Origin of the sequence: Mesorhizobium sp. M0140 (assembly GCF_040322475.1) — a bacterium.
GTDB lineage: Bacteria > Pseudomonadota > Alphaproteobacteria > Rhizobiales > Rhizobiaceae > Mesorhizobium.
Map to the genome: position 1 here is coordinate 1 of NZ_JAMYTM010000047.1, position 42,678 is coordinate 42,678.

Annotated in this window: 51 protein-coding genes; 30 read left to right on the top strand and 21 right to left on the bottom strand. The window is 64.0% G+C overall.

The annotated features are described in order from the left end of the window. Window positions 1-231 precede the first annotated feature (231 nt). From NKJ37_RS29520 to NKJ37_RS29530, 3 genes are all read left to right on the top strand, one after another. Window positions 232-1,332 carry a hypothetical protein gene (locus NKJ37_RS29520; RefSeq protein ID WP_352610987.1) on the top strand — a complete coding sequence of 367 codons (1,101 nt, stop codon included), beginning with the start codon at window positions 232-234 and terminating at the stop codon, window positions 1,330-1,332. Window positions 1,333-1,442: 110 nt separating this feature from the next. Further along, window positions 1,443-2,063, top strand: a complete 621-nt coding sequence (locus NKJ37_RS29525) for a nucleoside triphosphate hydrolase (RefSeq protein ID WP_352720804.1) — start codon at window positions 1,443-1,445, stop codon at window positions 2,061-2,063. A gap of 85 nt (window positions 2,064-2,148) precedes the next feature. Beyond that, window positions 2,149-2,496: a hypothetical protein gene (locus NKJ37_RS29530; protein ID WP_352553299.1), complete on the top strand. Its 348-nt coding sequence runs from the start codon at window positions 2,149-2,151 to the stop codon at window positions 2,494-2,496. Window positions 2,497-2,519: 23 nt separating this feature from the next. Here the strand turns inward: NKJ37_RS29530 and NKJ37_RS29535 are convergent, their stop codons facing one another. The 3 genes from NKJ37_RS29535 to NKJ37_RS29545 all read right to left on the bottom strand — a co-directional run bounded on the left by NKJ37_RS29535 (window position 2,520) and on the right by NKJ37_RS29545 (window position 4,858). Next, the gene (locus NKJ37_RS29535; protein WP_352553086.1) at window positions 2,520-3,224 is read right to left on the bottom strand and encodes a glutathione S-transferase family protein; all 705 of its coding nucleotides are present in this window, start codon (window positions 3,222-3,224) and stop codon (window positions 2,520-2,522) included. A gap of 165 nt (window positions 3,225-3,389) precedes the next feature. After that, window positions 3,390-4,598 carry a beta-ketoacyl-[acyl-carrier-protein] synthase family protein gene (locus NKJ37_RS29540; RefSeq protein ID WP_128304230.1) on the bottom strand — a complete coding sequence of 403 codons (1,209 nt, stop codon included), beginning with the start codon at window positions 4,596-4,598 and terminating at the stop codon, window positions 3,390-3,392. Between the two features lie 5 nt (window positions 4,599-4,603). Continuing rightward, complete coding sequence (locus NKJ37_RS29545; RefSeq protein WP_013528393.1) at window positions 4,604-4,858, bottom strand: acyl carrier protein; 255 nt, start codon at window positions 4,856-4,858, stop codon at window positions 4,604-4,606. A 216-nt stretch (window positions 4,859-5,074) separates the two neighbouring features. Between NKJ37_RS29545 and NKJ37_RS29550 the strand changes: the two genes are divergently transcribed. The 5 genes from NKJ37_RS29550 to NKJ37_RS29570 are packed head-to-tail and all read left to right on the top strand — an operon-like array spanning window position 5,075 to window position 7,438. Beyond that, a complete protein-coding gene (locus tag NKJ37_RS29550) occupies window positions 5,075-5,908 on the top strand; it encodes an urease accessory protein UreD (RefSeq protein WP_502897880.1) in 834 nt (277 codons plus the stop codon). 28 nt (window positions 5,909-5,936) lie between these two features. Next, entirely contained in the window at window positions 5,937-6,239 is a 303-nt protein-coding gene (locus tag NKJ37_RS29555; RefSeq protein WP_015314510.1) for an urease subunit gamma, read from the top strand. A gap of 10 nt (window positions 6,240-6,249) precedes the next feature. Next, entirely contained in the window at window positions 6,250-6,504 is a 255-nt protein-coding gene (locus NKJ37_RS29560; protein WP_027161066.1) for a DUF1272 domain-containing protein, read from the top strand. 32 nt (window positions 6,505-6,536) lie between these two features. After that, window positions 6,537-7,124 (top strand): HupE/UreJ family protein, encoded by a 588-nt coding sequence (locus tag NKJ37_RS29565; protein ID WP_128304229.1) that lies wholly within the window; start codon window positions 6,537-6,539, stop codon window positions 7,122-7,124. An 8-nt stretch (window positions 7,125-7,132) separates the two neighbouring features. After that, on the top strand, window positions 7,133-7,438 hold the full coding sequence (locus tag NKJ37_RS29570; RefSeq protein WP_352440554.1) for an urease subunit beta: 306 nt from the start codon (window positions 7,133-7,135) through the stop codon (window positions 7,436-7,438). Between the two features lie 20 nt (window positions 7,439-7,458). Here the strand turns inward: NKJ37_RS29570 and NKJ37_RS29575 are convergent, their stop codons facing one another. Together NKJ37_RS29575 and NKJ37_RS29580 are read right to left on the bottom strand one after the other, a co-directional pair. Further along, window positions 7,459-7,947 (bottom strand): hypothetical protein, encoded by a 489-nt coding sequence (locus NKJ37_RS29575; RefSeq protein ID WP_352440555.1) that lies wholly within the window; start codon window positions 7,945-7,947, stop codon window positions 7,459-7,461. A 129-nt stretch (window positions 7,948-8,076) separates the two neighbouring features. Then, the gene (locus NKJ37_RS29580) at window positions 8,077-8,460 is read right to left on the bottom strand and encodes a hypothetical protein (protein WP_352440556.1); all 384 of its coding nucleotides are present in this window, start codon (window positions 8,458-8,460) and stop codon (window positions 8,077-8,079) included. 182 nt (window positions 8,461-8,642) lie between these two features. Here NKJ37_RS29580 and ureC point away from each other — a divergent pair, with 182 nt between their 5' ends. The 8 genes from ureC (at window position 8,643) to NKJ37_RS29620 (ending at window position 14,873) form a co-directional block, all read left to right on the top strand. Next, window positions 8,643-10,355, top strand: a complete 1,713-nt coding sequence (gene ureC, locus NKJ37_RS29585) for an urease subunit alpha (protein WP_502896737.1) — start codon at window positions 8,643-8,645, stop codon at window positions 10,353-10,355. Between the two features lie 92 nt (window positions 10,356-10,447). Continuing rightward, the gene (locus NKJ37_RS29590) at window positions 10,448-11,041 is read left to right on the top strand and encodes a hypothetical protein (protein WP_023810694.1); all 594 of its coding nucleotides are present in this window, start codon (window positions 10,448-10,450) and stop codon (window positions 11,039-11,041) included. Window positions 11,042-11,085: 44 nt separating this feature from the next. Continuing rightward, window positions 11,086-11,691, top strand: a complete 606-nt coding sequence (locus NKJ37_RS29595; RefSeq protein ID WP_023810695.1) for a glutathione S-transferase family protein — start codon at window positions 11,086-11,088, stop codon at window positions 11,689-11,691. Then, on the top strand, window positions 11,688-12,281 hold the full coding sequence (gene ureE / locus NKJ37_RS29600) for an urease accessory protein UreE (RefSeq protein WP_023810696.1): 594 nt from the start codon (window positions 11,688-11,690) through the stop codon (window positions 12,279-12,281). Before NKJ37_RS29595 ends, ureE begins: the two co-directional genes overlap by 4 nt. Then, complete coding sequence (locus tag NKJ37_RS29605; RefSeq protein WP_023810697.1) at window positions 12,274-12,945, top strand: urease accessory protein UreF; 672 nt, start codon at window positions 12,274-12,276, stop codon at window positions 12,943-12,945. Before ureE ends, NKJ37_RS29605 begins: the two co-directional genes overlap by 8 nt. Further along, entirely contained in the window at window positions 12,942-13,382 is a 441-nt protein-coding gene (locus NKJ37_RS29610) for a DUF3995 domain-containing protein (RefSeq protein ID WP_128304225.1), read from the top strand. The genes NKJ37_RS29605 and NKJ37_RS29610 overlap by 4 nt, the downstream gene beginning before the upstream one ends. Next, a complete protein-coding gene (gene ureG / locus NKJ37_RS29615; RefSeq protein WP_013528407.1) occupies window positions 13,379-14,023 on the top strand; it encodes an urease accessory protein UreG in 645 nt (214 codons plus the stop codon). The genes NKJ37_RS29610 and ureG overlap by 4 nt, the downstream gene beginning before the upstream one ends. 82 nt (window positions 14,024-14,105) lie before the next feature. Beyond that, window positions 14,106-14,873: a class II aldolase and adducin N-terminal domain-containing protein gene (locus NKJ37_RS29620; protein ID WP_292338211.1), complete on the top strand. Its 768-nt coding sequence runs from the start codon at window positions 14,106-14,108 to the stop codon at window positions 14,871-14,873. 5 nt (window positions 14,874-14,878) lie between these two features. On the opposite strand, the gene NKJ37_RS29625 is transcribed toward NKJ37_RS29620, so the two are convergent. Next, window positions 14,879-15,511: an HAD family hydrolase gene (locus NKJ37_RS29625; protein WP_352440557.1), complete on the bottom strand. Its 633-nt coding sequence runs from the start codon at window positions 15,509-15,511 to the stop codon at window positions 14,879-14,881. Window positions 15,512-15,770: 259 nt separating this feature from the next. Between NKJ37_RS29625 and NKJ37_RS29630 the strand changes: the two genes are divergently transcribed. Then, window positions 15,771-16,730 (top strand): sugar-binding transcriptional regulator, encoded by a 960-nt coding sequence (locus NKJ37_RS29630; RefSeq protein WP_023810701.1) that lies wholly within the window; start codon window positions 15,771-15,773, stop codon window positions 16,728-16,730. A 37-nt stretch (window positions 16,731-16,767) separates the two neighbouring features. On the opposite strand, the gene NKJ37_RS29635 is transcribed toward NKJ37_RS29630, so the two are convergent. After that, entirely contained in the window at window positions 16,768-16,953 is a 186-nt protein-coding gene (locus NKJ37_RS29635) for a hypothetical protein (RefSeq protein WP_023810702.1), read from the bottom strand. A 110-nt stretch (window positions 16,954-17,063) separates the two neighbouring features. Here NKJ37_RS29635 and gcvA point away from each other — a divergent pair, with 110 nt between their 5' ends. The 10 genes from gcvA to NKJ37_RS29685 all read left to right on the top strand — a co-directional run bounded on the left by gcvA (window position 17,064) and on the right by NKJ37_RS29685 (window position 28,653). Next, entirely contained in the window at window positions 17,064-17,969 is a 906-nt protein-coding gene (gene gcvA / locus NKJ37_RS29640; RefSeq protein WP_023810703.1) for a transcriptional regulator GcvA, read from the top strand. A gap of 223 nt (window positions 17,970-18,192) precedes the next feature. Continuing rightward, a complete protein-coding gene (locus NKJ37_RS29645; protein WP_127297546.1) occupies window positions 18,193-19,503 on the top strand; it encodes an ABC transporter substrate-binding protein in 1,311 nt (436 codons plus the stop codon). A 123-nt stretch (window positions 19,504-19,626) separates the two neighbouring features. After that, window positions 19,627-20,499 (top strand): carbohydrate ABC transporter permease, encoded by an 873-nt coding sequence (locus tag NKJ37_RS29650; RefSeq protein WP_352776184.1) that lies wholly within the window; start codon window positions 19,627-19,629, stop codon window positions 20,497-20,499. An 11-nt stretch (window positions 20,500-20,510) separates the two neighbouring features. Continuing rightward, window positions 20,511-21,335, top strand: a complete 825-nt coding sequence (locus NKJ37_RS29655; RefSeq protein ID WP_352553102.1) for a carbohydrate ABC transporter permease — start codon at window positions 20,511-20,513, stop codon at window positions 21,333-21,335. 69 nt (window positions 21,336-21,404) lie between these two features. Next, the gene (locus tag NKJ37_RS29660; protein WP_023810706.1) at window positions 21,405-22,403 is read left to right on the top strand and encodes an ABC transporter ATP-binding protein; all 999 of its coding nucleotides are present in this window, start codon (window positions 21,405-21,407) and stop codon (window positions 22,401-22,403) included. 2 nt (window positions 22,404-22,405) lie between these two features. After that, entirely contained in the window at window positions 22,406-23,176 is a 771-nt protein-coding gene (locus NKJ37_RS29665) for an L-iditol 2-dehydrogenase (RefSeq protein WP_128304237.1), read from the top strand. Window positions 23,177-23,322: 146 nt separating this feature from the next. Next, entirely contained in the window at window positions 23,323-24,801 is a 1,479-nt protein-coding gene (locus tag NKJ37_RS29670) for a mannitol dehydrogenase family protein (RefSeq protein ID WP_023810707.1), read from the top strand. A gap of 15 nt (window positions 24,802-24,816) precedes the next feature. Then, window positions 24,817-25,500, top strand: a complete 684-nt coding sequence (locus NKJ37_RS29675) for an HAD family hydrolase (RefSeq protein ID WP_023810708.1) — start codon at window positions 24,817-24,819, stop codon at window positions 25,498-25,500. Continuing rightward, entirely contained in the window at window positions 25,497-27,083 is a 1,587-nt protein-coding gene (locus NKJ37_RS29680) for an FGGY-family carbohydrate kinase (protein ID WP_023810709.1), read from the top strand. Before NKJ37_RS29675 ends, NKJ37_RS29680 begins: the two co-directional genes overlap by 4 nt. Before the next feature lie 166 nt (window positions 27,084-27,249). Further along, the gene (locus NKJ37_RS29685; RefSeq protein ID WP_023810711.1) at window positions 27,250-28,653 is read left to right on the top strand and encodes an MATE family efflux transporter; all 1,404 of its coding nucleotides are present in this window, start codon (window positions 27,250-27,252) and stop codon (window positions 28,651-28,653) included. An 86-nt stretch (window positions 28,654-28,739) separates the two neighbouring features. Here NKJ37_RS29685 and NKJ37_RS29690 read toward each other — a convergent pair whose 3' ends face one another. The 10 genes from NKJ37_RS29690 to NKJ37_RS29735 all read right to left on the bottom strand — a co-directional run bounded on the left by NKJ37_RS29690 (window position 28,740) and on the right by NKJ37_RS29735 (window position 37,245). Next, window positions 28,740-29,321 carry a cupin domain-containing protein gene (locus tag NKJ37_RS29690; protein WP_023810712.1) on the bottom strand — a complete coding sequence of 194 codons (582 nt, stop codon included), beginning with the start codon at window positions 29,319-29,321 and terminating at the stop codon, window positions 28,740-28,742. A 1-nt stretch (window position 29,322) separates the two neighbouring features. Next, window positions 29,323-30,579, bottom strand: a complete 1,257-nt coding sequence (locus NKJ37_RS29695) for a cysteine desulfurase-like protein (RefSeq protein ID WP_352776186.1) — start codon at window positions 30,577-30,579, stop codon at window positions 29,323-29,325. Window positions 30,580-30,650: 71 nt separating this feature from the next. Then, window positions 30,651-31,409: a cyclase family protein gene (locus NKJ37_RS29700; RefSeq protein ID WP_023810714.1), complete on the bottom strand. Its 759-nt coding sequence runs from the start codon at window positions 31,407-31,409 to the stop codon at window positions 30,651-30,653. A gap of 2 nt (window positions 31,410-31,411) precedes the next feature. After that, window positions 31,412-32,590 carry an ABC transporter substrate-binding protein gene (locus tag NKJ37_RS29705; protein WP_023810715.1) on the bottom strand — a complete coding sequence of 393 codons (1,179 nt, stop codon included), beginning with the start codon at window positions 32,588-32,590 and terminating at the stop codon, window positions 31,412-31,414. Continuing rightward, window positions 32,587-33,636: a branched-chain amino acid ABC transporter permease gene (locus tag NKJ37_RS29710; RefSeq protein WP_023810716.1), complete on the bottom strand. Its 1,050-nt coding sequence runs from the start codon at window positions 33,634-33,636 to the stop codon at window positions 32,587-32,589. The genes NKJ37_RS29705 and NKJ37_RS29710 overlap by 4 nt, the downstream gene beginning before the upstream one ends. Then, the gene (locus tag NKJ37_RS29715; protein ID WP_128304218.1) at window positions 33,633-34,535 is read right to left on the bottom strand and encodes a branched-chain amino acid ABC transporter permease; all 903 of its coding nucleotides are present in this window, start codon (window positions 34,533-34,535) and stop codon (window positions 33,633-33,635) included. Before NKJ37_RS29715 ends, NKJ37_RS29710 begins: the two co-directional genes overlap by 4 nt. Continuing rightward, window positions 34,532-35,263, bottom strand: a complete 732-nt coding sequence (locus NKJ37_RS29720) for an ABC transporter ATP-binding protein (protein ID WP_352720816.1) — start codon at window positions 35,261-35,263, stop codon at window positions 34,532-34,534. The genes NKJ37_RS29715 and NKJ37_RS29720 overlap by 4 nt, the downstream gene beginning before the upstream one ends. Next, complete coding sequence (locus NKJ37_RS29725; protein ID WP_352440566.1) at window positions 35,250-36,008, bottom strand: ABC transporter ATP-binding protein; 759 nt, start codon at window positions 36,006-36,008, stop codon at window positions 35,250-35,252. The genes NKJ37_RS29720 and NKJ37_RS29725 overlap by 14 nt, the downstream gene beginning before the upstream one ends. Before the next feature lie 334 nt (window positions 36,009-36,342). After that, window positions 36,343-36,801, bottom strand: coding sequence for a nuclear transport factor 2 family protein (locus tag NKJ37_RS29730; RefSeq protein WP_128304215.1), 459 nt, complete (start codon window positions 36,799-36,801; stop codon window positions 36,343-36,345). A gap of 84 nt (window positions 36,802-36,885) precedes the next feature. Further along, the gene (locus NKJ37_RS29735; RefSeq protein ID WP_023810720.1) at window positions 36,886-37,245 is read right to left on the bottom strand and encodes a hypothetical protein; all 360 of its coding nucleotides are present in this window, start codon (window positions 37,243-37,245) and stop codon (window positions 36,886-36,888) included. An 81-nt stretch (window positions 37,246-37,326) separates the two neighbouring features. Between NKJ37_RS29735 and NKJ37_RS29740 the strand changes: the two genes are divergently transcribed. The 3 genes from NKJ37_RS29740 to NKJ37_RS29750 all read left to right on the top strand — a co-directional run bounded on the left by NKJ37_RS29740 (window position 37,327) and on the right by NKJ37_RS29750 (window position 40,124). Next, window positions 37,327-37,905 (top strand): TetR/AcrR family transcriptional regulator, encoded by a 579-nt coding sequence (locus NKJ37_RS29740; RefSeq protein ID WP_023810721.1) that lies wholly within the window; start codon window positions 37,327-37,329, stop codon window positions 37,903-37,905. Between the two features lie 44 nt (window positions 37,906-37,949). After that, window positions 37,950-39,215, top strand: coding sequence for a beta-ketoacyl-ACP synthase II (gene fabF, locus NKJ37_RS29745; protein WP_352776190.1), 1,266 nt, complete (start codon window positions 37,950-37,952; stop codon window positions 39,213-39,215). A gap of 93 nt (window positions 39,216-39,308) precedes the next feature. Beyond that, window positions 39,309-40,124 (top strand): oxidoreductase, encoded by an 816-nt coding sequence (locus NKJ37_RS29750; protein WP_352776192.1) that lies wholly within the window; start codon window positions 39,309-39,311, stop codon window positions 40,122-40,124. Between the two features lie 38 nt (window positions 40,125-40,162). Here NKJ37_RS29750 and NKJ37_RS29755 read toward each other — a convergent pair whose 3' ends face one another. The 4 genes from NKJ37_RS29755 to NKJ37_RS29770 form a co-directional block, all read right to left on the bottom strand. Next, on the bottom strand, window positions 40,163-40,810 hold the full coding sequence (locus tag NKJ37_RS29755; protein WP_128304213.1) for an amino acid ABC transporter permease: 648 nt from the start codon (window positions 40,808-40,810) through the stop codon (window positions 40,163-40,165). Beyond that, window positions 40,807-41,463 (bottom strand): amino acid ABC transporter permease, encoded by a 657-nt coding sequence (locus tag NKJ37_RS29760; RefSeq protein ID WP_352776194.1) that lies wholly within the window; start codon window positions 41,461-41,463, stop codon window positions 40,807-40,809. The genes NKJ37_RS29755 and NKJ37_RS29760 overlap by 4 nt, the downstream gene beginning before the upstream one ends. 6 nt (window positions 41,464-41,469) lie before the next feature. Next, window positions 41,470-42,276, bottom strand: coding sequence for a transporter substrate-binding domain-containing protein (locus tag NKJ37_RS29765; protein ID WP_352751911.1), 807 nt, complete (start codon window positions 42,274-42,276; stop codon window positions 41,470-41,472). Between the two features lie 81 nt (window positions 42,277-42,357). Continuing rightward, window positions 42,358-42,678: arginase family protein (locus tag NKJ37_RS29770; protein WP_352776196.1), on the bottom strand; the 321-nt coding region annotated here is incomplete at its 5' end.

The following is a 42,678-nucleotide window of genomic DNA, read 5'->3' on the forward strand; positions in this document are numbered from 1 at the left end:
CGCCAAGCCAAGGTCCGGGCGGCCGCCCGGACCTTGGCTCAATCGCTCTAATCCCACGAAATCTCTCTCGTGTAGATACAAGGTGCCTCGCGTAGCGAGGCGGAGCGGGGGCAGCGCCGACGTTCGGCGATTAGTCGCCACCCTCATTCTGATGCAAAAATGCCGATTGCGGTGCTTGCGCAGCCACCGCCGAACAGGCCAGTTTGCGCCTGCAGAATCGGTGAGAGCGCAATGACCATCCAGACCATCAAGGCCCGAGGAATTTCGGTTTCGCTCGACCTCACGGTCGGCCACATCGCCGACATGGTCGTCGAGGGTGGTGGGCGGCAGCTGAAGCCGCTGCACCGCGCGCCCTGGGTCGATGCGAATGAGACGCTGCCGGACAATTTGCCGGAAGGTACGGTTCGGCTGTCCGGCGATTTTCTCTGCGCGCCGTTTTCGCGCAGCGATGTCGAGGAAGCGCCGCTGCATGGCTGGCCGGCCAACAGCGCCTGGGACATCGCCGAAAGTGCCGCGACGGATGATGGCTGGCGCGCGGTCTACCGCCTGCGGCACAAGGTGATGGGTGCCAGCGTCGACAAGATCCTGACGCTGCGCGACGGCCATCCCTTCCTCTACCAGGAGCATGCGTTTTCCGGCGGCCATGGTGCCATCTCGGTCGCGCATCACCCGATGACGGCGATGACGGGCGGCGGCAGGCTGGCCTTTTCGCCGAAGCGGTTTGCGGCGACGCTGGACGACCCGCTGGAGCCGGATCCCGCGCGCGGCCGCTTCCTGCTGGCCTATCCGGCACGATCCGCCGATCTCAGCCAATTCCCCGCCGCCGGCGGCGGTACGCTCGACCTGACGGAATACCGCATGGACGACCGCCGCGAGGATTTCCTCACGCTGGTCGAGGCGGATCATGGCGGGCCGGGCTGGACCGCGCTTGCACGAGAGGCCGAAGACGATCTGGTGCTGGTGCTGAAGAACCCGGCCGAACTGCCGATCACCATGCTGTGGCTCAGTAATGGCGGGCGCGACTACGCGCCCTGGAGCGGTCGCCACCTGGGCGTGCTCGGCATCGAGGATGGCCGCGCCGCCGTCGGCCATGCCGCCTCGATCGGCGACAACTGGCTGAAGCGCGAAGGGGTCGCGACCGCCTTTGCACTGGGCGAAGGCCAAAGCGTGTCCTTTCGCCATGTCATCGGCGCCATTCCGCTGGCCGGCGGCGAGCCGCCACAGGCGATCACGACGGCGGATGGCCGCATACGACTGGTGACGGGTGGCGCGACGCGGGAGGTTCCCTTCGACAGCGATTTCCTGCGCATTGGCCAGCCTGCGCCCGCTTGATGGGATTGCGCGGCCGCAGGGTTTGAAATTTCCGTGAACTGCCGCCAAGATGTGGCCGAAATCATCATGCGGAACATGGTGGATTTGAAGCTCCTGCCAGAGAGGCTCTCATGTCCGAAATCGCCCATCTCGCCGCCACCATCTTCAAGCGTGCCGGCAAGGCAAACCGCTTCATCGTGGCCATTGCCGGGCCACCAGGCTCCGGCAAGTCGACGCTGTCGGCGCGGCTGCATGAACTGCTGCCCGAAGGTGCTTCGGAAGTCGTGCCGATGGATGGCTTCCACTATGACGACGCCGTGCTCGAGCGGCGCGGCTTGCGCACCCGAAAGGGTGCGCCGGAAACCTTTGACTTTGCCGGTTTCGAAACCTTGCTGAAGCGTATCCGGGCCGGCGAAGCCGATATCGCCATCCCGGTCTTCGACCGCAGCATGGAGCTGTCGCGCGCCGCCGCCTCGATCGTCGCCACGGAAACCAAGTTCATCCTGGTCGAGGGCAATTACCTGCTGCTCGACGAAGAGCCGTGGTCGCGGCTGGCGCCGCTGTTCGATTTCTCGATCTTCGTCGACGTGCCGCGCAACGAACTCGAGCGCCGCCTGATGGAGCGCTGGCACGGACATGGCCGCTCCGACGAAGATGCGCGCGCCTGGATCGCGTCCAACGACCTGCCCAACATCGAACGCGTGCTCGCGCGGCGCCGGGCTGCCGATCTGGTGATCGGCCTTTCCGCTTGATTCGACGGATTGCGCAAGGGGAACCTTAAGACTTTCAGGCCGTTATCCCGACACGGCAATTATGCCAAAAGAGGGATTCGGTCCAATGGCAATCAAGGCAAGAAAGCCCGCGCCCGCCAAGGGCAAGGCGACCCAATCCAAGGCCGGCGCCGGCCCGGCGATGACAGCCCGTTCGAAGGACGCCAAGCCGGCCTTCGGCAAGGCAGCGCCGAAGAAAGTGGTGCCGACCGCAGCGAAAGCCGCGCCGAAAGCCGCAAAGCCGAAGAAGCCCGCAAGCTCCAGCGACTCCGTGAGCGGCAGCGCGATGCGCACGGCCAAGGCGACGGCCAACGTCGCTGCCGGCGCGGTCATGGTCGCCGCCCGAGGTGCTGCGTCGCTCGCTGCTTCCGTCATGGGCAAAGGCGGTTCGAAAGCCAAAGCGAAGGCAAAATAGCCGCGCTTCGGAGGCTGGTTCGGCTATCCCTTGGCGGGGATGGTCAGGCCTTTCTGCACCGCCGGCCGCGCCAGGCCGCGCTCCAGCCATGGCGAGACATTGACGAAATCGTCAAAGCCGACGAGTTCGCGGGCTTCGTAGAAGCCGATCAGGTTGCGCACCCAGCCGAGCAGCGAGATGTCGGCGATGGTGTAGTCATTGCCCATGATCCACTTGCGCCCCTTCAGCCGGCCGTCGAGCACGCCGAGCAGTCGCTTTGACTCGTCACGATAGCGCTCCAGAGGGCGTTTGTCGGCGATCTCGCGACCGGCGAATTTGTGGAAGAAGCCGACCTGGCCGAACATCGGCCCGACCGAGGCCATCTGGAAGAACACCCACTGGATGGTCTCGTAGCGGCGCGCAGCATCGATGGGCATGAGCAGGCCGGTCTTTTCAGCGAGGTAGAGCAGGATGGCGCCGGATTCGAACAGGCCGATCGGCTTGCCGTCCGGACCGTTCGGATCGATGATCGCCGGTATCTTGCCGTTGGGGTTGAGCGACAGGAATTCCGGTGTCCAGCTTTCGTTCTGGCCGATGTTGACCCAATGCGGCTCGTAAGGCAGGCCGAGTTCCTCCAGGGCGATCGAAATCTTCACGCCGTTCGGCGTTGTCGCCGAATAGAGCTGGAGCTGATCCGGACGCTTGGCCGGCCAACGCGTTGCGATCGGAAAGGCGGACAGGTCGGCCATGGAAACTCCTGAATGAGGATTCGCGCCGAGCGGCGCGGTTTTGGCGGGTCGGCCAAGGATTAGACGCGGCGCACGGCACGATCAATGGCGTGCAAGGGTTTCGTTGCGCGCGAACAGTCAACGGAACGGCCTGCTTGGGGCAGATCGCGCGCCCGGCCTTTGCGTTCAGACGGCCTTGAAGGCCAGCACGGCATTGGTGCCGCCGAACGCGAAGCCGTTGCTGATCGCGGCGCGCACCTTGCGCTCGCGCGGCACATTCGGCGTGACGTCGAGGTCGCAATCGGGATCGGCCTCACGAAAATTGGCCGTCGGCGGCACGATGCCTTCGCGGATCGCCATCACGCAGGCGATCATCTCCAGCGCACCCGATGCGCCCAGGCAATGGGCGTGCATCGACTTGGTCGACGACACCGAAAGCTTGTAGGCATGGTCGCCGAAGACGCGCTTGATCGCTGCCGTCTCGATCTGGTCGTTGGCCTTGGTGCCGGTGCCATGGGCATTGAGGTAGTCGACATCCTCGGGATTGAAGCCGGCATCGGCCAGGCAGGCGCGCATGGCCGCCGTCGGCCCTTCGACGGTCGGAGCGACAATGTCGGAGGCGTCGGCGGAGAGGCCGGCGCCGGCGACCTCGGCAAGGATGGTGGCGCCGCGCGCCATGGCATGCTCATACGTCTCCAGGACCGCCATGCCGGCGCCCTCGCCGAGCGACAGTCCCTGGCGGTCGGCCGAGAATGGCCGGCAGGTGTCGGGCGCCAGCACGCGCAATGCTTCCCAGCCCTTCAGGATGCCCCAGACCAGCGGCGCATCGGTGCCGCCGGCGACCATCACGTCGGCGCGGCCAAGCCTGATCTGGTCGACGGCCGAGGCGATGGCGTGGTTGGATGAGGAGCAGGCCGAGGTGACACCGAAGACCGGGCCGCGCAGGCCCAGACTCATGCTGACGTGGCCGGAGGCCGCGCTTGGCATAACCTTTGGCACGGTGAAGATACCGGCGCGGTTCTTGCCCTCGACCAGGATGGCACGATAGCTCTCTTCGATCGCCTCCCAGCCGCAGACGCCGACGCCGACGACGGTGCCCATCCGATAGGTGGTGGCTTCATTCGAAGTCAGGCCGGCCTGCTGCATGGCTTCCCTGGCTGCGATCGTCGCCAGCAGGCTGAAGCGGTCCATCGACACGGTCTGCTTGCGGTCGATGCCGTGATCGGGAAGCGCCTTGATTTCGCAGCCGACCTTGACCTTCAAATCATGCAGTTGGGGACTTGTGATCTGGCCGATGGCCGAGCGGCCGGCGCGCATCTCGTTCCAGATCGCGGGCGCGCTGGTGCCGAGCCCGCAAATGCCGCCCATGCCGGTGATGACAACGCGCTGCCGCATTCAGTTCAGGCTTTTTTCGCGATCAGCGCGCGCACAGCTTCGACCATGTCGCCGACATTCTTCAGATTGCTCCAGGCGTCGACCGTGTTCATCTCGATCTCGATGCCATACTCTTCCTCAAGATCGAAGATAATCTCCGTCAGCTCGAGCGAATGGATGCCAAGCGAGGTCAATTCGGTGGTGGTGGTGATTTCTTCGCCGCCCGGCTCGGCATGAGCCTTGATCTTCGCGATGATATCCGTTGCCAGCTGGTCGGCCATTCGGTTCCTTCCCCACTATCTCGACGTTTCCCGACGCCAACTGAGCAGCGCCCCTTTTTCTCCTGGTATCAAGCCGCCGTCGTCGTTTAATACCCCCGCCAAGCGCAGCATGACCGTACCAAGGTGGTTCCCTCTATAGAAACCGAAACGTTGTCAAGCAACAAGCTATATCGAACTCCATATCGACAAAGCCGCCGGAGTGCTTAACGTGCAGGCATGGATATGGGCGAACATGGCGGGATTTCGACGCAGCGCGTTGCGGGCGTCGCGCGGCTTTCCTGCGCGCTCCGTGAGGGCCGCACGCGCCTGCGGCGCCTCTATCAGGACGGCGCCGCCAAGATAAGAATGCCGGCCGTCTCGGCCGATCCGCTCGAAGCGGTGCTGATCAACACCGCCGGCGGGATGACCGGCGGCGACCGTATCGCCTGGGACGTGGATGTCGGCGCGGCCGCTTCGGCATCGATCACCACGCAGGCCTGCGAGAAGATCTACCGGGCGGCATCCGACCGTGCCGAAGTGCGGGTCAATTTGTCGGTCGGGGAAAACGGCCGCATCGCCTGGCTGCCGCAGGAAACCATCGTCTTCGACCGGGCGGCCTTTGCCCGCACGCTCGACGTCGAGCTTGCCGTCGGCGCCGAGGCGCTGGTGCTGGAAGCCGCCGTCTTCGGTCGCCTGGCTATGGGCGAGCGCGCCACGCAGGGCAACTTCCATGACCGCTGGCGCGTGCGCCAGGATGGCGCCCTCATTCATGCCGAGGATTTCCGCATCGGACCCGATATCGCCGCCAGGCTCGACCGCCCGGCCGTTGCCGGCGGCGCGATCGCGGTGGCGACGCTGCTTCTGGTGTCGCCGCGCGCCGAGGCCCTGCTCGACCAGGTTCTGGAGATCGTCGGCGACCAAGGCAGCGCCAGCGCCTGGTGCGTGAAGAAATCTGGCAAGCTTCTTGCGAGGCTCTACGCCGGGGACGGCTACCGGCTGCGCCAGCGGCTGGTTCCACTCGTCGAATTGCTCAACGGAAGGGCGGGGCTGCCCAAATTATGGTCACTATAGGCCTGTCTCTACCAATCCAGGGAAACGCATGAACCTGACGCCGAGGGAAAAGGACAAGCTGCTGATCGCCATGGCGGCGATCGTGGCGCGCAAGCGGCTCGAACGCGGCGTCAAGCTCAACCATCCGGAAGCGATCGCGCTGATCACCGACTTCGTCGTCGAAGGCGCCCGCGACGGCCGTCCGGTCGCCGAACTGATGGAAGCCGGCGCTCATGTCGTCAGCCGCGCGCAAGTCATGGAAGGCATCGCCGAGATGATCCATGACGTGCAGGTCGAGGCGACTTTTCCCGACGGCACCAAGCTGGTGACCGTGCACGAACCGATCCGTTGAGGAGGACAGGATGCTGGAGCTGCGTCCCAACTGCGAATGCTGCGACAAGGACCTGCCGCCCGAGGCGACGGATGCGCTGATCTGCACCTTCGAGTGCACCTTTTGCGCCGGATGCGTGGAACAGGTGTTGGGCGGCATCTGCCCCAATTGCGGCGGTGGTTTTTCGGCGCGGCCGATCCGCCCGGCAGCGATGCTGAAGAAATACCCGGCGTCGAGTAAACGCGTTCTCAAGGCCGAAGGCTGCGGCCCCCGCAAGGCGGCGTAAACACCAGACCGAGCAAAACGAAAGGCAATAGAATGATCCCTGCCAAACGCCTCTCCCTGTCGGCGATCCTGCTGCTGGCCGCTGCCATGCCGGCCTATGCCCATGTCGGCATCGGCACGGCCTCCTCCTTCACGGCCGGCTTCATGCACCCGCTTTCCGGGCTCGATCACATGACGGTGATGATCGCGGTCGGACTGTGGGCAGCGATCAAGGGCGGCAAGGCGGTTCTTGCCTGGCCGGCGGCCTTTGTCGGTGTCATGCTGGTCGGCGGCGCGCTGGGCATTTTGCATATGCCGCTGCCCTTCGTCGAACCCGGCATACTGGCCTCAATCGTGGCGCTCGGGCTGCTGGTGGCGCTGGCGGTCGATCTGCCGGTCTCGGCCGGCGTCGCCATCATCGGCCTGTTCGCGCTGTTCCACGGCCACGCGCATGGCACCGAGGTGCCGGAGAATGCCGGCGGGCTTGAATACATGGCCGGCTTTGCCATCGCCACGCTGTTGCTGCATGCCACCGGCATCGCCGCCGGTCTCGGTCTCGGCATCCGGTTCCGCGGCTTGGCCCGTACTGCCGGTGCCGCCTGCGCGGCGATCGGCATCGGCCTCGCCTTCGGCATCGTGTGAGGGTGACCATGATCCCCGGTGAGATCATCACGGTGGACGGCGACATCGAGCTCAACAAGGGCCTGCCGACCGTCACCCTGAAAGTCGCCAACAGCGGCGACCGGCCGATCCAGGTCGGCAGCCACTACCATTTCTTCGAGACCAATGAGGGGCTGAAATTCGACCGCGAGCGTGCCAGGGGCATGCGTCTCGACATTGCCGCGGGCACGGCCATGCGTTTCGAGCCGGGCCAGGAGCGCGACGTCACGCTGGTGCCGCTCGGCGGCAAGCGCGAGGTCTACGGATTTCAGCAGAAGGTGATGGGCAAGCTGTGAGATCTCCCGGCGCGCTCAGCTCAGTTCGATGGCTTGGCCGCGGCGTAGATGACGATCTTTCCGGGATTGTCGAATTCGACGGCGAGGACATCCTGCGCCTGCACGCGCCGCGATTCGATGGCGTTGAACAGCAGCGCGTTGGCCTCGATCTCCTTGCGCAGCTCCGTGATGTCGTCTTGATGCTGCTTGACCTTGCTTTCGATCTCCGGCGGCGGGCCGCCTTCGCTGCGCGCGGCGTCGGTGAGGAACACGATGTCGACCTTGTCGAGCTTGGACGTCTTGCGCACCGTACCGATGTTTTCACGCGTGCGGTCGATCGCCGTGTTGACGCTGCGGGCTTCGGCGGTGGCCTTGGCCTCTTCCTGCTTGACGTGCGAGCCGACGATGCGGTTGACGGTCTCCGTGCTTTCCAGCCCTTGCGCTTTCAATCCGGCAACAGACCCTGCCGCCGCCAAGAACGCCGTGGCGGCGACTGCCTGCATTCTGGTCAAGAAAGAAGTGATCGCCATCGCTCGCTCCTGAGAGAAGTCGTTTCGGGGCGCGGGTTAGCGCGAAAAGAACAAAACGAATCCCGCCCGGCGAAGGTTCCTTTCCCGATGCGGCCGGCAGGCCGGATGCCGGCCCGCCGTGCCGTCTCGTCAGCTCGCCTTCTTGGTGATCAGGGTCAGTGCGCCATTGGGTTCCATGCTGGCGGCGACGACTTGCGCCGAACTGAGCCCCTTGGCTTCCAGCGCCGACTTCACCTTGGGCGTGGCGTCGATCGAGCTGCGCAGTTTCTTCAGGCCGTCATCGCCACGCTGGGCGATCACCTGGTTGACCTGCGTCTGGGTGTCCTTCGGCAGCTCGGTGATGTCGACGATGTTGACGCTCTGGATCGTCGGCACCGCAGGCTGAGCCTGGGGCGTGGCTGGAGCAGGCGTTGCCGGCGCCGGAGCGGGCTGTGGCGCGGGTTGCTGCTGGGCACCCGCGGCGCCCGCCAGCATCAGGCTGGCAGCAGCGGCAAGAATTATTGTTTTGCGCATGGATTTTCCTTTCCATCGATTGGCAAACGGTCGGTCTGGGGTGACCCCCTAACCTCAACCGCCAAATGGGATCAGAAGGTGTCGCCCAGCGGGTCATTGCGTGACCATAGGATGGCAGCAATGTGCAGCCGCGCTTCAATCCCACCGCATTTCGGCAAACCGCATTTCAGGAGCAATCGCTGATGGCCAGAATTACCCGCGCCGCCTATGCGCAGATGTATGGCCCGACGGTCGGCGACAGAGTGCGCCTTGCCGACACCGAACTGTTCATCGAGGTCGAGAAGGATCTCACCATCCATGGCGAAGAGGTGAAATTCGGCGGCGGCAAGGTGATCCGCGACGGCATGGGCCAGAGCCAGGTTTCCAGGGCGCAAGGCGCCGTCGATACCGTCATCACCAACGCGCTGGTGATCGATGCTAGCGCAGGCATCTTCAAGGCCGACGTCGGCCTCAGGGACGGGCGCATCACGGCCATCGGCAAGGCCGGCAATCCGGACACGCAGGATGGCGTCACCATCATCATTGGTCCCGGCACCGAGATCATCGCCGGCGAGGGCAAGATCCTGACCGCGGGCGGCTTCGATGCGCATATCCACTTCATCTGCCCGCAGCAGATCGAAGAGGCGCTGATGTCAGGCATCACCACTATGCTCGGCGGCGGCACCGGTCCGGCGCACGGCACGCTGGCCACCACCTGTACGCCGGGGCCATGGCACATGGCCCGCATGATCCAGTCCTTCGATGCCTTCCCGATGAACATCGGCCTGTCGGGCAAGGGCAATGCCTCGCTGCCCGCAGCCCTCGAGGAAATGGTGCTGGGCGGCGCCTGCTCGCTGAAGCTGCACGAGGACTGGGGCACGACGCCGGCGGCGATAGACTGCTGCCTGTCGGTCGCCGACGACTATGACGTGCAGGTGATGATCCACACCGACACGCTGAACGAATCCGGCTTTGTCGAGAACACCGTCGCGGCTATCAAGGGCCGCACCATCCACGCCTTCCACACCGAGGGCGCCGGCGGCGGCCACGCGCCCGACATCATCAAGGTCTGCGGCCTGCCCAACGTCATCCCGTCCTCGACCAACCCGACGCGGCCCTACACGGTCAACACGCTGGCCGAGCATCTCGACATGCTGATGGTCTGCCATCATTTGTCGCCGTCGATCCCCGAAGACATCGCCTTTGCCGAAAGCCGCATCCGCAAGGAAACCATCGCGGCGGAAGACATTTTGCACGACATCGGTGCCTTCTCGATCATCTCATCGGACAGCCAAGCCATGGGCCGCGTCGGCGAAGTGGCGATCCGTACCTGGCAGACCGCCGACAAGATGAAGCGCCAGCGCGGCTCGCTGCCGCAGGAGACCGGCAACAACGACAATTTCCGCGTCCGCCGCTACATCGCCAAATACACGATCAACCCGGCCATCGCGCATGGACTGTCGAAAGACATCGGCTCGATCGCGGCGGGCAAACGCGCCGACCTGGTGCTGTGGAACCCGGCCTTCTTCGGCGTCAAGCCGGACATGGTGCTGATCGGCGGCATGATCGCCGCCGCCCCGATGGGCGACCCCAACGCCTCGATCCCGACGCCGCAGCCGATGCACTACCGGCCCATGTTCGGCGCCTATGGCAAGGCAAGGACCAACTCGTCGGTGACCTTTGTTTCGAAAGCCGCGCTCGAATCAGGCCTGCACGGCAGGCTTGGCGTCGACAAGCAGTTCGTCGCCGTTGAAAACACCCGCGGCGGCATCGGCAAGCATTCGATGGTGCTCAACGACGCCACGCCGCATGTCGAAGTCGACCCGGAAACCTACGAGGTCCGTGCCGACGGTGAATTGCTCACCTGCGAACCGGCGACGGTGCTGCCGATGGCGCAGAGGTATTTTCTGTTTTGAAGCGGCGATTCGACCGGGCGAGCCTTATCCGTTGCAGCCCTTGGTGGGAGGCAGCAATATGCGGCCGACCACCAGTTGCATTGTGATCGAGCATGGCCACCGAAATCGCTTCCGCCCACGACATCTTCCCGCATATCCGCATCGTCATGGGCATGGTGATCGGGCTTGGCGTCGCCCGCCTGCTGTCGGGGGTGGCGCGGATCGTCCAGCATCCCGGCCAATACAAGCTCTATCCCGTGCATCTGGCCTGGGTCGTCTCGGTGCTCCTGATGCTGGTGCATTTCTGGTGGTGGGAGTTCGGCCTCTACGCCATCGAAACCTGGACCTTCGGCAAGTATCTGTTCATCATCTTCTACGCGATCACGCTGTTCCTGCTGTGCGCGCTTTTGTTTCCCGATTCGATGCTGGACTACACCAGCTACGAGGATTTCTTCTATTCGCGCCGGGCGTGGTTCTTCGGCCTGCTGGCGGCGACCTATATGCTCGACGTGGTCGACACGCTGCTGAAGGGGCCGGAGCATTTCGCCCGCTTCGGCAGCGAGTACCTGTTCCGCACGCCGGTCTTCGTCGCGCTTTGCATCATTGCGATCCTGGTGCGCGACCGCCGCTTCCATATCGCCTTCGTGACGGCGGCGCTCATCTATCAGATATCGTTCATCCTGCGGCTCTTCGACACCATCGTCTGAACGAACGCGATGGTCTAGCTTGTTGGGGAAAGGCAGGGTTCGACATGTACAAGGCCGTTGGATCGCGCGGATCCCGGGTCAGCCGCGTTCTCTGGATGCTCGAGGAGCTCGGGCAGCCTTATGAATTCGTCGAGGTCAGGCTGCGCTCACCGGAAGCCTATGCGCTCAACCCATCGGGCAAGGTGCCGATCCTCATCGATGGCGAACTGACGGTGACGGATTCGGCGGCGATTTGCGTCTATCTCGCCGACAAGCACGCGGACATGGGCATGAGCGCCAACCCAGGCCTAGCCGGTCGCGCCGAAATGGATTCCTGGATGCATTTTGCGCAGAGCGAGCTTGAAGCGCCGCTGTGGAACAAATTGCGCCATCGCTTCCTGCTGCCGAAGGACGTACGCGTCGATGTCGGTCCTGCGGCGGCTTACGATTTTGCCTCGGAGCTGAAGGCGCTGGAGCGGCGGCTGGGCGACAAACCGTTTGCGCTGGGCGCTCGGTTTTCCGCCGTCGACGTGCTGCTCGGCGACATGGGCGGCTGGGCGCGTGCCGGCCGGTTTGAGATCGAGTCCGAACGCGTCAACGCCTATTTCGACCGCGTGCTGGCGCGGCCTGCGCGTGTGCGGGCACAAGCAAATGGAGGATCCATGAAATGAAGCTCAACCTCAACACCGACTTCACCAAATTCCCGCGCGCCGTCTCCGTGCTGTCCGCCGGCAATGCCGGAACCACCCTACCGTCCGGCCGGGCCATTCTCGCCCATGACGAACGCCATCTGCGCCGCCGCGCCATCGAGCTTGCCGACGGCAGCAAGGTGCTGGTCGACCTGCCCGAGCCCGTCGCCTTGAACGATGGCGACCGTCTGGTGCTGGAGGATGGCGGCCATATCGAGATCATCGCGGCGCCGGAAGAGGTCTACGACATCCGCGCCCGCGACGGCGTGCATCTGGCCGAGCTCGCCTGGCACATCGGCAATCGCCATCTCGCGGCGAGCATCGAGGCCGGGCGCATCCTCATCCTGCGCGACCATGTCATCAAGGCGATGCTGGAGGGGCTGGGCGCCACCGTGACCGACGTGTCCGAACCGTTCAAACCGGTGCGCGGTGCCTATTCCGGCCATGATGGGCAAAGCCATGATCACGGCCATGCGCATGCGCACAGCCACGCGGAAGCGCACAGCCATTCTCATGGCGAAGCGCATTCCCATTCGCACAGTCATGCCGGCCATCGCCACGATCATGACTGACCAGCCTTCGAACATCGCCCTGCTGCGGCTGATGGCGTGGCTGTCGCCTGCCTTTCCGGTCGGCGGCTTTTCCTACAGCCATGGTCTCGAGCGCGCGGTGCATGACGGGCTGATTGCCGATGCCGACAGCCTCGCCTGCTGGCTGGAAACGCTGGTCGAGATGGGCTCCGGCTGGAACGATGCCGTGCTGTTCGCCGAGAGTTGGCGCCGCGCGCGCAACGCAGGCGATCTCGATGAAGTAGCGGCACTCGCGGAGGCGCTGGCCGGCTCGCGCGAACGCCACACCGAAACCATGCTGCAGGGTGCGGCCTTCCTCAAAGCGGCGGCGGCCTGGCCAAATCCAGTGCTGGAGCGCTTGCCGGCTGAATGCGCCTATTGCGTCGCCGTCGGCGCCATTGCCGGCGGCAACGGCATCGGGCTTCAGGACGCGCTGTCGGCCTTCCTGCAAACCTTCTTCTCCAACCTCGTGCAGGCAGCGATCCGGCTTGGCATCGTCGGCCAGAGCAAAGCCACAGCTCTGTTGGCCGGCTTCGAGCCACTGGCCCTGGCGACCGCGACCCGCGCCGCGCGCTCGACACTCGACGATCTCGGTGGCTGCGCCTTCGTTTCCGATGTCATGGCGATGAAGCACGAAACCCAGTATTCGCGATTGTTCCGTTCATGATCCTTCTCGCCTTCTCGCTTTCGACCGTTCTACTCCTGATTACCGCGCTGCACGCCTATTGGGGCCTTGGCGGCATCTGGCCGGGCCAGGATGCGGCCTCCTGCGCTCACGCCGTCGTCGGCTTTCGCGGCGTCGATGAGATGCCGACGCCGTTCGCCAGTTTCGCCGTCGCCGCGTGCCTGTGCCTGGCGACGCTGTGGCCGCTTGCGCTCATAGGCGTCTTTGCCTCGCCCTTCCCCCAGGAGGGGCTCGCCGCCACCTCGCTGCTCATCGGTCTGGTGTTCCTGGGACGCGGCATAGCCGGCTTCACGCCGTGGTGGCGGCGGCTGACGCCGGAACAGCCTTTCGCGCGGCTCGATGTCCGCTATTATTCGCCGCTGTGCCTGTTGATCGGGCTCGGCTTTGCCATCCTCGCCATCACGGAGTTTCCGACATGACACAGACAAATGGTCCGCTGCGCGTCGGCATTGGCGGCCCGGTCGGTTCGGGCAAGACGACGCTGACCGAAAAACTGTGCAAGGCGCTGCGCGACGAGTTTTCCATCGCCGTCGTCACCAACGACATCTACACCAAGGAAGACGCCATGATGCTGGCGCGGCTGCAGGCGCTGCCCGAGGACCGCATCATGGGTGTCGAGACCGGCGGCTGCCCGCACACCGCCATCCGCGAGGACGCGTCGATCAATCTGCAGGCGATCGCGCAGATGAACAGGAAATTCCCGGATCTCGACATCGTCTTCATCGAATCCGGCGGCGACAACCTCGCCGCCACCTTCTCGCCCGATCTCGCCGACCTGACGCTCTATGTCATCTCGGTTTGCCAGGGCGAGGAGATCCCGCGCAAGGGCGGGCCGGCAATCACCCGCTCCGATTTCCTGGTGATCAACAAGAGCGACCTTGCTCCTTACGTGAACGTCAACCTCGATGTCATGGAGAGCGACGCCGGCCGCATGCGCGGCAAGCGGCCGTTCGGCTTCACCGACCTGTCGCGCGGCAAGGGGCTGCAGGAGGTGATCGATTTCATCATCGAGCATGGCGGCCTGCGAGCCGGCGCTGCCGCTGCCAGCACGGCGGCGTGAGACAGCTATCCCTGCACCAACCAAAACCGGTTGCGGGGATCGACTGGCCACGGCATTCTTGCCGAAACCGGAGGATTTTTCGATGAGCCTTGCCCGTCTGCAAAAGGAAACGCTGACCAACCTGCCCTACTATGAGGAGCGCGTCGATCTCGCCTGCGCCTTCCGCTGGACGGCGCGGCTCAACATGCACGAGGCTGTGGCCAATCATTTCTCGCTGGCCGTCAATGATGGCGGCACACAATTCCTGATGAACCCCAACCAGGTGCATTTCTCGCGCATCAAGGCGAGCGACCTTCTGATGATCGATGCCAACGATCCAGAAACGCTCTCCGGCCCCAATGCGCCCGACCCGACGGCGTGGGGGCTGCATGGCGCCATCCATCGCAATGTGCGTCACGCGCGCTGTGTCATGCATGTGCACTCGATCCACGCCACGGTGCTGGCATCGCTCGCTGACTCGACATTGCCGCCGATCGACCAGAATTCGGCGATGTTCTTCAATCGCCATGTCGTGGACGCGCATTATGGCGGGCTGGCCTTCGAGGAGGAGGGCGAGCGCTGCTCGCAGCTTCTCGTCGATCCCAAGGTCAAGGTGATGGTGATGGGCAATCACGGCGTGCTGGTCATCGGCGATACGGTCGCCGATGCCTTCAACCGCATGTTCTATTTCGAACGCGCCGCCGAGACCTACATCAAGGCGCTTTGGACCGGCCGCCCGCTGCGCACGCTGTCAGATGCGATCGCCGAAAAGGCCGCGAGCGAGATGGACGACTATCCCGGCCAGGCCGAACGCCATCTCAGCGAATTGAAGGCGATCCTCGACGAGCAGGAACCGGCCTACCGGAACTGATTGCCTTACAGGCCCAGTTCAGCCCGCAATTCCTCGGCGCTGTTGATGACGACGGCGCCGGGCGGTCCGCCCATCGGCGTTTCCGGCCAGAAGATCGTCTTCATGCCCGCCGCCAGCCCTGCCATGGCGCCCGGCCAGCTGTCGTCGATCGCCACGGCGTGCGCGGGGTCGACGCCGGCCAGATACGCGGCGCGCAGGAACGGCTCGGCATGCGGCTTGCCTTCGCGCACATCGTTGCGGCTGATCGTCTTCATGCCGGGGTAGATCAGGCCGACCATGCTCAGATTGGCGTCGACGATCATCCGGTCCGAATTCGAGACCACGGCCTGCTGGATGCCTCTTGCACGCAGCTCGTTGAAGATCTCGATCGCGCCGGGGCGCGGCTTCAGGCTCTCCACCAGCGGCAGGTAGTGTTCGTATTTGCGCACGATCCAGTCGTCGAAAGGCAGGTCCAGGCCGAACTCGTCGCGCATCATCTCGTAGACCGGCCAGGCGGCAACGCCGAGCACGCGCTCATGCAGATCGTCCGGCGGGACAAGGCCGACATTGCGCATCGCCGCCATCAGGGCTGCTTCATGCAGCGGTTCGCTGTCGACAAGCGTGCCGTCCATGTCCCAGAAAACCGCTTTCGGCATCATGTGAGGCTCCTTTTTGCCATCCCTTAAAGGGTTTGAGCCGGGAGATAAACCTTCGGAGCGCAAGAACCTGCCGCCTGCCGAGACCGCGGCCAAGTCTCTTTGGCGACAGAGACTTCGTGGGAGAAGAAAAACTGGGCCGTGCTTACGTCGATGAACAGCAAGCAATTGCTCCCGAGATTGACAATTGCGCAGTTGGCCGTTCCCTGCGAAAGTGGGGCATGGGCCGCTCTCACAACCGGCGGTCTCGGGAGGCAGGACTTTGAATAGCCGGCAGGATGGTGGCAGCAACAGGCTGGACGATGCGGCGCGCGCCGGCTGGCTTTATTATGTTGCCGGCAACACACAGGACCAGATCGCTTCGACGCTCGGCATTTCGCGGCAGACGGCGCAGCGGCTGGTATCGCTGGCGGTGTCGGAGGGCTTGATCAAGGTTCGCGTCGACCATCCGATCGCCAACTGTCTCGATCTGGCGGCACGGCTGAGATCGCGCTTTGCGCTCGATCTGGTCGAGGTGGTGCCGAGCGACCCCAATTCGTCCTCGACCACGATCGGCATCGCCGAGGCGGCTGCCGCCGAGATCGAGCGGCGGCTGCGGTCGCCGACCCCGATCGTCATGGCGATCGGCACCGGTCGCACGCTAAAGGCGGCGATCGAGCAGCTGCCGCCAATGGAATGCCCGCAGCACAAGGTGGTGTCGTTGACCGGCAACATCTCGCCGGACGGCTCGGCCGCCTTCTACAACGTCATCTTCACCATGGCCGACAGGGTCAAGGCGCGCTCCTTCCCGATGCCGCTGCCGGTCATCGCCTCGTCGCCGGAGGAGCGCGAGATGCTGCTCAACCAGCCGATGATCCAGCCGACGCTGGCGCTGGCGGCGGAAGCCGACGTCACCTTCATCGGCATCGGCGATCTCGGCCCCAAGGCGCCGCTCTACGAAGACGGCTTCATTTCGGAGAGCGAATTGAAGGCGCTGCAGAAGGCCGGCGGCATCGCGGAGATCGTCGGCTGGGTGTTCGATAGGGAGGGCCGCATGATCGAGGGCATCACCAACGACCGGGTGTCGTCGGCTTCGCTACCGTCACGCGAGAAATCGCTGGTCATCGCACTGGCCATGGGCGAACGAAAGCTGCCAGGCATCCTAGCGGCCGCGAACCGGCGGCTGATCAACGGCCTCATCACCGATGAACGGACCGCCGCCGCCCTGCTGGCTGGCATCTGACCGGACCCACAACCGGTTTGCGATAAGGCCAACCGCACTAGCCGTGCCGCCCGAAAGGGTCGTTGCCATCGAGAAACCCGAGATCGCGCTGCAGATGCGGCGACAGGTCCCTGATATCGAGATGTGCCCGTTTTTTGGTCGCGAACCAGCCGAATCCATCCGTCAGCCACGAAAACCAGCGGTGATCCGGTGCGGGAGTGCATTTTTGCTGCGCCATGGTCATGATCGTCAACCTTCGCTATCCTGGACCCGAATGACGGGTTGACTGGGAATGTCGGTCTTGCCGGCGGTCTTTGCCAATCGAACATCGATCATGATCCATAAGGAGGCCTTATGCCGGACCTCGGCTCGCGACAGGTTTCGCCACTCCCGCCGCTGCAGGCGATCCGGGTGTTCGACGCGGTGGCGCGGCATCTTTCCTTCACCAAGGCCGCCGGCGAACTCGCCATGACGCAAGCGGCGGTCAGCTATCAGATCAAGGTGCTGGAGGAGCGTGTCGGCGCGCCGCTGTTCCTACGCCGGCCGCGGCAGATCGTGTTAACCGAGGCCGGGCAGCGCCTGGCACCTGCGGTCAGCGAGGCCTTCGCCATCCTTGGCCAGGCCTATGCCGCGGTGCGTGGCGGGGCCGACGGCTTGCTGTGCGTCACGACGGTGCTGACATTCGCCTCGAACTGGCTCGCGCACCGGCTGGGGTCGTTCCAGATCGCCCATCCGTCGCTGGCGGTGCGGCTCGAAACGTCGAGCCGCCTGACCGACTTTGCCCGCGAGGATACCGATATCGCCATCCGCTCGGGCGGCGGCAAATGGCCGGGCCTGGAAGCGCACAAGCTGCTCGATGCCGACTTCACGCCGATGCTGAGCCCGAAACTCGCGGCGACCATCGGCGGCGTCAGGGAACCGGCCGACCTCTTGCGGCTGCCTATCCTCGATCCCGGCGACATCTGGTGGACGGAATGGTTCTCGGCTGCTGGCGTGCACTCGCACGATCTTGCCAAGCGGCCCGGCAGCAGCATGGGCGCGCAGGCCTATGAGGCCAATGCGGCGATCGCCGGTCATGGCGTCGCGATCCTGACCAGGGCGCTGTTCAAGGCGGAACTCGCGGACGGGCGCCTGATCCAACCTTTCGATCTGGTTGGCGACGACGGCCATGCCTATTGGCTGGTCTATCCCGAGGCGCGCCGCAACGTGCCGAAGATCCGTGCCTTCCGCGACTGGCTGCTGGCCGAGATCGCCTGCTGACCGGCAAGCTTCCGGGCTGCACCTGGTTCTCGCAGATCTATCCGCTGTTGCCTCACTGTTGCGGCCGGGACGATCCTCGCCCTGGCAATTTCCGCTCGTCCCGGCCTGCGGTTTGCCCGGGTGCTGCGCTGCAGCATCGAATCCGGCTTGACATAATTCACGCCAAGTGAGTAATTGCCCAAAGCCAAGGCAAATGCTCATCTTGGTTCAAGGGAGGAATTTGATGAAACTTCGCACGCTCACCCTGGGCTTGTTGTCGGCCAGCACGCTTGCGTTCGCCGCACATGCCGAATCCATCACCATCGCCACCGTCAACAATGGCGATATGGTCCGCATGCAAAAGCTGACCGAGGACTTCACCAAGGCGAACCCCGACATCCAGCTCAACTGGGTTACGCTCGAAGAAAACGTGCTGCGCGAGCGCGTCACCACCGACATCGCCACCAAGGGCGGCCAGTACGACGTGATGACCATCGGCACCTATGAGGTTCCGATCTGGGCCAAGCAGAGCTGGCTGCTGCCGCTCGACAAGCTCGGCGACGACTACGACGCCAAGGATATCATCCCGGCCATCGCCGGCGGCCTTTCGGTCGACGGCAAGCTCTATGCCGCGCCCTTCTACGGCGAAAGCTCCTTCGTCATGTACCGCAAGGACCTGATCGAGAAGGCCGGACTGAAGATGCCCGACGCGCCCACCTGGGACTTCATCAGGCAGGCCGCCGACAAGATGACCGATCGCGCCAATGGCGTGAACGGCGTGTGCCTGCGCGGCAAGGCCGGCTGGGGCGAGAACATGGCTTTCCTGACCGCCATGTCGAACTCCTTCGGGGCGCGCTGGTTCGACGAGAACTGGAAGCCGCAGTTCGATCAGCCGGAATGGAAGAACACGCTGCAGTTCTATGTCGACCTGATGAAGGCCGACGGCCCTGAGGGTGCGTCCTCCAACGGCTTCAACGAAAACCTGGCGCTGTTCCAGCAGGGCAAATGCGGCATGTGGATCGACGCCACCGTCGCTGCGTCCTTCGTCTCCGATCCCAAGGCATCGCAGGTCGCTGACAAGGTTGGATATGCGCTGGCACCCGACAATGGCCTGGGCAAGCGCGGCAATTGGCTGTGGGCATGGTCGCTGGCGATCCCCGCCGGCACGCAGAAGGCCGATGCCGCCCAGAAATTCGTCTCCTGGGCGACCAGCAAGCATTATGCGGAACTCGTCGCTTCGAAGGAAGGCTGGGCCAACGTTCCTCCGGGCACGCGCTCCTCGCTCTACGCCAATGCCGAATACCAGAAGGCGGCTCCGTTCGCCAAGATGACGCTGGACTCCATCAACGCCGCCGATCCGACGCATCCGACCGTCAAGCCGGTGCCCTATGTCGGCGTGCAGTTCGTCGCCATCCCTGAGTTCCAGGGTCTTGGCACCACTGTCGGCCAGCTCTTCTCGGCGGCTCTTGCCGGCCAGTCGAGCGTCGACGATGCCCTGAAGCAGGCCCAGGACGCTGCCACCGCGGCTATGACCGAAGGCGGGTACATCAAGTAAGGCTCCTCCCGGCGCCGACTGCCGGTCGCCTCCTGACCGGCAACGGCCGCCCGAGTTCCCAGTTCGGGCGGCCGCCTTTAACGCCTTTTGAAAATTCCGTCTGACCAGTGAAGGGTGACCGTCATGGCTACTCAGCAGACCCGTTCGCTTGCCCGTTTCATGATGGCGCCATCCGTGGTGCTGCTGTTCGTCTGGATGATTGTGCCGCTGGTCATCACCATCTGGTTCTCTTTCCAGCAATACAACCCGCTCAATCCGATCCGCGACGGCTTCGTCGGCTTCTCGAACTACGCGCTGTTCTATTCCAACCCGGCCTTCCTGCAATCGATCCTCAACACGCTCACCTTGGTGGTCAGCGTGCTCCTGATCACGGTGATCGGCGGCATCCTTCTGGCGCTGCTGATCGACCAGCCGATGTGGGGCCAGGGCATCGTGCGCATCCTCGTCATTTCGCCGTTCTTCGTCATGCCGCCGGTGGCCGCACTGGTCTGGAAGAACATGATCATGCACCCGCAATACGGGGTGTTCGCCGATATAGCCCGCTTCTTCGGGGTCCAGCCGATCGACTGGTTCGGGCAGCATCCGATGCTGGCGATCATCATCATCGTCGCCTGGCAATGGCTGCCTTTCGCCACGCTCATTCTCTTGACCGCGTTGCAGTCGCTCGACGGTGAGCAGAAGGAAGCCGCCGAGATGGACGGCGCCGGCTTCATCAGCCGCTTCATCTATCTGACGCTGCCGCACATGTCGCGCGCCATCACGGTCGTCATCCTGATCCAGACGATCTTCCTCCTCTCCGTCTATGCCGAGATCCTCGTCACCACCAATGGCGGCCCGGGATACGCCTCCACCAACCTGCCCTTCCTCGTCTACCAGAAGGCGTTGCTGGAGTTCAAAATCGGCCAGGCATCCGCCGGCGGCGTGATCGCCGTCATTCTCGCTAACATCGTTGCCTTCTTCGCCATGCGCGCGGTCGGCAAGAACCTGGACAAGTAAGGGAGGCTACGATGGCACGCTCAGTCACCACCCAGCACAAGACGATTGCGACAATTGCCGCCTGGATCGTCGCCCTGCTGATCTTCTTCCCGATCCTCTACACGATCATCACCTCGTTCAAGTCGGAGCAGGAAGCCATCCAGGGCTTCAGCATCATCCCGTCGGGAACGTTCGAGAGCTATGCCGAGGTTCAGGCGCAAAGCGGCTACTTCAAGTTCTTCTTCAACTCGGTTCTGCTCTCGGTCGGCTCGACCATCCTGGCCCTGCTGGTCGCCATACCGGCGGCATGGTCGATGGCCTTCTCGCCGACCAAGCGGACCAAGGACATCTTGATGTGGATGCTGTCCACCAAGATGATGCCCGCGGTCGCGGTGCTGTTCCCGATCTACTTGATCTTCCGCGATACCGGACTGCTCGACAGCCGCATCGGCCTGATGATCATGCTGATGCTGATCAACCTGCCGATCGTGGTGTGGATGCTCTACACTTACTTCCGCGAAATACCGGGCGAGATCCTGGAAGCGGCGCGCATGGACGGCGCCTCGCTGTGGAACGAGATCGTCTATGTGCTGACGCCGATGGCGGTGCCGGGCATCGCCTCGACGATGCTGCTCAACATCATCCTGGCCTGGAACGAGGCGTTCTGGACAATCCGGCTGACGACGACGGAAGCCGCACCGCTGACCGCCTTCATCAGCTCGTTCTCCAGCCCGCAAGGCCTGTTCTGGGCCAAGCTTTCGGCCGCCTCGACGCTGGCCATCGCGCCGATCCTGATCATGGGCTGGTTCAGCCAGAAGCAGTTGGTGCGCGGCCTGACATTTGGTGCGGTCAAATAATTGGTGGTGCGGTGAAATAACGGAATTGTTCGAAGCAATCGGCAGAAATAACCCCTCGGGGAGGAAATCATGGGAAACATCACGCTCAAGAACGTCTCCAAATCCTTCGGAGCGACGTCCATCATCCCCGGTCTCGACCTGGTGATCGAGAATGGCGAGTTCGTCGTCTTCGTCGGCCCGTCGGGTTGCGGCAAGTCAACGCTGCTGCGCCTGATCGCCGGGCTCGAGGACACCAGCGGCGGCTCCATCAACATCGACGGCCGCGACGTCACCGGCGAGGCACCGGCCAAGCGCAAGCTGGCCATGGTGTTCCAGTCCTACGCGCTCTATCCGCACATGACGGTGGCCAAGAACATCGGCTTTCCGCTGAAGATGGCCGGTGAGGACAAGGCGACCATCGACAAGAAGGTGGGAGACGCGGCGCGCGTGCTCAACTTGACCAACTATCTCGAACGCCGGCCCGGCCAGCTTTCCGGCGGCCAGCGCCAACGCGTCGCCATCGGCCGCGCCATCGTGCGTCAGCCGACCGCCTTCCTGTTCGACGAACCGCTGTCCAACCTCGATGCGGCACTGCGCGGCACCATGCGGCTGGAGATCAGCGAGTTGCACCATCAGCTCAAGACCACCATGATCTACGTCACCCACGATCAGGTCGAAGCCATGACCATGGCCGACAAGATCGTCGTGCTGAACGCCGGCAACATCGAGCAGGTCGGCTCGCCGATGGAGCTCTACAAGACGCCGAAGAACCTGTTCGTCGCCGGCTTCATCGGCTCGCCGAAGATGAACCTGATAGAAGGCGCGCCGGCTGCCAAAAACGGCGCCAAGACCATCGGCATCCGTCCCGAGCATCTGGAGATCTCGACCACGGCGGGCGAATGGAAAGCCACTGTCGGCGTCGCCGAACATCTCGGCTCCGACACCTTCCTGCACGTCCAGTCCGATGGCGTCGGTCCGCTGACAGTGCGCGCCGACGGCGAACTCGCCGTCCGTCACGGCGACACCATCTATCTGACAGCGGACAAGGCCAAGCTGCACCGCTTCGGCGCCGACGGAAAGGCGATGTGAGCATGAGACTGGCCGGCAAATCCGCGCTGATCACGGGTTCCGCCCGCGGCATCGGCAGAGCCTTCGCCGAAGCCTATGCCGGCGAAGGCGCAACCGTCGCCATCGCCGACATCAATCTCGAGGCGGCGCAGAAGACAGCCGCCGAGATCGGCGGCAAGGCCTATGCGGTCAAGCTCGACGTCACCGACCTCGCCTCGATCGAAGCGGCGGTGAAAGCCGTCGAGACGAAGACCGGTGGCCTGGATATCCTGATCAACAACGCCGCCCTGTTCGACCTGGCGCCGATCGTCGAGATCACCAAGGCAAGCTACGACAAATTGTTTTCCGTCAATGTCGCCGGCACGCTGTTCATGCTGCAGGCTGCCGCCCGCTCGATGATCGCCGCTGGCCGGGGCGGCAGGATCATCAACATGGCGAGCCAGGCCGGACGCCGCGGCGAGGCGCTGGTCGGCGTCTACTGCGCCACCAAGGCCGCCGTCATCTCGCTGACCCAGTCGGCGGGGCTCGACCTCATCAAGCACCGCATCAACGTCAACGCGATTGCCCCTGGCGTGGTCGACGGCGAGCACTGGGATCACGTCGATTCGCTGTTCGCCAAATATGAAAACCGGCCGAGGGGCGAGAAGAAGAAACTGGTCGGCGAGGCGGTGCCCTATGGCCGCATGGGCACGGCGCAGGACCTTACCGGCATGGCGGTTTTTCTCGCCAGCGCCGACGCCGAATACGTCGTCGCCCAGACCTACAATGTCGACGGCGGCCAGTGGATGAGTTGAGGGCGGGGGACGGCCTCTGCTCCTCGTACCTCCGCGAGGAGCAGAGGCCGACATCAGCGGGCGCGTAGCAAGTGCCATCCCTTATCCTCTCCCCGACCGGGAGAGGAGCGTAACGAAGGCCGAAATCCGGCCAAAGGGTAAAACAGATGACCGTGAAACTCTCGTCCTCAAACCTCTCCAAGCTGCCCACTGAGGTCGCCGGTCCGAAGTATGACCGCGCAACATTGAAGGCCGGCATCGTGCATTTCGGCGTTGGCAATTTTCACCGCTCGCATCAGGCCGTCTATCTCGACGATTTGTTCAATGCGGGCATCGGCCATGACTGGGCGCTGATCGGCGCCGGCGTGTTCGACGGTGAAAAGATCGGTCGCGGCAAACTGGAAGAGCAGGATTGGCTGACCACCGTGGTCGAGCAGGACAGCGGCCATATGAGCGCACGCGTCACCGGCGCCATGATCGACTTCCTGATGCCCGGCGATGCGGCCGGCATCATCGAACAGCTGGCCGACCCGGCCATCAAGATCGTTTCGCTGACCATCACCGAAGGCGGCTATTTCATCGACCCGGCCTCCGGCGTGTTCAACCCGACCCATCCCGACATCGTCGCCGATGCGCAGCCCGGCGCGACGCCGAAGACGGTGTTCGGCATCATCCTTGCCGGGCTGGTGCGCCGCCGCGACGAGGGTACCGTGCCGTTCACGGTGATGTCGTGCGACAACATCCCCCACAACGGCCATGTCACCTCGGACGGGGTCATCGGCCTGGCCCGTTTGATCGACGAGGATCTGGCGAACTGGGCCAGCGAGCATGTCGCCTTTCCGAACGGCATGGTCGATCGCATCACGCCGGCGACCACCGATCGCGAACGCGGCATTCTCGCCAAGGATTTTGGCCTTGAGGACAACTGGCCGGTGTTCTGCGAGCCGTTCCGGCAGTGGGTGCTGGAGGACCATTTCACCGGCGGCCGGCCGCCACTGGAAAAGGTCGGCGTGCAGTTCGTCAAAGACGTTGCGCCCTACGAATTGATGAAGATCCGCATCCTCAATGGCGGCCACGCCACCATCGCTTATCCGGCCGGGCTGATGGACATCCATTTCGTCCATGAGGCGATGCAGGAGCCGCTGGTGAGCGGGTTTCTGGCCAAGCTCGAACGGGACGAAATCATCCCGACCGTGCCGCCGGTGCCGGACACGGTCCTGGAAGACTATTACCAGCTCATCGAGAGCCGCTTCTCCAATCCCAAGATCGGCGACACGGTGCGCCGGCTCTGCCTCGACGGCTCCAACCGCCAGCCGAAATTCATCATCCCGACCATCGCCGACCGGCTGAAGGCCGGGAAAAGCGTCGTCGGCCTGGCGCTGGAATCAGCGCTCTGGTGCCGCTATTGCTTCGGTACGACCGACAGCGGTGCCGTCATCGAGCCCAACGATCCGAGCTGGGACCGGCTGCAAGCGACGGCAAAGGCGGCAAAGGATGCTCCCGCCGCCTGGCTCGCCATGGAGGACATCTATGGCGATGTCGGCCGCGCGACGGCGTTTGTCGAGGCCTTTGCCCATGCGCTCAACGTGCTGTGGGCGAATGGCGCGCGCGCGACGCTGACGCGCTACCTCGCCGGCAAGCTCTGAGAGCCATTCTCCATCATGACGCCTGAGCTGGTCATCTTCGACTGTGATGGCGTGCTGGTCGACAGCGAGGCGCTCTCCGTCTCGGCGCTGCTTGGCATGGTCAAACTTGCCGGCGGCAGCGTCAGTGAGGACGCCGCCTACGAGCATTTCCTCGGCAAGAGCATGAAAAGCGTGCGCGAGATCCTCGGCCGCGACTTCGGGCTCGATATCACCGACCTGCACCTGACCGAGATGCGCGTCGAATTGATGCGCAAATTCCGCGAGGAGCTGAAGCCGATCGCCGGCGTCAGGAAGATGCTGCCCAAGCTTGGGCTGCCGTACTGTGTCGCGTCCTCAGGCACGCTCGACCGCATCCGCTACGCGCTCGACGTCACCGGATTGCTTGGGCTGATGGAGCCGCATCTGTTCAGTGCCACCATGGTGGCCAAGGGAAAGCCGGCGCCGGATCTGTTCCTGCATGCCGCCGCCAGCATGCGGGCCCATCCGCGCAAATGCCTCGTCATCGAGGACAGCCCGGCCGGCATCGCTGCTGCGCGGGCGGCAGGGATGCGCGTGCTCGCCTTCACCGGCGGATCGCATGCCGGCAATCCCGCCTTGAAAGCGCGGCTTGCGTCGAGTGAACCGGACTTTATATTCGCTGACATGCTGCAATTGCCCGATCTGATTGCAGGCTTGGGAGCGAGAGACAGAGCATCTTGACGAAACAGTTCGTTTGCGCGGTCGATGTCGGCACCGGGAGCGCTCGCGCGGGCATTCTCGACACCAGTGGCACCTTGCTCGGCCGCGCCGAGCGGCCGATCGCCATGAACCAGCCGAAGCCCGATCACGCCGAGCATGATTCGCGCGATATCTGGTCGGCCGTCTGCACCGCCGTGCGCGCTGCCCGCGAAAAAGCCGGTGTCGAGCCTGAGGACATTGTCGGCATCTCCTTCGATGCCACCTGTTCGCTGGTGGTGCGCGACCGGCAAGGCAGCCAGCTCAGTGTCTCGGTCACGGGCGACAAGCGCTGGGACACCGTCGTCTGGCTCGACCACCGCGCCATCGCCGAGGCCGACGAATGCACGGCAAGCGGCCACGCCGTGCTGAATTACATCGGCGGCGTCATGTCGCCGGAAATGGCGACGCCGAAACTGATGTGGCTGAAGCGCAATTTGCCGGACACGTGGAATGAAGCCGGCTATTTATTCGACCTGACCGATTTCCTGACCTGGCAAGCGACGGGTTCGCTGGCCCGCTCGCAATGCACGCTGACCGCCAAATGGACCTATCTGGCGCATGAGGAGACAGGCTGGCGGCGCGACTTCTTCGAGCTCGTCGGCCTCGGCGATCTTTTCGAGCACGGCAGCCTGCCGGAAAAGGCCAGTCCCGTCGGCGCCGATATCGGTCGATTGACGGCGCAAGCGGCGGCCGAGCTTGGGCTGAGCGAGAAATGCCGGGTGGGCTCCGGCGTCATCGATGCCTATGCCGGCGCGCTTGGCGTGCTCGGCGGCTTTGCCGGCGACGAACAGGACATCGGCCGGCATTTGGCGCTGATCGCCGGCACGTCGAGCTGCGTCATGGCGATGTCACCGGATCCGCAGCCTTTCGCCGGCGTCTGGGGGCCGTATTACGGCGCGGCGCTGCCCAGGCTGTGGCTGTCGGAAGGCGGCCAGTCGGCGACCGGCGCCCTGCTCGACCACATCATCCGCTGGCACGGCGCCGGCGGCGAGCCGGATGCCGCCATGCATGCGAAGATCGCCAGGCGTGTCGCCGAGCTGCGCGCCATCGAGGGCGACAGCCTCGCCGCAAGGCTGCATGTGCTGCCCGACTTTCATGGCAACCGCTCACCGCTCGCCGATCCGCATGCCGTCGGCGTCGTCAGCGGGCTGACGCTGGATTCCTCCTTCGACAGCCTGTGCAAGCTCTATTGGCGCACCGCCGTCGGCATCGCGCTCGGCGTGCGCCACGTGCTGGAGGCACTGAACGAGAACGGCTATCTGATCGACACGCTGCACGTCACCGGCGGCCACACCAAGAACCCGCTGCTGATGGAACTCTACGCCGACGCCACCGGCTGCACGGTGATCGAGCCGCTGGCCGACGAGGCGGTGCTGCTCGGCACCGGCATGATCGCCGCCACCGCTGCCGGGCTGTTTCCCGACCTCAACGCCGCCTGTCTTGCCATGCAGCAAGGCGGCAGGACGCGCCCGTCGAACCCGAAATCATCAGGGCGTTTCGAGCGCGACTACAAGGTTTTCCTCGAGATGCACCGCCAGCGCCGGATGCTGGACGCGATCCGCTAGAGCATCGGGCCGGTCGCTGGCTCAATCCGTTCCCGTCCCTCCTCTCTTGCCTTCATGTCGCGTTTCGTCCAGAAGCTGACGCAAACGCGGCGAAACCGAAGGTTTTGCCGTTTGACATGCGGCTTCCGGCTCTGGCCGACGTGCCGTAGCTGGAAAGAGCGGAACAATGTCTGCGATCGAAGCCGGCGCTCGCGCGCCGGAAAATCTTTGGCGTCAGGAAATCAGGGCGACGCTGGCGCTCGCCTGGCCGATGGTGCTGACCAATCTCGGCCAGACCGCGATGACGGCCACCGACGTCATGATGATGGGTCGTCTGGGCCCGGATACGCTGGCCAGCGGCGCGCTTGGCGCCAACCTTTATTTCATGCCGCTGATCTTCGGCCTCGGCCTGATGCTGGCGACCTCGCCGATGATCGCTACCGAGCTCGGCCGCCGCCGCTATTCGGTGCGCGACCTGCGCCGCACCGTGCGCCAGGGCCTGTGGCTGGCGATCCTGATCTCGATCCCGATCTGGCTCGTGCTTTGGCACGGCGAGGGCATTCTATTGGCCATGGGCCAGGACCCGGTTCTGGCCCATCAGGCCGGCATCTATCTGCGCTGGCTCGAATGGGCGGTGCTGCCCTTCTACTTCTATATCGTGCTGCGCTCGTTCATCTCGGCGCTGGAACGGCCGGGCTGGGCGCTGGTCATCGTCTTCGTCGCCGTCGCCTGCAACGTCTTCTTCAACTGGGTGTTCATGTTCGGCAATCTCGGCGTGCCGGCAATGGGCATTGCCGGGTCGGGCCTTGCCACCTCGCTGTCCTCAGCGCTGATGTTCATCGGCATGGCTGCCGTGGTGATGCTGGAGAAGAAGTTCCGCCGCTACCGTCTGTTCGGCCGTTTCTGGCGCGCCGACTGGCCGCGCTTCAAGGGCCTGTTGCGGCTCGGCCTGCCGATTGCCGGCATCCTCGCCTTCGAGGTGACGATCTTCAATGCGGCGGCCCTGCTGATGGGCCTGATCGACGCGGATTCCCTGGCCGCGCACGCGATCGCCATCCAGATCGCCTCGATCTCCTTCATGGTGCCGCTCGGCCTCAACCAGGCGGTGACGGTGCGCGTCGGCCTTGCGCACGGCGCCGGCAATCCGGAAGGCGTCTCGCGCGCCGGCTGGACCGCCTTTGTCATCGGCGTCTCGTTCATGGCGCTGATGGGGCTGGTGATGATCCTGTGGCCGCATCCGCTGATCAGCGCCTTCATCGATCTGGGCAATCCGGCCAATGCCAGGGTGATCGAACTTGCCGTGTCGTTCCTCGTCTTCGCGGCGCTGTTCCAGGTCTTCGACGGCGCCCAGGCGGTGGCCGCCGGCATGCTGCGCGGCCTGCATGACACCAAGGTGCCGATGATCTATGCCGCGATCGGCTATTGGGGCGTCGGCCTGCCGCTCGGCGTGCTGCTCGCCTTCCATTTCGGCCTGCATGGCGTCGGCATCTGGATCGGCCTGTCGACGGGGCTGGCCGTGGTGGCCGCGCTGCTGCTGGCGCGCTGGCTGCGGCGCGACCGGTTGGCGCCGCCGCTCGCGTTCGGGCATTGAAACAGAACGGCCGATGGCCCGGCGGCTGTTGTCCTGTGGGCGTTGGCTCATTGAACAACGCCTTCACAACTCCGCGATAGAGGCGGTCAGAATGTCGGCGGCGTGTTGACCCAGAGGATACGGACCGTGGTCGAACCGATATTGCGGTAGCCGTGGCCGAGTTCGGAGTTGAAATAAAACGCGTCGCCTGCCTCGAGCGCCACCACGTTCGTCTCGACCAGCAACTCGACGGAACCTTCGAGCACGTAGCCGAATTCCTGTCCCTTGTGGCTGATCAACTCGAGGCTGCCGCCGCCGGCCTCGATCACGTGGACATTGATCTGCAGCAGATATTCCGGACCGGATGGCACCAATTGCTCGAGCACGACATGGTTGCCCGAGCGCCGATGTCCCGTCTCCATGTGCGGACGCTCGTTTTGCCGCAACACGAACACTTCCGAGGCATTGTGCTGCAGCGTGCCGAACATAGCGTTCATGTTGATGCCCAGCGCCTGCACCAGCCGGTGCAGAGCCGCCATCGAGGGCGTCGCGCGGTCGTTTTCGATCTTCGAGAGATAACCCTCTGTCAGCCCGATGCGGGCGCCGAGCTCTTCCAGGCTGAGGCCAAGCACCTGTCTGGCATGGCGCAACTTGACGCCGATCCTCGGGGTTCCGTTTCTGTCGCGCATGTCAGGTCCGCGTCTTCATCCAGTCCGCCAGCTTCGCCAACAGAAAATCGACTTCCGCCTCGGTGTTATAATGGGCCAGCCCGATGCGGACGACGCCGTTGCGGTCCGCAAGCCCCAGCCGCTTGATTGGCTCCAAACCGTAATTGTGGCCATGCCAGAGATAGATGCCTTCCTTTGCCATCGCCTTGGCGATATCGGCGGGATCGGTTCCGTCAACGGTGATCGACACGGTAGGCACCCGGCGCGCCAGCGCCGCCACATCGGTTATACCCTGGACCAAGACGCCATCAATTCTGGACAATCCGGCAATCAGCCGTGCTGTCAGGACACGCTCATAACGGTCGGCGACTTCAATGCCGGCGACGATGCGCTCGCGCCGCGTCGCCTGCGGGTGGACGTTGCCGAAGGACTGTCCGAGCCAGGCATAGTGCTCGACGGCGCCAAGCACCCCGGCAAGCGCCTCGCGGCTTGTCGTCCCCGTCTCGAATTTTCCAGGTGGCGTGTTCGAAGCCGCGCGCACCTTGTAGGCGGTCAGCGCCTGCAGCAGATCGAACCGGCCCCACAACACCCCGTGATGCGGTCCGAAAAATTTGTAGGCCGAGCAAACCAGGAAATCACAGCCAATCTCCTGGACGTCGATCACTCCATGCGGCGCGAACTGCACCGCGTCGATATAGCTCAGCGCCCCGACCGCGCGTGCGCGCTGCGCGATCCGCTTCACGTCGTTGATCGTGCCGGTAACGTTGCTGGCATAGCCGACGGCGACCAGCTTGACCTCCTCGTCGATAGTGGCCTCCAGCGTCGACAGGTCGAGTTCGAACGTTTTTGGATCGAGGTCGATCCAGCGTACCTCAAGCCCGCGATCCTCCGCCAGCATCAGCCAGGGTGCGACGTTGGCGTCATGATCCATGCGCGTCAACACGATGGCGTCGCCGGCGTTCAGATCGCGGCCGATGGCGCGCGAGACGGCGAAAGTCAGCGTCGTCATGTTCTGGCCGAACACCACCTCACGCCGGTCCGCGGCATTGAAGAAATCGGCCATCGCCTGATGCGCGTCGTCGACCATCGCCTGGGCCGCGAGTGAGGTTTCGAAATAGCCACCAAGATTGGCGTTGGTCTCGATCATGGCACGCGTCATGCGCTCGATCGAACGGCTCGCCATCTGGGTTCCCGCGGGATTGTCGAAGAAAATCCGCTTCTTCGGCTCGGCACCTCTCGCCATCGCCGGAAAAGCATCGCGGACTGTGTCTATATCCATGTCTGAATTCCGTGTGTCTGGTGATCGTTGTGTGGCGGCCCCTAGACGCCGCTAGCTGCGGTTTCACGCGTTCAGCCGGCCGCTTCATGGATGGCGACAGCGCGAGCCGGGAAGCCGGATCCGGCCTTTGGCTTTGGCCAGCTTGCCATTATCAACGCGCCGGCGTCAGGCACCTTGTCGAGATTGGCCAGGAGCTCGATCTGCCAGCAGTCGCGGGACAGCACATAGTATTCCAGGCTTGCGTCACCCGCGGAAGTGGCGCGGCCGGGATCGGTGTCCATGCCCTCGTGCCCGATGGCAGCGACACCGCGGCGTTCCAAAAGTTCCTCCAGCACCGGCTTCGACCAGCCCGGCGCATGCGAGATACCGTCGGCCGACTTGTTCTGAAACGCCACGGGGTCTGGCCAGCGCGGCCACCACCCGGTGCGAAGCGCGACAAAACACTTTTCCGGGATACGGCCGTTCCGTGTCTCCCAGGCGGAAATGTCGTCGAGCGTCGGCGTCGCGTCGGGATCGGCGGCGACCCTGTCGCTGATGTCGAGGATGACCAACGGCAGAAGCATCTCCGCCACCGACAGTTGGTCGATCGAGCGGCCGCCGTCGATGAAGTGCACCGGCGGATCGACATGGGTGCCCCACTGTCCGACGAAGGCGTAGTGGTGGACCTGGAAGGCGTCGCCCTTCGAAAAATCGAGCAACGCACGGCGCTCCTCGTCCGGGAAGGCCGGGAAGTGCGGCTGGCCCGGATGAAACGCATGCGTCAGGTCGGTGAAGGTCGCGGCGGAGAGCCGCGACCTGTAGATGTCCCAAAGGGAACCCGGAGTGGACAAGATCACGGCTCCGCGACGAAGGTCGGTGCCGCTTCACTTGCAAGGACAAGCTTGCCGTCCTTGACACCGATGACCGAGACCGATTTGTCCGGCACCGAAATGCCCGGGCGGTAGGTGATCGTTCCGGTCACGCCGTCGAGCCCGGACGTAGCGGCCAGCGCGTCACGGATCTTGGCCGGATCCGGCGCACCGGCACGCTTGATCGCGTCGGTCATCAGCTTGACCGAATCGTAGCCGAGCGCAGCGAACGCGTTCTCCGGGGCATTGCCGGCCGACTTGGTGTAGGCGTCGATGAAGGCCTGCACCTTCGGGGTGGCGCCCTCACCGATATAGGCATGGGTGGTGAAGTAGGTGTCCTTGGCCGCGTCGCCGCCGACCTGGATCAGCAAGGGCGTGTCGTAACCGTCGCCGCCGACCACCGGCAGGTTGATGCCGGCCTGGCGCATCTGCTTCAAGATCAGGCCGATTTCCTCGGCATTCGACGAGGCATAGACGAAGTCGGGCTGCGGTGACAGCGCCTTCAGTTTGGCGATCTGCGCGGTAAAGGTCTTGTCGCCGATCTTGTAGGTGTCGCGCTCCAAGATCTTGCCCCCGCCATGCTCGTAGGCGGTGACGAAGTAGTCCGACAGCAGCGTTGTGTATTCGGTGCCGATGTCGGTCAGCAGGTAGGCGGTCTTGCCGTTCAGCTTGTTCAGCGCAAATTCCGCGCCAACCGCAGCCTGAACGTTGTCGCCGAAGGCGGCGAGGAAGATCTCGTTGCCGAGCTGGCTCGGCAATTTCGGCGAGGTCGCGCCGGGCGTGATGAACGGGATCTGCGCCTTCTGGACCTGCGGTCCGATGGCCAGCACCGAATCGGAATCGGCGAAGCCGATGATGCCGACGACCTTGTCGCTGTCGATCAACTGGCTGGCGACGGTCGAGATCGTCGTCGAATCGCTCTTGGAGTCGTAGATCACCAGTTCTATCTGTTGGCCGAGCACGCCGCCGGCGGCGTTGATTTCGCTTGCCGCCAGCTTGGCGCCATTCAGCATCGGACCGTCGAGCGAGGCCTGAATGCCGGTCAGGTTTGCCGGATAGCCGATCTTGATCGTGTCGGCAGCAAGTGCCGTGCTGGCCGAGGCAAGCGCGAAGAATGCGCCCAGTCCTAGGCCGATGGTGTCGCGTCGAGTGAGTTTGATCATCGTTTTCGTTCCTCTGTCTGGTTCACCGTTGCCGATCTTTGGGTTAATCCGAACGTAAGTTCCCGGTCCCCCATGATCCCCTTCGGCCGGAAGATCATGACTAGAATGAAGATGAAGCCGAGCACGATCTGGCTGGCGCCAAACAGGGCCGGCACCGCGAAATCGCCGATCGTGAAGCCGCGTTCGACCGAGCGCAGGACCTCCGACAACAGCGAAACGCAGATGACGCCAACCACCGCGCCGGTCAGGGAGCCCATGCCGCCTAGCACCAGCATTGTGATCAGGCTCATGGTCAGCGCGAAGTAAAAGGTGTTCGGCGAAAACGAGCCGAGATAATGTGCGTAGAGCGACCCGCCGACGCCTGAGAAGAACGCGCCGATGACGAAGGCGATCAGTCTGGTCCGCAACACGCCGATGCCGACAGCGCTGGCCGCGATTGTGTCGTCGCGCACCGCCTTCATGGCGCGCCCGAAAGGCGAATAGACCAGGCGCGCCAGAACGAACACCGTGATGGCGAGCCAACCCATCACCCAGGGCAACGTCGTCTCCAGCGGCACACCGGTGAAAGTGCGGGCGCCTCGGGTGAAATCCGACGCATTGATCAGCACCACGTTGACGATAATCAAGAATCCCATCGTCGCCACCGAAACGAAATAGCCCGACAGGCGCATCAAGGGATAACCGACGACCACGGCAAGCAGCGCCGTCAGAAGACCTGCCACCAGCGTCGCCGGCAGGAAGGGGAGGCTGAAAGCATGCAGAAACGCCGGCAGATGCGGCAGCAGTGCCATCTTCTGCTGTACGGGAATCGACAGTATTCCCGATATATACGCGCCGGCGCCGATGAAGCCGACATGACCGAGCGAAAACACGCCCGTAAAACCGTTGCTCAGCGACAGCGCCAGCACCAGGATTGCATTCAGCGCGATCAGCAGGATAATCCGGACGAAATAGTCGCTCAGCACGTGCGGCGCACCGAAAGCGACAGCTGCTCCCGCCACCAGGGCGACGAGGACGAGGAGTGTGATCCGCGCTTCCCGGCTCACAGCTTTATCTCCCGGTTTGGCTGGAGCAGCCCGCCCGGGCGCACCAGGAGAAAGGCGATCAGCACGGCAAAGACGATTGCGTCGCGATAGGACGAGACGCTGCTCGGCAGGAATGCGACGATGAAGATCTCCAGCGCGCCCAATATGTAGCCGCCCACCAGGGCGCCCGCGATCGACCCGAAGCCGCCGATGATCGCCGCCACGAAAGCCTTCAGGAGCGGCGTGAAGCCCATCTGCGGCTGCACCACGCCGGCCTGTGCCGCCCACAAAATGCCGGCAAGGCCGGCATAGGCGGATGCGACGATGAAGGCGACGATGATCAGCCGGTTGACGTTGAGTCCGACAAGGTGTGCCGCCGACATGTCCTCGGCTGCGGCGCGCATGCCGAGCCCGGTCGTGGTGCGCGTGATGAACCAGCCGAGGAGGAGCAGCGACACGAAGGTCAGCGCGATGGTCAGGAGATTGATGCTGGTGAAGGTGATGGCGCCGTTCGACATTTCCCAGGAGGTGTTGAGAATATCGGGGAGTGGAAAATTGCGCGGCGAGGAGGTGAACACCAGGATTCCGACGTTCTCGATGATGTAGGTGACGGCGAGGCTGGTGAGCAGTCGCGCAACGTCGGGCGCGTCGCGGATCGGACGATAGGCGATGCGTTCGATGAGGAAGCCCGCGACGGCCGCCGCGGCGATGCCGCAGATCACGGCGACAGGGAACGGAACGCCGATCCCCGCCAGCAGAGCTACCCCGAATGCGCCTACCATCATTACGTCGCCATGCGCGAAATTGGTGAGCTTGAGGACGCCGAAGACGATCGACAGGCCGACCGCCACCAGCGCGTAGAGGCTGCCGAGGCTCACCGCGTTGACGATCTGCTGCAGGATATAGTCCAGCTGGGTCATGTTGCCGCCCCGAGATATGCCTGCGCCACGCGTTCGCTGTCGCGCAGTTCCGCGGACCGGCCCGACAGCGCCACCTGACCCGTGCGCAGCACATAGGCACGGTCGGCGAGGTCCAGCGCGAGCGTGATGTTCTGTTCCACCAGCAGCATCGTCATGCCCTGGCGCTTCAGTTCGGCAAGCGCGCTGAAGATGTGGCGCACCAGCAGCGGCGCAACGCCGAGCGAAGGCTCGTCGAGCAGCAGCAGGCGCGGCGCCGCCATCAGCGCGCGCGCCAGAGCAAGCTGCTGCTGTTCGCCGCCCGACAGCGTGCCGGCCAGTTGCTTCAGCCGCTGCTTGAGAACCGGGAACAGCATGAACATGCGCTCGCTATCTCTGACGACGGCCTCCTTGTCGGTGCGGGTGCAGGCGCCGAGCCGCAGATTGTCGGCCACCGTCAGGCCGCCGAACAGGCGCCTGCCCTCCGGGCTCTGCGCGATGCCCAGAGTTACGATGCGCGACGGAGCGACACCTCCAATTGGCTTGCCATCGAAGATGATCTTGCCGCCGCGCGGCCGCGACAGGCCGGAAATGGTGCGCAAGGTCGTGCTCTTGCCGGCGCCGTTGGCCCCCACCAACGCCACCACCTCGCCGGCATGGACGTCGAGCGAAATGCCCTTCAGCGCACGCACCGCGCCGAAATTGACCTCGAGGTTCTCGACGCTGAGCAGAACGGGGCTAGGCGTGGCCAAGATACGCCTCCCGCACTTTCGGGTGTTCGCGTACCTGCTCCGGTGTTCCGACGCAGATCACCTCGCCGGTCGCCAGCACCTGGATGCGTTCGCACAGCGCCATGATCAGGTCCATGTCGTGCTCGACAACGACCACCGTTACGCCGTAGCGGTCACGGATCGTCCGAATCAGCGCCGCCAACACCTTGGTCTCGTTGGAATCAAGCCCGGCTGCGGGCTCATCGAGCAGCAGCAACTGCGGGCCGGTCGCCAACGCACGCGCAATCTCCAGCCGCCGCTGATCGCCGTAGGGAAGATCCGCGGCGACCCTGCCGGCCTGATCTGTCAGGCCCATGAGGTCGAGGAGTTCGTCGGCCTGCTGCCGCGTCGCGGCCACCCGCTCGCGATAGCGCCGACCGCGCAGCACGGTATCGGCGGGCCCGACAGGATGGCGCAGCTGCGCCGCCGTCAGCACGTTCTGTGCGACACTGAGGCTGCCGAATAGGCGAGAACCCTGGAAGGTGCGGGCGATGCCCATCGCGACGATCTGCGATGTGCGCAGGCCGACGATCGAACGGCCCTCCATCTCGATGCTACCGGAATTCGGCTGGGAGAAGCCGGTGATCAGGTTGAAAAGCGTGCTCTTGCCCGAGCCATTCGGCCCGATTACCCCAACGATTTCACCTTCGTGCAGCTCGATGGAATGATCCCGCAGGGCAACCAGCCCTCGAAAGGCTTTTGTCAGCCCAACCGTCTTCAACAGCACTCGACTCGACTGTCTATCCACGCGCCGGTTTGCCCCTGTCCGCCCTCGCCGCCCCGTTCGGCCCGGTCAAGCATCAAATGGACAATTCGAACGGCAAGATGTCAAGGCCTATTCCTAGCAGGAAAGCTATATGCCTGCCTCGGCTCGACCGTTGCCGCGACAGCACCGGCATCGATGCAGCGCTGCGCTCCCGCACTGGGTTTCCTGGCTTGCAGTCCAGCGCCGGCGCTCGCTTCCCGACCCTCCGCGCATACTGCGCAGGCGGAAGGCACGCGACGAAAAAGATCAGCGCGACCGGCCCTTAAACCTTGGCCGTCCTCGGACCGCGCTTCAGCTAGCTTGTTATCTGTTCGGCGACAGCTTCTTCGAGGCCGGCTGCGGCCTGGGCGGCGAGACCGCGCGCCGCCGCCTGTGAATCGTAAAACTCCTCGAGCGCATGAACCCTGCCCCACCGTAGCGTGAACACGTGGAGACCATGGTTGACGTAGGACGTATCGCCGTTGAGCAGGGTTGCGGTGCCATCCCACTGGGCAAACACGGTGGTATGCCACGGCCAGCCCTTCACCCAGACGTGGTTGACCGTGAGATGGAGAGTGGGCAGAACACGGCCGAGGCGCTCGAACCACCGGCGCAGGGCTTGCTTGTCGTGGCGCTCCCCACCAAGCGCGTGGGCGCCACCAACCCGGTGATGGACATGCGGCGCGATGGCCTTCACCGCCGCGTCCCAGCGATGGTTGTTGACGTCGTCGAAGCTCTGCCGGATCGATTTCTCGACAAAATAGCTGTAAAGCATGTGACCTCTCCAGGCTCATTGGGATGGCGTGATCGGACGCGAGAGCCCCGGCCAGCATCGCGCGGCCGCGGCCTGCGCGTCAGGTCAGGGCGTTGTCGCATCGGCTCGCAGGGATGTGCCGGTCCCGGTCGAGACCGTCACTTCCTTACCGGACCTTGAGAACGCGTAGAGCGAGCCCGGGTGGCCCGGTATGGAAAACGCCACGGCGTCACTGTTGGCGAGGCCCATGACGAACCGCAGCGGATCACCCCCGGTCTTCGGTGCGAAAGTGGCGGTGACCTCAAGCAGGTCGCCGCGCGGAACGTAGTAGGCCACCATGTCCAGGTGTCCCTGGTGCAGGCTGCCGCCTTCGATCGGGCGTCCGATGGTGGCTTCCTCGGCGAGAGCCGGGGTTGCAAGAAACAGCGCCGCCAGGAGCGAGGCGCTCAGCGTTTTGCGGATCATCTCATTTGTCCTTTTTTTAGATTGCGTTCACCCTCTATATAGGGTATAGATTACGAATGCAATCTAAAAAAGGAGATGACGATGCGTGTGAGTCGCACTCAGGCCGCGGAAAACCGCGAGACCGTGATCAATGTGGCAAGCCGGCTTTTTCGGGAGCGCGGCTTTGACGGCATCGGCCTCAAGGATCTGATGAAGGGTGCCGGGCTGACCCAGGGCGCCTTTTACAAGCAATTCGAGTCGAAGGACGATTTGGCGGCGTTGGCGTCCAGGCGGGCGATGGAAAGCGCCACCCACAAATGGTCAGCCGCGACCGCGGCACATCCTGGGAACCCGCTCTACGGGGTGATCTCATTCTACCTCAGCATGGACCATCGCGAGGAAAAGATGGACGGCTGCCCGGTCGTTGCGCTCGGTTCGGATGCAGCCAGGCAGGGTGCCGAGGTGAAGGCGTCATTCGAAGACGGCATCAAGGCGTACCTTGAGATGCTCGGCGGTTGGGTTGGCGAGGGCGACAGCGAAAAGACCGGAAAAAAGGCAATGGCCGTTCTCTCGACGATGGTCGGCGCGGTCGTGCTCTCGCGGGTCGTCAACGATCCCGACCTTGCGCGGGCTTTTCTGGATGCGGCGGCCGATCAGGTTCGCGAAGCAGTCGCCACTTGAACGGCGCGAGCAGTGCCGCCGGCACACCAAGGATAGGAGAGCAGATGCAACGGATTGTCGTCACGGGCATGGGAGCGGTCACGCCCCTGGCCGCCAATGTCGAAGCGTCCTGGTCACGCCTGCTTGCCGGCCGGTCCGGCGTTCGCAGGCTTCCGGACGATGTGGTGGGAGAGCTGCCGGTTAAGATTGGCGGCATGGTTCCCTCCCTGGGCGAAGATCCGGAGACTGGTTTCGATGCCGATGCCGTCCTATCCGCGAAGGATCAGCGCAAGGTGGACCGGTTCATTCTCTTCGCGTTGGCGGCGGCGGAAGAGGCGCTTGCGCAGGCGCAATGGAAGCCTGCCCTGGAAACGGAGCGCCTGCGCACGGCCACGATCATCGCTTCAGGAATCGGCGGGTTCCCCGCCATCACCGAGGCGGTGCGCACGGTGGACCTGCGTGGCGCCCGCCGCCTGTCTCCCTTTACGGTGCCGTCCTTCCTGGTGAACCTCGCGGCGGGCCACATCTCGATCCGTCATGGTTTCAAAGGTCCACTCGGCGCACCGGTGACGGCATGCGCGGCGGGCATCCAGGCGATCGGCGACGCCGCCCGCCTGATCCGCGCCAACGAAGCCGACATCGCCGTGTGTGGCGGAACGGAAGCGTGCATCAACACCGTCAGTCTCGGCGGGTTCGCCGCGGCTCGCTCTCTTTCCACCGGCTTTAATTGGGCACCCGCTCAAGCCTCGCGCCCTTTCGACACATCGCGGGATGGCTTCGTCATGGGCGAAGGAGCCGGCGTGCTGGTCATCGAGGCGTTGAGCCACGCGTTGGCGCGCGGCGCAAAGCCGTTGGCTGAGCTCGTCGGCTACGGCACGACCGCGGATGCCCACCACGTCACCTCCGGGCCGGAGGACGGCGACGGCGCGCGCCGGGCCATGCAGATCGCGATTGCCCAGGCAGGGATTTCGCCACGCGAGGTTCGTCATCTCAATGCGCATGCGACCTCCACGTCAGTCGGCGACCTGGGTGAGATCGAAGCGATCAAGAGCGTGTTCGGGCGCGATTTCGCGATAGCTGTCAGTGCGACGAAATCGGCGACCGGACATTTGCTCGGAGCGGCCGGCGGGCTTGGTGCGATCTTCGCAATCCTGGCGCTCAGGGATCAGATTGCTCCGCCAACCCTCAACCTGGGCGAGGCCGATCCGGCCGGCGACGGCATCGACTTCGTCGCAAACGCGGCCCGGCCGATGGAGATGGAGTACGCGATCTCCAATGGCTTCGGCTTTGGCGGCGTGAATGCCAGCGCCCTGTTCAGACGCTGGAACTAACCGGTGGCCGGACGCAGTCATGACCAACGCCCTTTGCCCCGGCCTCTCATGCTTTTCCCAATCCGATCCAACGCAAAGAAGGACACGATTTCCATGAACAAGACCAATCCCGGCGTCGCCTTGGTGACAGGGGCGTCTTCCGGCATCGGGCGCGCTACCGCCGATGCCTTGCTAGGCGCCGGCTTTCGCGTCTTCGGAACCAGCCGTCGCGCGAGCTCCCAGCCATCCGCCGGCGTGACCATGCTGACCTGCGACGTGACCGACGACGCGTCCGTTGCGACAATGGTCGATGACGTTCTGGCCAAGGCCGGACGCATCGACCTGCTTGTCAACAATGCCGGCATGGGCCTGTTTGGCGGCGCGGAGGAGTCCTCGACCGCCCAGGCCAAGGCGCTGTTCGACGTGAACGTCTTCGGCGTTTTCCGCGTGACCAACGCGGTGCTGCCGGCAATGCGACGCCAAGGGAAGGGCAGAATCGTGAATTTGAGTTCGGTGCAGGGGTTCATCCCCGCTCCCTATTTTGCACTCTACTCGGCGACCAAACATGCCATCGAGGGTTATTCGGAGTCGCTCGATCACGAATTGCGCCCGTTCGGCATCCGCGTTTCGCTGGTGGAGCCCGCCTATACCCGCACATCATTCGAGGACAATCTTGTCGCCCCCGACCGGTCGCTCGAAATCTACGACTCCGCGCGCGCCGGGATGACTGTATCCGTGCGGAAATCGATGGACAAAGGCGATGCGCCCGAAGTGGTCGCCAACACCGTTTTGGCAGCAGCGACCGATCCCTCCCCTAAGAAGCGCTATGCGGCGGGAAAAATGGCGCGCCAGGTCAATTTCCTGCGCCGTTTCGTCCCCGCGTCCGCATTCGACAAGAGCCTGCGCAAGCAGCTTGGGCTGCCGGCCTGAAGTCGAGCGCTAACCGCAAGGACATCTGCCTTGGCGCGTCAGCGGGCAGCCGCCTGTTTCTCGAGCCTGCGGGCGTATTGCGTCAGCGGAAAGCACATGACGAAGAAGATCAGAGCCACCAGCCCGTAGACCTTGAACGGTTCGAAGGTCGCATTGTTGATGGCGTTAGAGGTCCGCACCAGTTCCTCGAAGCCGATGATCGAGGTCAGCGCGGTCGATTTGATCAGCTGAACCAGGAAGCCGACGGTGGGTGCGCGGGTGATCGAAAAGGCCTGCGGCAGGATGATCAGCCTCAGCTCCTGCAGATAGTGCAGGCCAAGGCTGGCGCCGGCGTCCCATTGGCCGAGGGGTAGCGCCGCGACGCCCGAGCGCCAGATCTCGGCGAGATAGGCGCTGGCGAAGAAGGTGAGGCCGAGCGCCGCCGCCGTCCACGGTTCGATGCGCAGGCCGAGCATCGGCAGGCCGAAGAACATCAGGAACAGCTGCATCAAGAGCGGCGTTCCCTGGAACAGGGCGATGTAGCCGGAAGCAACACGCCTGCTCCACTTGTTCTTGGCGATCCTGAAGAACAGCACGACCAGGCCGACGATGCCGCCGCCGATGAAGGCGGCCAGCGATAGCAGCACCGTCCAGCGGGCAGCGAGCAGCAGGTTGCGCACGATGTCCCAGAAGGTGAATTCGATCATGACACGCCGGCCCCCAGGACGCGGCGTCCGCCTGACACCAGCAGCCGGCGCAAGGCCATAGACAGGACGAGATAGACCAGCGTCACGACGAAATAGGTCTCGAAGGAGCGGAAGGTGCGGGCCTGCAGCATGTCGGCCTCGTAGGTCAGCTCGCGCACCGCAATCTGCGACACGACCGCCGACTCCAGCATCATGATGACGATCTGGCTGGTCAGCGCCGGGAAGATCACCTTGAGCGCCTGCGGCAGCACAATCTTGATGAACACCTGGCGTGGCCTCAGGCCCAGCGCCAGGGCCGCTTCCGTCTGTCCGCCGGGCACGGCGTCAAGCCCGGCGCCGACGATCTCGATGGTATAGGCCGCCATGTTGAGCGTCATCGCCAGCATGGCGGCCAGGATCGGGTCGAGCCGGATGCCGAGGCTAGGCAGTCCAAAGAAAATGAAGAACAGCTGCACCAGGAACGGCGTGTTGCGGATGATTTCAACATACCAGGCGATCGCCCGCTTGAGCAGCACGGGACCGTTGCGGCGTCCCGCGGCACCCAGGATGCTGATGAACGTTCCAGCGAGCGTGGTCACGGCGATCAACAGGATCGTCGTGGCCGCGCCGCGCGCGATATCGCCGACAGCACCCGGAAGCCAGGCAAAGGCCACGGAAACTCAGTCCTTGAGGTTGTCGGGATTGAGCGGCGTCTTCAGCCAGGTTTTCGAGCTTTCGTCCAGCTTGCCGTCGGCCAGCATCTTGGCGACGGCATCGTTGACCGCCTTCTTCAGGCTGTCTTCGTTCTTGTTGAGGCCGATATGCGAAGGCGAGGTCAGGAGCTGGAATTTCTGCTCCGGCTTCAGCGCGTCCTGCTTGGCCAGCACCTGTGCGCCGACATCGTTGCCGACGACCATCAGCTGGGTCTGGCCGGAGATGAAGGCCTGGATCACCGAATTGTAGTTGTCGAAGCGCTTGATGTCGGCCGAGGCGGGGGCTGCCTCGGTGAGCGAGGTGTCTTCCAGCGTGCCGCGGTTGACGGCGATCGACTTGTCGGCGAGGTCTTCCTTGCCCTTGACCGAAAGTGCCGCCGGACCGATCACGGCGATGTAGTAAGGCGCGTAGGCAACGGCGAAGTCGATCACCTGCTCGCGTTCCTTCGAATAGCCTACGCTCATCAGAATATCGACGCGGTGGTCGTTCAGATACGGGATGCGGTTCTGGCCGGTGACGGCGACGGGATTGAGCTTCACCTTGAGCGTGTCGGCAATGTATTGCGCGACGTCCATGTCATAGCCCTTGAGGCTCATGTCGGCGCTGGCCGAGGAGAAGGGCGGGAAATCGGCGAAGACGCCGACATTGATGGCGCCGGCCTTGGTGATATCAGCCAGCGCATCGGCGCTGGCGGCCTGAATCGAGAGGCCGAAGCCGGCCGTGCCGAGCATCAGCACGGCGGCGATGGAGGCAAACGTCTTGCGGATCGTCATGTCATTCCCCTGTCTGGAAGCTTTGTTTGTTGGGAGTCGACCGCCGGCTCCAGCGCGGCGGCCGCCTTTGCTTTCTGAACGTCAGGCTCCCTTGCCCGTGATTGCCGGGCTGAACACCATCAGGCTCAATATCTCGAACAGCACCTGTGCGGCGGCATGCGCCGTGTTGGTGGTGGCGTCGTATTGCGGCGCCACCTCGACGACGTCGCCGCCGACGATGTTGAGGCCCTTGAGGCCGCGCAGCAGTTCGAGCACTTCGCGCATCGTCAGCCCGCCGACCTCAGGCGTGCCGGTGCCGGGCGCGAATGCCGGATCGACGCTGTCGATGTCGAATGAGACATAGGTCGGACCGTCGCCGACTATTCTGCGCGCCTTCTCGATGATGGCCGGAATGCCGAGACC

Excerpts from the sequence above, each read along its gene's own strand:
- NKJ37_RS29520 (WP_352610987.1), top strand. The coding sequence starts at position 232 with ATGACCATCCAGACCATCAAGGCCCGAGGAATTTCGGTTTCGCTCGAC.
- NKJ37_RS29525 (WP_352720804.1), top strand. The coding sequence starts at position 1,443 with ATGTCCGAAATCGCCCATCTCGCCGCCACCATCTTCAAGCGTGCCGGC.
- NKJ37_RS29530 (WP_352553299.1), top strand. The coding sequence starts at position 2,149 with ATGGCAATCAAGGCAAGAAAGCCCGCGCCCGCCAAGGGCAAGGCGACC.
- NKJ37_RS29535 (WP_352553086.1), bottom strand. The coding sequence starts at position 3,224 with ATGGCCGACCTGTCCGCCTTTCCGATCGCAACGCGTTGGCCGGCCAAG.
- NKJ37_RS29540 (WP_128304230.1), bottom strand. The coding sequence starts at position 4,598 with ATGCGGCAGCGCGTTGTCATCACCGGCATGGGCGGCATTTGCGGGCTC.
- NKJ37_RS29545 (WP_013528393.1), bottom strand. The coding sequence starts at position 4,858 with ATGGCCGACCAGCTGGCAACGGATATCATCGCGAAGATCAAGGCTCAT.
- NKJ37_RS29550 (WP_502897880.1), top strand. The coding sequence starts at position 5,075 with ATGGATATGGGCGAACATGGCGGGATTTCGACGCAGCGCGTTGCGGGC.
- NKJ37_RS29555 (WP_015314510.1), top strand. The coding sequence starts at position 5,937 with ATGAACCTGACGCCGAGGGAAAAGGACAAGCTGCTGATCGCCATGGCG.
- NKJ37_RS29560 (WP_027161066.1), top strand. The coding sequence starts at position 6,250 with ATGCTGGAGCTGCGTCCCAACTGCGAATGCTGCGACAAGGACCTGCCG.
- NKJ37_RS29565 (WP_128304229.1), top strand. The coding sequence starts at position 6,537 with ATGATCCCTGCCAAACGCCTCTCCCTGTCGGCGATCCTGCTGCTGGCC.
- NKJ37_RS29570 (WP_352440554.1), top strand. The coding sequence starts at position 7,133 with ATGATCCCCGGTGAGATCATCACGGTGGACGGCGACATCGAGCTCAAC.
- NKJ37_RS29575 (WP_352440555.1), bottom strand. The coding sequence starts at position 7,947 with ATGGCGATCACTTCTTTCTTGACCAGAATGCAGGCAGTCGCCGCCACG.
- NKJ37_RS29580 (WP_352440556.1), bottom strand. The coding sequence starts at position 8,460 with ATGCGCAAAACAATAATTCTTGCCGCTGCTGCCAGCCTGATGCTGGCG.
- ureC (WP_502896737.1), top strand. The coding sequence starts at position 8,643 with ATGGCCAGAATTACCCGCGCCGCCTATGCGCAGATGTATGGCCCGACG.
- NKJ37_RS29590 (WP_023810694.1), top strand. The coding sequence starts at position 10,448 with ATGGCCACCGAAATCGCTTCCGCCCACGACATCTTCCCGCATATCCGC.
- NKJ37_RS29595 (WP_023810695.1), top strand. The coding sequence starts at position 11,086 with ATGTACAAGGCCGTTGGATCGCGCGGATCCCGGGTCAGCCGCGTTCTC.
- ureE (WP_023810696.1), top strand. The coding sequence starts at position 11,688 with ATGAAGCTCAACCTCAACACCGACTTCACCAAATTCCCGCGCGCCGTC.
- NKJ37_RS29605 (WP_023810697.1), top strand. The coding sequence starts at position 12,274 with ATGACTGACCAGCCTTCGAACATCGCCCTGCTGCGGCTGATGGCGTGG.
- NKJ37_RS29610 (WP_128304225.1), top strand. The coding sequence starts at position 12,942 with ATGATCCTTCTCGCCTTCTCGCTTTCGACCGTTCTACTCCTGATTACC.
- ureG (WP_013528407.1), top strand. The coding sequence starts at position 13,379 with ATGACACAGACAAATGGTCCGCTGCGCGTCGGCATTGGCGGCCCGGTC.
- NKJ37_RS29620 (WP_292338211.1), top strand. The coding sequence starts at position 14,106 with ATGAGCCTTGCCCGTCTGCAAAAGGAAACGCTGACCAACCTGCCCTAC.
- NKJ37_RS29625 (WP_352440557.1), bottom strand. The coding sequence starts at position 15,511 with ATGATGCCGAAAGCGGTTTTCTGGGACATGGACGGCACGCTTGTCGAC.
- NKJ37_RS29635 (WP_023810702.1), bottom strand. The coding sequence starts at position 16,953 with ATGACCATGGCGCAGCAAAAATGCACTCCCGCACCGGATCACCGCTGG.
- gcvA (WP_023810703.1), top strand. The coding sequence starts at position 17,064 with ATGCCGGACCTCGGCTCGCGACAGGTTTCGCCACTCCCGCCGCTGCAG.
- NKJ37_RS29645 (WP_127297546.1), top strand. The coding sequence starts at position 18,193 with ATGAAACTTCGCACGCTCACCCTGGGCTTGTTGTCGGCCAGCACGCTT.
- NKJ37_RS29650 (WP_352776184.1), top strand. The coding sequence starts at position 19,627 with ATGGCTACTCAGCAGACCCGTTCGCTTGCCCGTTTCATGATGGCGCCA.
- NKJ37_RS29655 (WP_352553102.1), top strand. The coding sequence starts at position 20,511 with ATGGCACGCTCAGTCACCACCCAGCACAAGACGATTGCGACAATTGCC.
- NKJ37_RS29660 (WP_023810706.1), top strand. The coding sequence starts at position 21,405 with ATGGGAAACATCACGCTCAAGAACGTCTCCAAATCCTTCGGAGCGACG.
- NKJ37_RS29665 (WP_128304237.1), top strand. The coding sequence starts at position 22,406 with ATGAGACTGGCCGGCAAATCCGCGCTGATCACGGGTTCCGCCCGCGGC.
- NKJ37_RS29670 (WP_023810707.1), top strand. The coding sequence starts at position 23,323 with ATGACCGTGAAACTCTCGTCCTCAAACCTCTCCAAGCTGCCCACTGAG.
- NKJ37_RS29675 (WP_023810708.1), top strand. The coding sequence starts at position 24,817 with ATGACGCCTGAGCTGGTCATCTTCGACTGTGATGGCGTGCTGGTCGAC.
- NKJ37_RS29685 (WP_023810711.1), top strand. The coding sequence starts at position 27,250 with ATGTCTGCGATCGAAGCCGGCGCTCGCGCGCCGGAAAATCTTTGGCGT.
- NKJ37_RS29690 (WP_023810712.1), bottom strand. The coding sequence starts at position 29,321 with ATGCGCGACAGAAACGGAACCCCGAGGATCGGCGTCAAGTTGCGCCAT.
- NKJ37_RS29695 (WP_352776186.1), bottom strand. The coding sequence starts at position 30,579 with ATGGATATAGACACAGTCCGCGATGCTTTTCCGGCGATGGCGAGAGGT.
- NKJ37_RS29705 (WP_023810715.1), bottom strand. The coding sequence starts at position 32,590 with ATGATCAAACTCACTCGACGCGACACCATCGGCCTAGGACTGGGCGCA.
- NKJ37_RS29715 (WP_128304218.1), bottom strand. The coding sequence starts at position 34,535 with ATGACCCAGCTGGACTATATCCTGCAGCAGATCGTCAACGCGGTGAGC.
- NKJ37_RS29730 (WP_128304215.1), bottom strand. The coding sequence starts at position 36,801 with ATGCTTTACAGCTATTTTGTCGAGAAATCGATCCGGCAGAGCTTCGAC.
- NKJ37_RS29735 (WP_023810720.1), bottom strand. The coding sequence starts at position 37,245 with ATGATCCGCAAAACGCTGAGCGCCTCGCTCCTGGCGGCGCTGTTTCTT.
- NKJ37_RS29740 (WP_023810721.1), top strand. The coding sequence starts at position 37,327 with ATGCGTGTGAGTCGCACTCAGGCCGCGGAAAACCGCGAGACCGTGATC.
- fabF (WP_352776190.1), top strand. The coding sequence starts at position 37,950 with ATGCAACGGATTGTCGTCACGGGCATGGGAGCGGTCACGCCCCTGGCC.
- NKJ37_RS29750 (WP_352776192.1), top strand. The coding sequence starts at position 39,309 with ATGAACAAGACCAATCCCGGCGTCGCCTTGGTGACAGGGGCGTCTTCC.
- NKJ37_RS29755 (WP_128304213.1), bottom strand. The coding sequence starts at position 40,810 with ATGATCGAATTCACCTTCTGGGACATCGTGCGCAACCTGCTGCTCGCT.
- NKJ37_RS29765 (WP_352751911.1), bottom strand. The coding sequence starts at position 42,276 with ATGACGATCCGCAAGACGTTTGCCTCCATCGCCGCCGTGCTGATGCTC.